Origin of the sequence: Flagellimonas meridianipacifica, assembly GCF_003001695.1 — a bacterium.
Classification (GTDB): Bacteria; Bacteroidota; Bacteroidia; order Flavobacteriales; family Flavobacteriaceae; genus Flagellimonas; species Flagellimonas meridianipacifica.
The window spans coordinates 346,028-403,698 of record NZ_PVYX01000001.1; the positions used below are offsets into that span (position 1 = coordinate 346,028).

The following is a 57,671-nucleotide window of genomic DNA, read 5'->3' on the forward strand; positions in this document are numbered from 1 at the left end:
CTTTTACTTTGATCTATGCACTTAGCCAACCACTCTTCCTCATAGGCAACTCCATGTTGTTTTAGAACATCCTCTGGGACTCCATTCCAAACATTGGGCATATTTCCTTTGTACCCCAGTTCTTCAATACCAATTTTGGAAGTGTAAAAGCCAGTCATGGTCAAATCTCGAACTGTGGCGAAAAAATTCACTTCAAAAGGTCTTTCCTCAGCTATTACATCAGGGTCGTAAAAAGCAATAGTATCCAAAATAGATTTCTGCTGATTTTCGTTGCAGGATTTAAACTCCAATCCAAATTCCGTGTTGCATTTATGGTCCAGCCACATTAATCCTCCTCGAAAATCTGTTTGGAAGGGGATATGATCCTTGACCATAAATTCTATAAAATCCACAACCTTGGCATCAGATGCGCCTTTGAACTGGTCACTGGGGGGTAAAATAAGGTCGCAAAGAACAGTTAATGTCTCCCTTTCGTGTGCATTGAAAAATTCTTCACCTTGAATTTCGTTAATGATTTCATTCTCCACAGGAGTTCGCCACGCAACATTCTCAGGTTTCTTTACACCAGTCTCCGGATTTTCCTGACCTGGTTTACATCCGTTGGCCACCAAACCTGTGGCCACAGAGCCCAATACGATTGATTTAATACTTTTTCTTCTGTCCATCGCTAAAGGTTTTGTTTTTTTAATTGGTCCACAATGTATTCTGATGCCCTCCAAGACAGTGCCATGATGGTCCACGTGCAGTTTTTGTCCGCCTGGGATACAAAAGGCCCTGCATCAACAATAAAAACATTATCCACTTCATGCAGCTGTTGGAACTTATTGGTCACCGAGGTTTTAGCATCATCTCCCATTCTGGTAGTCCCCACTTCATGAATAATGCGGCCTGGGGTTTGTAATCCATAATCCATGTCCTTTCCCGGTTTATCACCCAACATTTCCCCGCCCATATTGGTCAAGATTTCTTCAAAAGTATTGTGGGCATGCCTTGCTTGATTTAGTTCCAAATCAGACCATTTATAGTGGAAACGTAATACTGGAATACCCCACTCATCCACCGTCGATGGGTCTATTTCACAATAGTTGTCCTTACGTGCAATGGACTCACCTCGCGACGAAACTCCAACCACAGCGCCCCAATATTTCTTTACATCACTTCGTAACATGTCGCCATACCCTCCAACTTTAGTTCCAAAGAATTTGTTGAACTCATTTACATTGAAACCGAAACCATAGTTTGGCATCCCCATGCCTCCCCAAATTTCCAAGTGATACCCTCTGGGAAAATCGAGTTTGGAGTTATCTCCCCACCATGGTGAATACACATGCATTCCTCCAACACCATCCTCGTTGTATGAAGGCTTACGATTCATTAAATCTGGTATAAAAGCTGCCCTATCCGCGCCTGTTGAGTCATGCAAATATTTGCCAACATGATCACTACTATTTCCTAAACCGTTGGGATGTTGGGTACTCTTGGAGTTCAATAATATTCTTGCTGTACTGCATGCAGAAGCACCCAAAACAACCACTTTGGCCTTGACCTTATATTCCTTTCTATCTTCCTTATTTATATAAGAAACTCCTGTTGCCCTTCCCTCTTCATCCACAGTCACCTCTCGCACCATGCAATTGACAAACAAATCAACTTGTCCTCCGTTCTTTTGGGCTGGAAAAATTAAACAGCTCCCTGAAGAGAAATCAGCATAGACGCTGCATGCTCTGCTACATTGACCACAGTAGAAACAAACGCCACGTTCTTTGTTTATCTTTTTGGTCAACATTGACATTCTGGATGGATATACCGGAATATTGGATTTTCTTGCCCCTTTGATGTAAAAAAGTTCATGTAACCTAGGTTTGGGAGGTGGGAGAAAGAAACCATCGGGATCATTGGGCAACCTTTCATTTGTACCAAAAACACCAATCAATTTATCCAAGCGGTCGTAATATGGTTTAATGTCCTCATAACTTATGGGCCAATTTTCTCCATAGCCATCAATATCTTTGTGTTTGAAATCTTTTGGACCAAAACGAAGTGAAATTCGACCCCAATGATTGGTTCGTCCGCCTAGCATGTGAGATCGGAACCAATCGAATTTGGTACCATCTTTATGCGTATAGGGTTCTCCTTCAATTTCCCAACCGCCATAGGCCGCATCAAAGTCACCAAATGGTCTGAATTGTGTGCTTGCCCCTCTGCGTTCGGATTCCCAAGGCCAACGCAGTTGTGTTTTTTGCTCTGGGTTGGCGGGGTCAAAAAAAGGTCCCGCTTCGACAACAGCAACTTTTAAACCCGCATCGGCAAGTACTTTAGTTGCCATACCTCCACCTGCTCCGGAGCCTACGATAATTGCATCGTAGAGGGTTGCATTTTCAATAATTTGCATTCCAGTAGTTAGCTTTTTAGTAATTATTGACTTAAGCTACTAAAAAGTTACAGGATATTGAATTTTTGCTCCTTTAATTTTAAGGGTGAAGATTATTGGCCAAGAATATTGGGTTCAAAAAATACCAATTCATCATATTGAAACACACAGCTAACCTCAATCGGGTTGCAACATACTTCGCAATCCTCTACGTAAGTTTGACTTGAAACAGACCTATCCAGAAGAAACGAGATTTCTTCCCAACAATACGGGCACTGGAAGAAGTGTTCCAACATCTACTCAATCCATTAAATGGAAACATTCATTAGCTGTCCTGTGAGCTGCAACAACTGAAGCTCAGCAAGTTTCGCGTTGTATTTGGCTAAATTCCTACTGGTTTGTGCATTCAGTAGATTGATTTGGGCCTGACGTAGCTCTACCGAAGTAATTTGGCCCAATTTATAGCGTTCATTCGAACGCCTATAATTATCCGTCGCTGTGATAACATTTTGTTGTTGTAATTCAAAAACCTTTAAACGATTTTGAAAATCACCTCTGGCATTTGCTATATCGCGCTTTACTTCAAGTTCAATTTGATTTTGGAGTGCATCTTGAGACTCCAAGAGTATTTTGGCATTTTTTACCTGAGTAATGCCTCTCCCTCCATCAAAAAGATTCCAGGTCAAGGTTGCACCAAGACCGAAATTTCGGGTATTGTTCACATTTACTCCAGGAAAGAAGGGCCCTGGGGCGTTCTGGTTCAGGTTCCATCCATAGAAGCCCGTAAGACCAATGGTTGGAAGAAAAACAGATTTTGCGGATTGCAGCGTATAGTCATTGATGGTCATATTTGATTTGGCTTGAAGCATCCTTACGTTATTTTGCTCTCCTTGCGCGGCAAAATCTTCCAATTGTAGTTCATTTATGAAAGTAATTGTGGTATCCACTGCAAACTTTTTCTCCAAATCCGCATTTAGAACAATATTAAGATCGCGTAGGGTATTCTCCAATAATTGTCTTTCGTTCATGACATTGATGCTGTCATTCACCAAATCTACTTCTGCATTCAATACATCAAGTTTGTTGACCTGACCAAATTCAAAACTGTAGTTTGCCCGCTGCAGTCGGTTTTTGGTGTTCTGATAGGTCTGCTCAAGAACTGTAATGTTTTCTGAAATTCTAGCAGCTTCAAAATACACACTAAACAATTGAAGAATGGTCGTTTCTAGGGTTTCCCGGGCTTGTAGCGATGATAGATTGTACTCTTCCTTCAATCTTTTCATATCGTACCATCGGCCTAAACCATCAAATAACACGTAATCAGCCGTTATTCTGGCGTTATAGCGCTGCGCTTCAGCCTTATACAAATCGGCATCAGGCCTAGGGACAGGCTCCCCTGTTTGTTCATCAATTACGGGGTTTCCTTCCCCGTCACTCAAGAACTGTCCCGGAAATTCAAAAGTAGAATCATCTCTTTGATAGTTGGCGCCGGCAGTACCCGTAATTGAGGGTAGAAATCCAGAATTAAGTACGCTTTTGTTATTGTCAGCAATCTCAACATTGTTTTCCGCGATGAGAATTCCCAAATTGTTCTCCAATGTCAATTTTATGGCTTCCTGTTTGGTAAGAACCTCTTGAGAAAGTAAAGAACAAGTAAACAAAAACGATAATAAGAGGGTGGGCAGGTAGTTTTTCTGCATCATAATATCTCTTCTAATTCTTGTTGGGATTTGTTTTTAACTGGATTTCCATTTGCATGCCCATTTACCGACATAACACCACTTTCAGACAGATGTGCTTCTTCATGTTGTTCTTTAATGGCACGCTCTACTTCTTCTTTGCTGATTTTGTCTCCTGTCCTTAACCACTTCGTACTTACTTTAACGCTATTACTGAAGGACAAGAAAATAGGAAGCATAACCAAAGTGAGCACTGTTGCAAAACCGATACCGTAAGCAATAGAGATTGCCATGGGCTTTAAGAACTGAGCCTGCCTGCTCTTTTCAAGCAATAGCGGGGCTAAACCGGCAATGGTGGTAACCGAAGTCAAAAATATTGCCCTAAATCTCGAACGGCCTGCCTCGTACAAAGCTTCATCGAAATTCATCCCAAGCCTTAAATTTCCATTGAACTTCCCAATGAGTACCAAACCGTCATTCACCATAATACCTATTAAGGCAATTATGCCCAACATGGACAGAATATTTACTGGAAAACCATGTATCCAGTGACCCCATGAAACTGCAGTCAAACTAAATGGAATCAATAATAGCAGCAATAAAGGCTGACTAAAACTTCTGAATGTAAAAGCAATAGTAATATAGATTAAGAATAAAACCACCAAGCCCACAAAATTCAAGGAATCCGTCAATTTGTTTCGTTCACGATTTTGCCCTTCATAGGAAGCCGTAACGCTTGGGTATTTGGACTGGATTTCAGGCATAATATCGTTTCGTATCCACGCCAACATATCCGGTGCACTCGTATTATCAGGGTCCTTTAAATCGGCACTAATTCTGATTTCACGTTGGCCATCCAAATGGTTGATGGCCACATCACCTCGTTGTATATCGTAATTTGCAATTTCTTTCAAGGGAACGCGAGAACCTGAAGGGGTAAGAATACGCATCTCATCCAAATCTGAAATGGAGGACCGATTTTCGCGGTCATATCGCACCCAAACACGTATCTCATCTTGACCTCTTTGAAAGCGCTGGGCCTGAGCACCGAAGAAACCTGCTCTTACCTGATTCATTACATTTCGTAGGTCAAGTCCCAATAAGTAGGCATTATCCTTAAGTTCCAATTGAATTTCCTTGATGCCAGCAGGGTCGTTATCTGCGACATCTTTTAGCAAGGAATTGCCCACCATAGCCCCTTTCAATTCAGTTTTGGCGGCTTTAAGTTCTTCAATGTTATTCCCTAATAGGGAAACTGAAACAGGATCACCCCCAAAGTTTCCTCCCGAACCATAAATTAGGCTTTCCACTCCGAAAACCGGGCCAACCAATTCCCTCAATCTACTGGTGACTACATCAGCTCGTATGGCATCGGGGCGTTCTTCACCGGGAAGAAGGTTAATTACCAAGGTAGCAGCTGATGAACCTGGCCCAACGTTCTTAATCATGTTCTCAAAAAGCTCTTTATCAGTATATCCCAAATATTCTTCGGTAAGCTCTTGGTTTACTATAGCTGCTTTATCTTGAATCAAACTGATAATGGAGTCTGTAACTTTTTCATTAGTCCCGTTGGGCATTAGGAGTTCTACGGCCACTCGATCACTGGCAATTCTTGGGAAAAATGCGGTGCGGATAATTCCCCCACCAATGGAGCCAAACGTAAGAACCAGTGCTAATACAAAAAAGGAGAAGGTCAACATCTTATACTCCAAAGCGAAATGCAACACAGGACTATACAATTTATCGCGCATCCATGCCATGGCCGTATCACCCATTTTATTAATGACACGTAATTGAGAGAATACTTTGGCAATGCCGGTTTTTGGTGCGTCACTTTGCTTTCGTAATGCTTTGGAATGGGCTAAGTGAGCGGGAAGAATTATCAATGCCTCAACTAGTGATACCACCAGTGTCAGGATTACAATTACTGAAACCTCTCCAAAGAAATCCCCAATCCTTCCATCCAAGAAAAGAAAAATGGAAAAGGCTAAAATGGTAGTCACAATTGCCGAAACAATGGGTGGAATCACCTCCAAGGTACCATCGATTGCAGCTTGAATGGGTTTTTTACCTTTTTCATAATGTTGATAGATGTTTTCAGCAATAACAATACCATCATCCACCAATATACCTATAACGATTATCATTCCGAAAAGCGAGAGTACATTGATGGTCACATTGAGCATGGGTGCGAAAACAAACATACCCAAGAAGGCTACTGGCAGACCAAAGGCCACCCAAAAGGCCAAACGTGTATTGAGGAACAGACTCAAGAATAGAAGTACCAAAATCATTCCCATAATGGCATTCTCCGTAAGCAATTGGGTTCTTTGTGTCAATGTGATGGATAGATCACTTACCACATTCAACTGTACATTGTTGTATTTCTCGTTGAATTCGGCAATATATTCTTTCACCCTCTCCGCAGAACCAATTAAATCTTCAGTGTTGGTACTGGTGATGGTCACATTTACCGCAAGGTCATCATTATAATAGGAAGCGTTGGGTGTTTCAGAAAAGCGATCCCGAATTTCGGCTACATCCTTCAATCGGATAGTACGACCGGAAACATCACCTCTAACGACGACATTGGAGAGTTCTTTCCCGTAATATGACCGATTGTTGGCACGAATTAAATATTCTTCTGCATCGGTCTTGATGTTACCCCCAGTAACCAATAGATTGGCATTTGCCACCGCTTGGGCCACTTCGTTAAAGGAGACATTATAAGCCAACAGACTGTTCTCGTTCACTGCTATTTCAATTTCCTCTTCGGGATATCCGGAAATGGCAATTTGAGAAATTCCATCTATGGCCCTAAGGTCATTTTCAACCTGTCGGCCAATCTGTTTTAACGTAGCTAAAGAAATATTTTCACCACTTACAGCAAAACTGATGGTCTGACGTACGGCATCAAGTTTGGAGACTACCAGAGGTTCCATTCCTGTAGGAAAGGTAGGCACCCTATCAACAGCGTTTTTTACTTCCAAAAGCATGAAGTCGATGTCATACCCCTTTTCAATTTCAACATTAATGGAGCCAGAATTTTCGGTAGAGGTTGAAGTCACTCGGTCGACCCCTTCCAATCCCTTTAGATTATCCTCAATTTTAAGGACGATACCCTCTTCAATTTCTTGAGGAGATGCACCAGGATAGACAATGTTAATCAATACATTTTTGGATTCGGTAAGAGGAAAAAATGATGATTTTAAAGAAAGAGCACCTACTATACCGAAAACAAAAAACGAAATAATAATCACGTTTACGGCAACATGATACTTAATGAAATATGAGATTACCTTTTTCATTTTGTTGCAGTTTCGTTGTTTGGTACTCCAAAAACCCTGACCAGCATCCCCGCGTAACCCCCCGAAACGGGCCGCGAAACTATGGTTTCACCATCTGGAACATTCTTTAAGACAACCTTTTTGTCAGTGAAATAAACCGGATTTACGTCTATGACATCTAAAATAGTATCTCGCACAACAAATATCTGATCGTTGTCCAGCAAGAGTGATCTATCAATTTCAATGGCGGTCTCTTCAGTTCTGGCATTAAGGTAAGCCTCTAAATATTGTCCTTCTTTTAGATTTTCTCCCTTAACTTCGATAAACACTGTAATGGTCTGTGTGGTCTGGTCCACGCGTCCATTAACACGTACCACCTTGCCCATATGCTCTTGGGTCTTATCCAAATTAGTAAGGCTTACCTCCTTACCTACCCTTAAAAAGTCGGCATAGGTTTTTGGTACGGCGACCTCTAGTTCATAGGTTCCGGTTTCTATAAACTCTCCCAATTTTTGTCCTGCGCGAACCAGGGAACCCTCCGTAACCAAAGCCTCAGTGAGTACTCCTGAAAATGGGGCAGCAATACCATACTTTGCCAAACGCTGCTCTAAATTCTTGACATTGTAATAATTGGTGTATATCCCTCTACCGGTGATAAAATATTTCTCCTTTTCCGAAGTCACTTCTGGAAGCGGGGGTGTGGATTTTTCTAAATCAAAATTGACCAAATACTCTTGCCACTTCGAAAAATGCTCAGGGTAGTCCAACTGCAAATCGGGCATTATGGAAGTAACCAAGTTGAACAGATTACTTTTGGCCGATTGTACGCTTGCATAATATTCTGATGCATCAATGCGAATTAAAGTTTGGCCAGCTCGATAGGGTTGTCCCGCTTTGAACGCCTTGGCTCCGGGCCTAAAAACCCCTTGTACCTCAGCAAAAAGTTCCACACGGCGTTTTGCCACTAGATTACCATTGGCAGAAATAACAATAGGTACATCACCGTTAGAAACAGTATCCACAAAAACGGTCTTAACCACTTTTTGGGGTCTTGGACGTCTATCTTCCCTGCTATTGACAATAACTCTTGATAGTACAAAAGCAACGATAATAACAACAATCCCGAGTAAAACGGAAAGAATAGTTTTACGCATTATAGAGCTGATTAGTTCAGTGCAAATCTATTGTCTTGGAAGTGGGGTCTTGGTTAAATATTTCATAAATGTTTATGTATTATGCCAAATCATGAAACAAAAAATGGGGATACACGCCTGTATCCCCAAACCAAACAAACTAAAGTATAACTAACTACTCATTATCGTCAACATCTTCAAATTTTGTGTCCGCCATGCGGGTACGTTGCAATTGCAAATCATTAAACCTAGGTTTTAGACTTTCATCATCCGTGTCAAAAACCAAAAATTGTCTAGTGTCCATGGCCTGAATCCCAGTATAAGATTCGAATCTGTTATTTTGAAGCTGTAGTATTTTTAGATTACTCAATTGCGCAAATTCCATCGGTATTTCACCTCCTAATTGATTATTGGCCAAAACCAGTTCCTTTAATTTTTCCAGATTTCCAAGTTCTGCAGGAATTGATCCATCCAAACTGTTTTCAAAAAGACCCAAAGCAACAAGTTTCGTCAGATTTCCCAGTGATTTAGGTATAGCTCCCTTCAAATTATTGCTTGATAGGTTCAACTCTTTTAAATCTTTCAAGTCTCCAAATCCATCCGGTATTTGTCCATTCAAAAAATTGTTGAACATGGAAAACACCTCTAGTTTTTTCAACTGGCCCACTTCTGCTGGAATATTTCCCTTTATTCGGTTCATCTCAAGTCGCAGGACCTTCAGATTTTCCAATTTCACAATCTCTCTTGGCAAAACCCCGGTTATACTATTGAAAGCGAGATTTAGATGTTGAAGATGCCTCAACCTTCCCAAACTTGGAGGCAGAGTACCTTCCAAATTGTTTCTAAAAAGATTGATTTCTACAACATGTTCGTCTTTGATTGTGATTCCCTTCCAGGTATCCACAGGAGAATTCAGGTCCCATGGATTATTCCATTTAGCACCATTGGTACTCTCAAAAAGCTCAATCAATATTTTTTTCTCTTTAGCATTGACCCTGTTTTTAGCAAACGCAAAACCCAGGGAAAACAGGCCAATAAGACAGAGTGAGGTTAGCTTCATTCTTAGTTTCTTCTTGGATTTATAAGAATTCACTTACAAATCAAATAAGAAAGAAAAAACCTACAAAAATTAATGTGTGACCTAAGGCAAATCTGTTGTGAAGCTCAGTAAATCTGTGGTATAGGATGTGAATTATTGTGCCACAATGGTTTCCATCTCCTCAGAGAGTGTTTCCCAATCACCCATCAAATCCTCCAAAAGTTTCTTTTTCCCTTCATATGAATCAAAAAAACCATCTTTGGCTATGGTGGCATCATAATTCATCAGGAGTTGATGATCAATTTCCGCAATCTCCTTCTCCAAAGCTGCAATTCTCTTTTCGACCCCGCTAAGTTTATTTTTGAGAGACTTCAATCGCTTTTGTTGCTGATAGTCATTTTCTTTCGGTGCAGATTTACTCTCGTTTTGAGGTTTATCTTTTCTTTCGATTTTTCTGAAATCTTCAGCTTGCCTCTGTTCCAAATAGAAGTCGATATCCCCTAAATACTCTTTAATGTTCCCGTCTTTGAACTCATACACCTTGTTGGTCAATCCTTGAAGAAAATCCCTATCGTGGGAAACCAAAATCAAGGTCCCCTCAAAACTTTTCAAGGCCTGTTTCAACACGTTCTTGGATTTTATGTCCAAGTGATTCGTAGGCTCATCCATGATAAGTACGTTGAAGGGTTGAAGCAGCATCTTGGCCAAAGCCAATCTGTTTCGCTCACCTCCTGAAAGTACCTTCACATATTTCTCAACATCATCTCCCCGAAAAAGAAACGACCCTAAAATGTCCCTGACCTTGCTTCTGTTTCCTTCGTTAGCGGCATCAACCATGGTATCCAGAATGGTCTTTTCACCATCCAAATAATCGGCTTGGTTCTGGGCGAAGTATCCAATTTGAACGTTGTGACCTAGTTTTACCTCACCTTTATGCTCCAGTTCTCCAACAATTATTTTGGCCAGCGTGGTCTTTCCCTGTCCATTTTGCCCAACAAAAGCGGTTTTGCTTCCTCGCTCTACCAACAAATCAATATCCTGCAGTACTTGTTTTGGGCCATAGTTTTTAGATAGGTCTTCCAAGGTAACTACAACCTTCCCAGGATTAACGGACACTGGAAACCGTACGGTCATCACGCTATGGTCATCTTCATCCACCTCAATTCGGTCAATTCGGTCCAGCTTTTTAATCAGTGACTGCGCCATTGAAGCCTTGGAAGCCTTGGCACGAAACTTTTCAATAAGTCGCTCTGTTTGCTGAATCTGTTTTTCCTGGTTCTTTTGTGCACTTAGTTGTTGTTCGCGTATCTCAGCGCGCAAGGCCAAATACTTTGTATAGGGTTTATTGTAATCATAAATCCGCCCTAAAGAAATCTCGATGGTCCTGTTGGTGACATTATCCAAGAACATCTTATCGTGCGATACGATTACCACAGCTCCAGAATATCCTTTTAGAAACTGCTCCAACCAGATTATTGATTCGATATCCAAGTGATTAGTAGGCTCATCCAACAACAGCACGTGATTGTCTTCCAAGAGCAGTTTGGCCAATTCTATGCGCATGCGCCAGCCCCCGGAGAAGGTGTCCGTCACTTTCGTGAAGTCTTCGCGTTTGAATCCCAAACCTTGCAGGACCTTTTCTGTTTCACCTTGGTAGTTATACCCGCCTATGATTTCATAGCGATGGGTCACTTCGGTAAGGTCCACCATCAATTGGTTATAGGACTCGCTTTCGTAATCCGTTCGTTCTGCCAATTGTTGATTGATATTCTCCAACTCAACTTCCAGAGATTTGATTTCTTGGAATGCTCGATAGGCCTCATCCAATACCGTTCTACCCTGTTCAAAATCTATATCCTGCTTTAGGAATCCAATCTGCGTACCTTTTTCGATAGCTATGGAACCTGTATCCGATTCTTGTTCCTTGGAAAGTAACCGTAGTAGTGTGGATTTTCCTGCACCATTTTTACCAATAAGACCAACGCGGTCTCCCGCATTCAACCGAAATGCGATATCATTAAAAAGATATTCCCCACCAAAGGAAACCGAAAGATTATGGACATTGAGCATTTTATGTAACTCTTATTACCTATTGAACGGAAACCAATCCGTAATTTTGTATAAAATCGCTGCAAATGTTAAAAAAAGGAACTAAACTCTACAGTATTTTAACAGGAAGTTGTCCCAGATGTCACGAAGAACATATGTATGAAAACAAAAACCCTTATACTTTTGGAAAACTCTTCAAAATGCATGAACGTTGTTCCCATTGTGGTTTAAAATATAAGATTGAACCTTCCTTTTTTTATGGTTCCATGTACGTTAGCTACGGGGTCGGTGTAGCGTTCGCTGTTGCGGCTTTTGTTATTTCGTTTTTATTTCTTGGACTGAACTTGGTGAATACATTTATCGCGATTGTAGCGACCTTGGTTGTTTTTATGCCAATCATTATTCGTCTTTCCCGAAATATTTGGATTAACTTTTTTATCAAGTACGAACCTCAGGAACTTAGGGAAGCTCCTGATGGTATTTCTCAGTAAATCTGCCCAGATTGATTTCTGGGTCAATGGGACCCCTATTTTCTACAAAACCAAAAAGCTGTTCTGCAGCATACGGTGCAATAAGCACACCTCGAGAACCAAAACCATTCAAACAATAGAGATTCTTATGAATGGGATGCTCTCCCACCAAAGGTCTTCTGTCCACCACTGTGGGTCTAATACCGGCTACATGGGCCACGACCTGAAAATCGCATTTCAAGAAAGTCTTTAGTTTGGTTAAGAGTTCTTCCTTTGAAGCTTGGGTTGGTGCATTGGTCTTATCTTTCCATTTGTATGTAGCACCTACGCGATAAAGGTCATCTCCTAATGGGATAATAAACACGGAGGATTTTATGACGGATTGTTCCTTTAGGCCTGGCGCTTTTATGGTTAATAACTCGCCTTTTGTCCCATTTAAAGGCAAGTACTTAAAAAAAGGGTTGTTTTTAAGCCCGTAGCCGTCCGCAAAAACTATTTGCTTGGCAAATATCGATTTGTAGGTAATATGCTCGCTATTCGTCCTTAACTGAGAAAAATCGAATGTTTCATGGGCAAAAAGCTCTTTTTTGGTCAAATATTCTGAATAGGCTTCAAGAAGTGTGTGGGTATCCACTCTACCGGTATAAAGCACTTCCCCAAATCCCAATGGGGCATCAATATGCAAATTCAAGTTTTGATGGATGTCCGTTGAAAGGAAGTAGTCCAAGTCCGGTTTATCTGCAGCTTCAAACCACCCATTCTGTTCCTCAATGGAAGCGAACAAACGCAAGACCCTAAGCTTATAATCCAATTTCACTTTTAGCTTTTCCTCCAGATTTTGATAGAAAGGCATGGCCAAATCCATCTGCTGGCGTGCCTTCCATGCCAAGGTGAACCTTTTCAGGATTACTGGGTTGTAAAGACCTCCTGCAACTAATGATGATTGTTGGGAATCGTCTGAAACTACATGAAACGACTTTCCGTTTTTTTCCAGAATTTCACAAAAAGAAATTCCTGCCAAACCACAACCGACTACCAGATAATCTAACATGGGACAAAAGTAACCTTCCCAATTTTTATTTAAAAATCAAGCGTCTAGACTTCTCGCAGCTTCCTCGCAAGCTCGGGACAGGGCTGGGAGTGACACTTTATAAATAAAAAACGCCGCACTAAAGTGCGGCGTTGTATGAATTGAATTGGAAAATTATTTTTTGGCTTAGTACGCCCACATATCCTGCTCTCGGTCGCGAATCACTTCTTTGATTCTATTGGCTTCCAAGAGTTGGAACAGTGCATTGTCAAAAATATAATCGTCTATCTCACGATCACCGTGAACGTTTTCCTCTTTATAGATTACTCCATTGAAGCGTCTTGCGTTCAACAGCATATCAAATGAGATAGGGCGTGCAGAATTACGTTGGTTATACACTTTGGCATCGTGCAAAATCTGTCTTGCGGCTGGATACCAAACCCAGAACAATTCCACTTTGTTTTCTCCAGGGTCTACAGACTCATCGTCAATAAAGTTTACGTCTGGTGCTACTGGGGCAATTCCCAATAGTCTGTATTTCAACTCACCTTGACGCTTGTCAAAGTACCATATTCCCTTGATGCGATACTCTTCAATATCTGCGGCGGTCAAATCTCTTCTGTTGATAAACTCAGCAGAAATCTGCTCACCAGCGTTCAATTGTTCGTATCCCAAGTCAGTTGTATCCACTTTTTGCAAGGTGGCTGACAGGTCATCCAATACACGTTTCTCCGTAAAATAGGAATCAGCATATACCTCTGTCAAGTTTCCGTTTCTGATGTTTTTCATCAGCACGTGATACAATGACCTTCTATCGAGTCCAATACCTATTGTATCGGTAGGATAGTATAGGGGAAAGTTTACACGCTCGTCCAGGTCAATGATTTCCCAAGTGGTCTTGGACCAAAGGATATCCCGGTCGTCCACATAGCCATAGGCCAATGGGGCATCCGCATCCTGTGCGATTTGCGCTTCGGTCTTTTTACCTATCTCATCCGGCATTTTGGCATTCAAAATGTTTGCCTGAGCCATCATCGATACGGGCAAAAGACTTAAAGCTCCAATTACTAATGCATTTTTCCAATTCATGATCTTCAGTATACTTTATTTTAGTTTGTAAGCTCCACTACCACTGGAGAAACTTTCTTCAACTTGTAGCTTCTGTTATTGGTAATGAATGCGTTGATATCAAAAATCTGAACAGCATCACCTCTTCTAGCTCTCTTAAGGGCAGATTTAGCTTGAGCGTTCAATTTGTTACCTTTTACTACGATGGTAGGTTGACCTGGCACCTTGAACTTGAATCCTCCAACAGAAAGGTTCAAATCAAAGTCAAAGTCTTCCAACATAGCGCTGATGGTAGAAATCTCAAGGTTTCTTCTTGGCATTTTCACGCTACCAGCCTCACCACGTACGGTTCCGCTTGGTCTTGGAATATCCTTGATTCTAAACTCAGACTTGGTTGAAATTGGCTTACCATCTGGCAATGTACCAGAAGCTGTAATGGTAACTGTTCTTCCTTTTCCTGGGTTCATAACATACTTGCTACCACTTCTCTTGGATAGACCAGCAGCAGAAGCTCTGACTTTGTTATCTGGAATACCAGGAATGGAAATCGTCATTGGGTTGGCAACTCCACGGTAAACCACATTCATCTTGTCTGCAGAAATTACCGCAGCATTAGGCTTAGTAATTGTAGCGAAAACGTTGTTAACCTCAACAGGAACTTCCTTACCATCCTGCATAAAGTACATAGTACCTTTGATTTCGTGGTCACCAGCAGTACCAGCTCCAATCAACATTTTGATTCCACCTGCTTCAAGAACATAGTCTTTACCTTCAGCTAATTTTCTTCCGTCCAAAGTCAATTCAGCTTTTACAGGAGTAGAAGTTTTGTCAGTCTTGCTAACAATGATTTTACCATCATACTTCTCACCAGTGTAATATGCTGTCTTTGGAGCAGCCAAAGAACTCTGGAAGTTTGTCAAACTAACAGCAGCAGTCAAGTTACCTTCCAATAAGCTTTTCAATACTTCTTGTTCAGTAGTCTTGATATCCGCTTGCAGTTGCGTGATTTTGGTCAAAGATGCTACTAAAGGAAATCCTTCATAGTGATAGTTAATCCAATCTTGACGTGTACCATCTCTTTTCTCGACCTTACCATCATCTTTCTTACCGTCACCGGTTGCGAATCTAGTTTTTACAGCTTCTTTTATTTCCTTGAACTTATCCTTAGGTAAAGAATTCACTACACCATCACGGTATCCTTCAATCTCACTAACGAATTTTTTACCCTCAGACTTCAAGTTATCACCTTGGAAGAATAAGTTGTCCAAATAATCTGACTTATCCATTACAACATAGTCCTTTGGATCTTCCAATCCTTCAACCATGCCTTTTTTAATACCTTCCAAGTAGTTATAATACTTATCCGAAAGCTCTTTTACCTCTTGGGCGTTTTTGTAAAGCGTACCATATTCTTCCTCATTCTCGGAAGCTTTGGTGGCCAAACCTTCAAGGAAGCCTTCGTTACTTGCGGTCATTTTAGTATTGGAAGTCTCAAGCTTTTCGTTCATAAGACCAAAAGCGGCAAGTACTTCCTTACTCATATTCAAAGCCAACATCGCGATGAAGATCAAGTACATAAGGTTGATCATCTTCTGACGTGGTGTTTGTTTTCCTGATGCCATGTTTTTTATCTAATTAGAATTAATAATTAATTTGATTTGGGTTTGGTATATCAATCAATATCCCAATTAGTTTCTGCTACCCATGGCAGATAGCATATTTCCGTATACGCCGTTCAAAGAAGAAAGATTGGTAGCCAAAGACTCCATTTGCTCTTTCAATGCACCAGCATTCTGTACTACTTCCTCGTTGATGGAAGCTTGACGGCTAGCGCTTTCCAATTGAACTTTGTACAAGCTGTTCAATGATTCCATTTGAGCAGCAGCATGAGACAATTCTTCAGAGTATTTCTTCGTGTGTTGGATAGCATCTGTAGTAGGCGCTATGTTTTTAGCAGCACCTTCAAAACTTTTGATGCTTTCACCCAAACTTGAGAAAAGCTCAGAATCGATGTTGGCCTCTTTCAATAGGTCATCCAATTTTCTAGAAAGAATACCTTCAGCTTCTTTAGCTTGCTTGGCATCATTCTTATTTCCTTTGGATTGACCATTGTTCAATTCCGGATATACCAAAGACCAATCGTACTCGTCATCTACTGGTTCAAATGCAGAGATAGCAAAGATTAATGCTTCAGTAATAAGACCTACAGCAAGAAGCAAACCACCTGTAAGGGGTCCAAACTCCCAGTGAAGGATTTTAAATAGTGCACCAATAATTACCACTGATGCTCCAAGCCCGTAGGCCATGTTAAACAGTTTTTTTGTTGATTTTGACTGTGCCATAATTCTAGTTTTAATTAAGTTATATAAATAAGTATTTGGTTACTGGTTAAAATACTATCTTTTATTCTTTATGTTTAGTTGGGAAGACCTCTACGTCCGTTGGTGGAATCTTCTTCTCCCATAAAATCCTGTACGGTTCTAAAGCCGATATAGCTTCTTGCAGAATCTTGGTACTCATAATCCCTGGTACTCACCTGAAGGAAATAAGCAACATCTTTCCAAGAACCACCGCGAATTACCTTTCTTTGGTTCTGTCCAGAACCTACATTTGGGTTCATGGTTGAAAGATATTCGTATGCACCTGGGTCAAAGCTGGAGCTTGTCCACTCAGATACGTTACCGGCCATGTTGTACAAGTTATACTCATTAGGCTCGTAAGATTTTGCTTCGACCGTATACAAAGCTGCGTCTGCCGCGTAATCCCCACGTTGTGGTTTAAAGTTGGCCATGAAACATCCAGTATCACTAATCACGTAAGGACCACCCCATGGATACGTTCCTCCTTCGATGCCTCCTCGAGCAGCATATTCCCATTCCGCTTCGGTAGGTAATCTAAATTGATTTACAAATTGTCTACCTCTACTTTTTTGGTCGTCATTCTTAAACTTGGTTCTCCAGTTACAGAACGCTTTGGCCTGCATCCAGTTCACACCTACAACAGGGTAATCACTGTACGCATCATGCCAAAAGTAATCGTTGTGCATTGGTTCGTTATAGGAATATTCGAAATCTCTAATCCAAACAGTGGTATCAGGATAGATTTCCAATTCCTCATGACGGATAAAGTCTTTTCTTCGACCGTTTTTCGCACGTGCCGCTGCCTCAATATCCATCCAATTATATTTGAACTTCAATTTTGTAACGTCTACAGTTCGTTGTCCGTTATAACTTTCTTCTTCTGGAATATAAAGAGAGTCCATTACCTCAGCATAATACTCATCCGGATAATCAGAAGTATCCCAAACAAGATCTACATCCTTGTTCAAGGCACGTCCTTCGTATCCTGTTTCGCCAAGACCTGCATAGTTATCCAACATATATCGCTCGTAAACCGAAATCTTAGTGGTATCGGTATCCTTAAAAGCATACTCTCCAATTCCATCATCTTCGGCCCCCAATCCCAACTCATCTGCTAGGATGGCTAATTTTGTTCTGGTAATGGAATCTTTTACCCATTCTACGAACTGACGATACTCACTATTCGTGATTTCTGTATCATCCATATAAAATGAACGAACGGTTACAGTACGCGTTGGGGCATTCTGTACCTTCGCTTGGTCTTCCTCGGCTTTACCCATGACAAAAGAACCACGGGGAATCAATTCCATTCCATAGGGTTTTTCAGGGTACCATTTTTTACCCTTTACCCCAACTAGTTCACCTTTTGATCTTGATTTAGAACCGCAACTGGTCAGTAAAAAAACAAGTGCCAGAGATGAAAAGAATAGCTTTCTCATACTTTAGGTTAAATTATTCGATTTAGATTTCTAAGACTTTGCAACACAAATTCATATTTTCAAAACTGTTTTTCGTGCAAATTATTGTACAAAAACAATTTATCCTCTAAAATTAATTTGTTTAGTTAAGGCCCTTTCTGTAGGCCTTGAACCACCGTTCTGGAATATTTTGGTTACATGCTTCCAAATAGTCCTCTTCGGTGCATGGTAATAACGCTGGTGAATTTGTTTTAGTATGTTCCGGTAAAATTGAAGGAACTTCCACCCACCATCTTTCCGTTACATGGCTTTTGTAGAAAATGAGCTCCTCGGTATCGGTGGGTACGGTGAACTTGGTAAAGTCTTCACTTTGGGATGTGGGATGTTCCTTTACCCTAAAGGTAATGCCTTCCAAGAAATACCAAATTATCTGTGCAATCATCTGAAAACCTTGGTGTGAGTTATCGCCCTCATAAATACCGAATAAAGAAACCGAATCGCTAAGACCGGCATAACGGGCAATACTACATATCTCGCGTCCTGTAAATCCATTAGGGGAAAAACTTCTCCCCATGCCCATTTCACTGGCACGGATTGAGGTAAGGTCCAAACTTACTATATGGGCGTTGCGCAAAACAGGTTCAGCCAGAGAAAGATTCGCTGCGACATCCCCCAATCTATAGGCATCAAAAAAAAGTCTTTCCATTAAGTCCAATTCTTCTTGAGCATTGAAGTAACTCTGAAAACCTAAATTGGAAAAATTGAAAAGGTTGTTGGGTTTATCTGTGATGATTTTGCTCATATAAGAATTGGAGGAGATCAATTCATCCGCTTGACCAAAATCAAATCTGCTATCAATACTTACCAGATTGACCATGTCCTTTATCTTATCAAAAGCCCTATATGTGGGAAAGGTAATATCTTGAGTGGCTCCTATTATTATAGGTATGATTTTTTCTTCCAAGAGGCCTGCCACAATTTCCTTCACAACAAAATACGTATCCTCAACAGTTTCTCCTTCCTCAACGTCCCCAATATCCAATATGGTGGCTCCCCAATTCCCCTTCATCAATCGATACAACTGAATCCGTACTTCATCAACATCCAGTGGCGAAGGTTTTTTCTCTACTGCGTTGCGCGATTCCAACACACCAAAAATAGCTACTGTTGCATTAGCAAAAACTGGAAACCCTTTTTGCTCGGTATGTTTATGAATACTTTTTCCAAGGGATTGAGGTGGCAGCAATTCGGAATATGCCAAGACCTTATCCTTAATGGGAACCAAAAAATCGAATGCCATGTTACTTTTTCGTCTTAGCCTTGGACTTTTTCTTCGGGGTTTTCTTTTCGATAAGGGCTTTGGCCTCTTCCAACGTTATTTTGGATGCATCCACATCTTTAGAAAGCTCAACCTTTACCCTTCCTTTAATAATGTTATGTCTACCCCATCTTGCTTTTTCAATTCGGATTTTTTCTTCGGGCCATTCCTGTACCAACTTTTCAGCCTCCTTGATTTTCTTGTTTTCAATCAGTTCGGCAATATCCGCACTAGAAAGATTATCAAAATCATACTTCTTGTTCACATTAATGAACATACCGTCCCATTTTATAAATGGTCCGAATCTTCCTTTACCTTTGGTAACGTCCTTTCCTTCATATGCGGCTATAGGTGCATCTGCTCTTTCCTTCTCTTGAATCAATTCTATGGCTCTGTCCAAATCTACCTCAAAAGCATTTTCTCCTGCGCCTAGGGAAACGAATTTTTTGCCAAACCGAACATAAGGTCCATATCTTCCCACATTCGCTTCTATTTCTTCCCCTTTGTACACTCCTAACTTTCGCGGAAGTTCAAAGAGAGACATGGCTTCCTCAAAAGTGATGGTAGTGATGGATTGGTCTGGAAGCAAACTGGCAAAAAGAGGTTTTTCCTCTTCTTCAACGGTTCCAATTTGGACCATAGGACCAAATCTTCCCAATCGGGCGGCCACCTGTCTCCCAGATTTTGGGTCGGTCCCAAGAACACGCTCTCCGCTTGCACGCTCTGCATTTTCCTCCACATCTTGAACATTGGGATGGAAGTCTTTGTAGAACTCTTCCATCATTTCTTGCCAATCCTCATCCCCAGCAGCAATCTCATCAAAATTCTCTTCAACCTTGGCGGTAAAGTTGTAATCCAAAATAGTGGTGAAGTGACTGACCAAAAAGTCATTCACAATCATTCCTATATCTGTTGGGACCAATTTTCCTTTGTCAGAACCTACAAGTTCTGTCAATTTCTTTTCGGCAACCTGATTGGATTCCAAAGTAAGTTGCATGTAACTGCGTTCAGTTCCTTCTACAGTTCCTTTCTCTACGTAGCCCCTATTTTGAATAGTTGAAATTGTAGGCGCATAGGTAGACGGTCTTCCAATTCCAAGTTCTTCCAATTTTTTCACCAAAGAAGCTTCTGTGTAGCGATAGGGTGGCCTTGAAAATCGTTCAGTAGCTGTAATATAGTTGTTGGTCAGTGCTTCTCCTATGGACATAGCAGGAAGCATACCTTCTTGTTCCTCTGCTTTATCTTCTTCATCGGTACCTTCCAAGTACACTTTAAGGAAGCCATCAAACTTGACTACTTCACCATTGGCCACAAATTCTTCCTGATGGGAACTTGCTTTAATCTTTACGTTGGTACGCTCCAAAATGGCATCGCTCATTTGGGAGGCCAGAGTGCGTTTCCAAATCAGCTCATATAATTTCGCTTGGTCACGTTCCAATGAGGGTGACTGCAATTTCATATCTGTTGGGCGAATTGCCTCATGCGCTTCTTGAGCTCCTTTTGATTTGCCTGTGTAGTTTCTTGTCTTGCTATAGGACTCCCCATAATTCTGAACGATAGCGTCTTTAGCTGCACTTAGGGCCTCGTTGGAAAGATTTACGCTGTCAGTTCGCATGTAGGTAATAAGTCCCGCTTCGTATAAGCGCTGAGCTACCTGCATGGTACGACTTACCGAAAAATACAACTTTCGTGAAGCTTCCTGTTGTAAAGTTGATGTTGTGAACGGTGCAGCTGGCGATTTCTTGGCGGGTTTCTTATCTAGATTTCCTACCGAAAAACTAGCTCTAACGTTTTGTTGCAAAAATGCCCTGGCCGTTTCCAAACTTGGGAATGTTTTGTTCAGCTTTGCCGAAAAAACACTTCCATCTTTGGTTTTGAATTCGGCTCGAATTCTAAAAGATGCCTCTGGATTGAAAACTTCTATCTCGCGTTCGCGTTCAACAATCAATCGAACGGCAACGGACTGTACCCTTCCGGCCGAGAGTCCTGGCTTTATCTTTTTCCAGAGAACCGGTGAAAGTTGATATCCCACCAAACGGTCCAACACACGTCTGGCCTGCTGGGCGTTCACCAAATTATAATTTATCTCACGTGGGTTTTGAATAGCTTTTTGAATTGCAGATTTGGTTATCGAATTAAAAACAATCCTCTTTGTTTTGTCTCGGTCCAATTTTAGCTCCTCTGCCAAATGCCATGAAATGGCTTCTCCTTCTCGGTCTTCATCACTTGCCAACCATATCACATCCGCTTTTTGGGCTAAATCCTTTAGTTTTTTAACAAGGGCCTTTTTTTCCTTGTCAACTGTGTATTTAGGTTTGAAACCATTCTCTACATCAACTCCTAATTCTTTGGAAGGAAGGTCTGCAATGTGTCCAAAACTGGATTCAACTTGATAGTCTTTACCTAAAAACCGTTCGATGGTTTTTGCCTTTGCAGGGGACTCAACAATAACTAAATTCTTCGGCATGCAATGCTTTTTAAGCTAACAAAAGTATATCAAAATTTCGATTCTGGATTTTAGATAGGTTGATATCAAAAAAAATATCCCGCAAAAAACGGGATATTCAACTGGGAAATTGCGCGACCTTAATTAAGGCCGATTTGACTTATAAGCTGGATTTTATCATCCAGATATTCATATTGAAACAGTATTTCATCGCCCACCATTATCAAATGGCTTTCCAAGGGAATGACATCAAACGTAACAATATCTTTAAAATGGTTTAACAAAGAAAGACCCTCGACATTTGTTTTGTCATACACCTTTAAACCCGAAGACCCATCACATATAAACAGCTTCTCATCTCGGATACCCAAGCCATAAGGCTCATCCATAGGGTAGGAAATAGTCAATTCCGGTTTTTCAATATCTGAAATATCTACAATGAAAAGACCACTTTCAATAGCTCCACAACCGTTTCCTCCCCGTAAGGTAACGTATGCATAATCTCCATCTACAACAACTGGGTCACAGGCTGTTCCGTGCTGAAACTCTGAAACAAAAGTGGGCGTTGCCGGAGATGAAATATCATAAATGTACATCCCGCGCATACTTCCCAAAAATAAATGCTCTCCTCTATTGAATATAGTCTCTATGTCAAATCCTGCATAAACATCTTCCAAATCTTGAGGGTTTTCTAAATCCGAAATATCAAATACATTAATGGTATGGCTGTCCACAGCGTAGAGATACTCCCCCACAATCTTGAAGCGTGCCAAAGAACCTCCTTGTCCAGTAGTACCTCCATCAGAAGCTTCAGCTACAGCTATATCTCCAAAAAAGTCAAAATCTCGATTTTGTACTTCTTCAATCAATCTTCTTTCCGTGACGGTTTCCCAACCAATCAATATTTCAGTTTCGTAGTCATAGGCCTCATATTCTACAATATCTGCTTCAAAAGGAAAAAAGACCCATTCCCTCAATACATTTTCCAAACGATTCACTTGTTGGATATTGTTAATGTCAGTTATATCCAGAACAATCAAGTCCATTAAACTATCAGCATACAAAAAATTGTCCTTAACCGAAATATCAACATTTCCGGGAATTTCAATAAAAGCGATTTTCACAGGTTGCTGAGGATTGCTGTTGTCGATTACATGAACCCCTCGGCTTTTATCGTTGATAAAGACATAATCTTGATAAGCGTATACCTTTCCAGATTCGTCAATAGGTTCTGGCGGAAGAACATCCACATTATTGGCAAAATCCGCTCTGCTCATGACCAAAGGTCGAGCTACCAGGTATTCCGCATATTCGTCATCATCATTTGAGTCATCACAGGAAATAAAAAAAAGGGTGGCTAGGGATAAAAGAAATAAAAATTGCTTTTTCATTGTTGTTTAAGTTTTTTGGATGAATGTCACCCTTTAGATAAAAAAGCTTAAACAAAGTTGCGCTTAGAAATGCTAAAATTCCGTTTCGGAAGAAAACCCTATGCTATCTTTATAAATGAAGTAAATAGGTATACGTGTGAACATTGCCGTGAACAAAAACCCTATAAAACAAAGCAGTATACCCAACTGAGCCACCAAGCTGGAAACGAAAATCAACCCAAAAATGATAAGCCAGTTTTTGTTCCCCAATGCAAAGGACGCCTTGGTAATTTCTCCGGAGGTAAGTTCTTCATCAAACGCAAAAAAAGCGGAGAGAAGTGACATCGGGACCACTAAATAAATAAGGCCAATACCACAGGCTAGCATGCCCAGAATGGAAAGTCCGGTTATAATCAAAGCTAATGTAAAAGCCTTACTCAAATAAGGTTTTTTGAAATAAAAAAAATAATCGTCCTTTCCAATCTCATCGGAATCCACCCTTCTACAAATGCGCAAAAAAGCAGCAGTCAGGCAAGTGGTGAACATGGTTACTCCTATCAGCATAATTGGGTAATAGACAATGAAGAACAAAATCATTGACGCAGGCAATTCTTCACTTTCAAAATAATAGGGGTCCGTCATCCCAACTGCAACCATAGGAATGTATGCCACCAGATAGAATGGAATGATTACCACAAAAGTCAACAACAAGGTAATGAAACCCTGAACCCATACTTTTTTGAAGAGTTCAAACGAAGCATTAAAAATCCTTCCGAAATCCAGAGCCCCGCTTGAATCGATTTTTTCAGAGACTTGTGAAAAGTTCATTTTTGGTTGGTTTTTATTACCGAGCAAGTTAAGAATATCCCAATAACCTAAAAGGCCTATTAAATAATACTGCCAAATTGTCACTAGAACAGAATATGCACTATCTTTGCCCTCCATTTGAAGCATGATGAACGAGAAAGAGCATTCAGAGAAAATAATCCAAGAAGAACTGCAAGGAAACACACTTACATTGGAGCAGATTCAAAGCAACACCAGAAAGCTTTATATTGAGAGTTACGGGTGTCAGATGAATTTTTCCGATAGCGAAATAGTAGCATCAATATTAGCAAAAGAAGGTTTCAATACCACAACCCAACTTGAAGAGGCCGATTTGGTTCTTGTAAATACCTGCTCCATTCGAGAGAAGGCAGAGTTAACCGTACGCAAACGTTTGGAAAAGTTCAATGCGGTAAAGAAGATAAATCCGGGAATGAAAGTGGGCGTATTGGGTTGTATGGCCGAACGCCTAAAAAGCAAATTCCTTGAAGAAGAAAAAATAGTGGATATGGTTGTAGGACCAGATGCCTACAAAGACCTGCCGAACCTTATTCAGGAAATTGATGAGGGAAGAAATGCCGTGAATGTTATCTTATCCAAAGATGAAACGTATGGGGATGTAGCCCCAGTCCGCCTGAACTCCAATGGCGTCACAGCATTTGTCTCCATTACCCGTGGCTGTGATAATATGTGTACTTTCTGCGTAGTACCATTTACTAGAGGAAGAGAACGTAGTAGAGACCCACAATCTATTTTGGAAGAGGTCAATGACCTTTGGGGCAGAGGTTTTAAGGAAATTACCCTTTTAGGGCAGAATGTAGACAGTTATTTGTGGTATGGCGGCGGTTTAAAAAAGGATTTTGATAAGGCTACGGATATGCAAAAGGCCACCTCGGTTAACTTTGCCAAGCTTCTGGATATGGTTGCCCTCGCCCAACCCAAAATGAGAATCCGTTTTTCCACCTCCAATCCTCAGGATATGACCTTGGACGTGATTGAGACCATGGCTAAACATGAAAACATTTGTAACTACATTCACTTGCCGGTTCAAAGTGGTAGCAATCGAATCCTGAAAGCCATGAATCGCTTGCATACCCGTGAGGAATATTTTGAACTTATAGATAATATCCGAAAAATCAATCCGGAATGCGCTATAAGTCAGGATATGATTTCTGGATTCCCCACTGAAACCGAAGAAGACCATCAAGACACCTTAAGCCTGATGGAGTATGTAAAGTATGATTTTGGCTTCATGTTCGCTTATTCTGAGCGACCAGGAACTTTGGCAGCCCGAAAACTGGAAGATGATGTCCCTGCGGAAACCAAGAAAAGGAGGTTGCAAGAAATTATTAATCTTCAACAAAAGCATGGGCTCTTCCGCACCCAACAGCATGTAGGAAAAGTAGAAGAAGTGCTCATTGAGGGACCTTCCAAAAAATCAGACGCGCATTGGATGGGAAGAAACTCCCAAAACACCGTTGTGGTATTTCCAAAAGAAAACTATCAGGTAGGGGATTTTGTCAATGTGAAAATCAACGATTGCACTTCCGCCACACTCATCGGCGAGGCTGTTGAATATTCAAAGAACAACTAAAGCATGGAAAGCATTCAGTCCATAAAACAACGATTCGAGCTTATCGGAAACGATATGCAACTGAATCGGGCCATTGAAAAAGCTATGCAAGTAGCGCCAACGGATATCTCCGTGTTAGTCACTGGAGAAAGTGGTGTTGGGAAAGAGGCTATTCCAAAAATCATACATTCCTTATCCCACCGAAAGCATGCAAAGTACATTGCCGTTAACTGTGGGGCCATTCCTGAAGGCACCATAGATAGTGAATTGTTCGGTCACGAAAAAGGGGCTTTTACGGGCGCTACCCAAACCAGAAGTGGATACTTTGAAGTGGCGGATGGAGGTACCATTTTTTTGGATGAAGTGGGTGAACTTCCTCTTACAACTCAAGTTAGACTACTTCGTGTTCTGGAAAATGGAGAATTTCTAAAAGTGGGGTCTTCACAAGTTCAGAAAACCAATGTTCGGATTGTGGCCGCTACAAATGTGAACATGTTTGAGGCCATTAAAAAGGAAAAATTCCGTGAAGACTTGTATTATCGATTAAGTACGGTTGAAATCAATATACCACCACTTCGCGAAAGACAGGAAGACATTCACTTGCTGTTCCGAAAATTCGCTTCTGATTTTGGGCAGAAATACAAAATGCCCACCATTCGTTTGGAAGAAAATGCGATTGATCTTCTTTTAAAATACAGATGGCCTGGTAATATTAGACAATTGAGAAATATTGCAGAACAGATTTCAGTATTGGAGGAGAACCGAAGCATTACTGCAGCTACTTTGGGCAGTTACTTACCGAATGCCAACAGTACTAACCTACCTGCGGTAATCGGGCAAGAAAAAAAGGAAAGTGACTTCAGTAATGAGCGTGAGATTTTGTACAAGGTACTTTTTGATATGAAAGGTGATTTGAACGATTTAAAAAAACTCACCTTGGAACTTCTTAAGAATAGCGACACGCAAAAGGTCCAGGAAGAAAACGAAACCTTAATTCGAAAGATTTACGGAAATCAGGATGAAAATCAGATGGAAAGGGAAGAAACTCTGCCCACTGAAGTATTGCATCTTCCAGAGCCCGTTGTGGAGAACAGTACCCCACAGGTTTCACGACCCTCCGAGGACCGATATCATTTTGCAGAGGAAATAGAAGAAGAGGAAACCCTTTCTTTACAGGAAAAAGAAATTGAACTCATAAAAAAATCGTTGGAACGAAACCGGGGCAAGCGGAAAGCAGCAGCAGCAGAGTTGGGAATCTCGGAACGAACCCTTTATCGAAAAATAAAACAATACGATTTATAACTGGTAAATCCTTAATTTGGGCGGATGGGAAAAAAGATAATGATAGTTGGATTGTTATTAGGAGTGTTGAATCTGGTGGGATGTGGAGCCTATAATTTTTCAGGAGCGGATATTGGTACAGCTCAAAGTTTCCAAGTGAACTTTTTTCAGAATTATGCCGATCAAAGTCCGAGCTCTATCATTGTACCTAGTTTGGACAGGGATTTTACATTGGCTCTTCAAGACCAAATCAACAATTTGACCAGTCTTTCGTTGACAGGAAGCAATGGAGATCTTCTCTATGAAGGAGAAATTGTAGAGTATCGGGTTACTCCCATGACCGCTACATCTGATCAGCTGACGGCACAAAACCGTTTGACTATGAGCGTTAATGTGCGCTTTTTCAATAAAACCAAGGAAGATTCGGATTTTGAAAAACGATTTTCCTTCTTCTTTGATTTTGATGCCTCAGCATCTTTGACCTCCATACAGGCTCAGGCGCATGAGGAACTTTTTGAACGCTTGACCCAGGATATCTTTAATGCCTCACTAGGTAATTGGTAACTCTTTATGAACGTTTCGGATTTTTTACATATTCTTCGAAAGTCAAACACTATTCTATCTCCCCAACAAACACGGGAATTGGAAGATATAATTGCTGAATACCCCTATTTTCAGGCAGCTCGGGCACTGCACTTAAAGGGTTTGAAAAATCTTGATAGCTACAAATATAATAGTGCCCTCAAAGCAACTGCCGCCCATACCACGGATAGGGACGTGCTTTTCGATTACATTACTTCCAACGAATTTGTTCAAAACAACATTGCCGATTCCATAGCGGGCAGGGCTCCAAAACTGGAAGAAAAAGAAATAGTGTCTGAAGAAATTGAACCAAATCCAGACACAGAGATTTTTATTCCAGAGTCTGAGGAGAAGCCCTTACCACAGAACATTCAGGATGCAGAGCAGATTTTGGACCCAAAGCTCTTTGCTTCTAAAGAACCTAAACCTCGAACCGAAGTACAAGTTGGAGACGAAGAGGATGCCGAAACCCAACTAGGCATAGGCAAACCCTTAAGCTTTACGAAAAGTGAAAAACACTCTTTCGTTGAATGGTTGCAATTAACTTCTGATGAAACAACCAAAGCGATTGATGTGGTAGAACCCATCGAAATAGACAAAAAAAGGAAGTTTGAACTTTTGGATAAGTTTATAGAAAACAATCCTAAAATTGTTCCAAAAGAAGAATCCCAGGCCAGGGTAGACATCAAAGATTCGGTACGTATGGACAAAAACGAATTAATGACTGAAACCCTTGCCAAAGTTTATCTCGAACAAAAGAAATACAAAAAAGCAATTCAAGCCTTTAAGATATTGAGTTTGAAATATCCAGAAAAAAGTGGTTTCTTTGCCGACCAAATTCGAGCGGTCAAAAAACTGCAAAAAGAAAAGAAATAACAATGAGTACGTTTACCATCTTTTTGATTCTGATAATAATCGTTTGCCTTCTGTTGATGTTGGTGGTTATGGTGCAAAATCCAAAGGGCGGAGGATTATCCTCTTCATTTGGTGGTAGTGGAAACCAAGTTGTGGGCGGTGTCAAAAAAACTGGTGATTTTTTGGATAAGAGCACATGGACCTTGGCGACCTTGTTGATCGTGTTGATTTTGTTGTCCAATGTTTCTCTAAAAGGAAGTTTTGGTCAAGCGCAATCCAAAGTATTGGACGGAAACGATGTTGAGACCACTGTTCCCGAAACGGTACCTGAGCAAGTTCCAGAACAGGTTCCAGCTGCGGACCAGACCAATCCAGCAGATACTATCAACTAAAGATAAATGACATAACCTTATATGAATGCCAGCTTAAATGACAAGCTGGCATTTTTATTTTATCAGAATGTCAGTTTTTTGGTAATGGCATAATTTCTGCCCTTCCAAACGAGAATTTTTAAAACAAATACCTAAAAAAATAAGAATATGGCTAAAGTTAACATCAAACCATTGGCGGATAGAGTTCTTATCGAGCCCGTTGCGGCCGAGACCAAAACTGCTTCTGGAATCATAATCCCTGACACTGCAAAAGAAAAGCCTCAAAAAGGAAAAGTGGTGGCTGTAGGTCCAGGAACCAAAGACGAAGCTGTCACCGTGAAAGTAGGTGACACTGTGCTTTATGGCAAGTATGCAGGTACCGAGCTAAAATTGGACGGTGTTGATTATTTGATGATGCGCGAAAGTGACATTTTAGCAATTGTATAACTAAGAAAATCAACTAAAAGAAAATGGCAAAAGATATTAAGTTCGACATTGAAGCACGCGATGGTCTTAAAAGAGGTGTGGATGCCTTGGCCAATGCCGTTAAAGTGACTTTAGGACCAAAAGGTAGAAACGTAATCATTAGTAAATCCTTTGGTGCCCCACAGGTTACCAAAGATGGGGTTACCGTTGCCAAAGAAATTGAATTGGAAGATGCGTTAGAGAATATGGGCGCCCAAATGGTTAAGGAAGTAGCTTCCAAAACCAACGATTTGGCAGGTGATGGTACTACAACCGCAACTGTTTTAGCCCAGGCAATTGTAAAAGAAGGCCTTAAAAATGTGGCGGCTGGTGCAAATCCCATGGATTTGAAAAGAGGTATTGACAAAGCGGTAGACGCAATTGTAGCCAACCTTGCGAAACAATCCAAGAAAGTTGGAGACTCTTCTGAAAAAATCAAACAGGTTGCAGCTATTTCTGCAAATAATGACGAAACCATCGGTGACTTGATTGCACAAGCTTTTGAGAAAGTTGGTAAAGAAGGAGTAATTACCGTAGAAGAAGCCAAAGGAACCGACACGTATGTGGATGTAGTAGAAGGGATGCAGTTTGACCGCGGATACCTTTCACCGTACTTTGTGACCGATTCTGAGAAAATGATTGCCGATTTAGACAATCCTTACATCCTTCTTTTCGATAAGAAAATCTCTTCCATGAAAGACTTGCTTCCAGTTTTGGAGCCTGTAGCCCAGTCTGGAAAACCTCTATTGATCATAGCTGAGGATGTTGATGGTGAAGCTTTAGCTACTTTGGTAGTAAACAAACTGAGAGGTTCCCTTAAAATTGCCGCTGTAAAAGCTCCTGGTTTTGGTGACCGCAGAAAGGCTATGTTGGAAGACATTGCCATTTTGACTAATGGTACCGTAATTTCTGAAGAAAGAGGTTTCTCTTTGGAAACTGCGACCGTGGATATGTTGGGAACTACAGAAAGAGTAACCATTGATAAAGACAATACTACTATCGTAAATGGTGCCGGCTCTGCCAAAAACATCAAGACCCGTGTGAATCAGATAAAATCTCAGATTGAGACGACCACTTCTGATTATGATAAGGAGAAATTACAAGAGCGTTTGGCCAAATTAGCCGGTGGTGTTGCCGTTCTTTATGTTGGCGCCGCTTCAGAAGTGGAGATGAAAGAGAAAAAAGACCGTGTAGACGACGCATTACATGCAACCAGAGCCGCTGTTGAAGAAGGTATAGTTGCTGGTGGAGGTGTTGCTTTGGTAAGGGCTAAATCCGTTCTTAGCAAAACAGAAACTGTAAATGCTGATGAAGATACAGGACTACAAATTGTAGCTCGTGCCATTGAATCTCCATTAAGAACCATCGTTGAAAATGCGGGTGGTGAAGGTTCCGTGGTTGTAGCCAAAGTTATGGATGAAAAAGGTGATTTTGGATATGATGCCAAAGCAGACAAATATGTAGAAATGATGAAGGCAGGGATCATAGACCCAACTAAAGTGACTCGAGTCGCGTTGGAAAATGCCGCCTCTGTTTCCGGAATGATTTTAACCACAGAATGTGCATTGACTGACGTTAAGGAAGATGCACCTGCCATGCCTCCAATGGGTGGTGGTGGAATGCCGGGAATGATGTAAGATTAAGTCTTTCATAATAAAGGAAACCGCACTATTCTAGTGCGGTTTTTTTTGTTGTATATACTTGTTAAATCCTTGATAAAGTGGACACTGAACAGAGTGCTTTTTCGTATTTTAAAAAGAAAATAATATGAAAACTGTTCGTTACTGCCCGCTGCTTTCTTTCCTATTTTTTTTCACCTTCAATATAGATGCCCAAAAACAAGAATCTTCCAGATTAAAGGAAATGTATGGGTCTCGTTTCCAGCATTACAGAGAATCGATTCATTTACATTTAAACAAAACCACTTTCATTCAAGGAGATGAGATTTGGTGGACGGCCTACGCTTACCATAAAAAAAGCAATCAACCTTCTAATCCCACAAAGAATCTCTATTGTACTTTGTACAATTCTAGAGGCGAGCAGGTTGCCAAAGACCTTTTTTTGTTTGAAAAAGGAATAACCCATGGTAGTTTCAAAATAGACTCCACATGGAGTTCTGGCATCTACTACATCAAAGCCGGAACCAAATGGATGAATAATTTCAAAGAGGATGTCCCTTTTGTCCAAAAAATTGCCATTGTAGACCCTTTAACCAAAATAGAATCCCCAACAAATCACAAGGCCTATGATTTACAGCTACTCCCCGAAGGTGGACATCTAATATCCGATACAGATAATATGGTAGGACTGCGCATCGTAGACAGTAATGGCAGAGGTGTGCAGATTCAAAAAGGAGGGGTATACGATGAAGAAAACAATCAATTGACCGAGGTTTTTACCAATAAGGTAGGCTTGGGCCGTTTTGAATTACTGCCCAAAAAACAATTGAACTACACTTTAAAGGTGGTTCTTGGAGATGGAAGTATTATTGAAAAGAAACTTCCAAAGGCAAAGAACAGTGGAATTTCCATGGCGGTCAACAACATTTTGGAGGAGAAGTTGGTAGTCTCATTGAACACGAACAACAAAACCTTTGAAGCCATCAAAAAAGACTCGTTTCATTTGGCCACCCATCGCGATGGAATCATGACTTTGAATTCCTTTGTCTTTGATAGTATCTCCAGAAACATAAAAATTGACAAAAAAAATCTCTTGCCCGGTACGAACATCATTACCTTGTTCAATCAAAATTTGGAACCGATATGTGAACGTCTCATTTTCAATTTCAAGGGACTAGACTTGGCCAACGCTTCTGTGGTTAGGGGCAAGGAAAAAAGGGATTCCGTCTATTTGAAAATAAAGACCCTTACAAAAAAAAGCACTCCCGTCTCTCTGAGTGTATCTACCTTACCTGTATCCAATGCACACAATCTAAAGGAATCAAATATTTTTTCCTCCTTCCTTTTACATCCCTATTTAAAATCTTCAATAGAAAACTCCTCTCGGTATTTTTCGGATTCTGACAGGATAAAGGAATATGAACTAGACCTGGCTATGCTCACACAGGGTTGGAGCAGTTACGACTGGGGGCTCATCTTTAATGGGGAACCTGAAATCACCTATCCTTTTGAACATGGTGTAAATGCTCAATTGAAATTAAACTCAGAGCTGAAAAAAGAGGAGCGCTTGGCTTTGATTGGAAATGGAGTAGGTTCCATGGTTTTACTTGATTTGGACGACTCCCAAACCCTGGAGTTGACAGATTTGTTATCAAAAAACGGCGACACTCTTAGATTTTCCATTCGAAAGAAAAGAAGAGGATTGAGAAAACCAGACCTGGATATTCAATTCCCTATGGTCACCCTGAAAAACAATTCAACGGAATTCAGCGAGTACGTCGTACCACAAAAACTATTCACGGTCCCGTTGATTAACCAATCTTTCGAAAACATCCCCTTCAAGCTATCTAGTGACGTAATCAAGTTGGAAGAAGTAGTGCTGACAGAAGAGAAAAATAAGTCGAAGCTTGTGAGGAAATCACCATTGATGAATGACCAATTTAAAGGTGTTAAAATTGGAGAGAAAGAAATCAGGAGCAATGTGTTTCTGTTGGATTTCATTGCAAAAAACGGATTCAATGTGGATTTTATCATGCAAACAGGACAGGTGGTAATACGTAACAATAGACCTGGATCTGCTCAAGGAGGTGCATTTGGAACAGCTGGGGCCAGAACTGGTGGTGCAAGTTTTTTAGCCAATTCTAATTCCAGGGCAGCCTTTGTAAGAGTTTATGAAGATGACTTCTTGGTTAATGATCTGAGACAACTCTTAAATGTCCCCATGAGCGAAATAGATGAAGTTTACTTTGAACGTAATGGACTTGCAGGGGATTCTTTTGATTCATCGGCAGGTGTAATTCGAATTTACAGAAAAGTAGGTCCCCGTTTACGGTCAAATTCAATATATTTTGCTGAAAAATTGGTGGAAAACAGTTTTTCCAGACCTAAAGCCTTTTACAGACCAAAGTATTTTTCGACAGGAGGAGAGGCCTTTGAAAATTACGGGATTGTTCATTGGGAGCCCAGGTTAATCACTAACAATAAAGGTGAGGTGGGATTCAAAATCCCAAAAGACAACATTTCTTCAGTTAAAGTTTTAATAGAAGGAATGGGAGAAGATGGGTCACTCCTTTCACACACCGAAGAGATTTCATTGGATTAAATCATCCCAAGAAGCATCAGAAAAGCCATTACCAACATGATGGTATTTTCAATAAATGTAGCTTCCGTCATTGGGAGGTTCAAAGCAGTGCCTAAACATGCACAACGAATAGTTTTTTTTCCCAATAAAGCCCTAGTCACTCCAATGGTGGTTATTCCCAAGATGATTACGGTAACCCAAAGCGCAATTGAAACTCGTATTCGCATTAAAAACATTAGTCCCAAAATCAGTTCTACAAAGGGATAAACCCAACCATAAACTGGAATGGCTTTGGCTAGAGGGTCATACATTCGGAAGCTTTCAGGGAAGCCTTTTAAGTCTAAAAATTTGAAGAAGCTAAAAACGATATAGAATAACCCCATGAAATCCAACATGGCTTCGGAAGTGCTCCAGTCTTTGTAGTTGAGCAAAAATGCCGTAGCAAAAAGGTAGGTGAAAATCAAGAAAAGGGGGCGTAACTGCCCCCATTTTGATTTTTCTTCAGAACTTGCCAGTATTGAAGCAACACTTCCCTTTTCTGCAATGCCGTATTTTGCAGGCAAAGCAGATTGAAGCTGTGCCGAGGAGAAAAATTCAGACACCTCCATTGTGGCTTCACCTTTTTCCAAATCGACCACTACATCCAAAACACCATCTATTTTAGATAGTTTTTCCTGAACCGAGGCCACACAGCCCTGACAGGTCATTCCAGTTACAGAATAAATCTGTTGCATTTAGTGCTTTTTGTTATGATTTGAATCCAGTTCGCGATATCTACAGCAAGGGTGAACACTTTCATACGCCTCTTGTGTAGCCTTCAACTCTTTAGTATCGTGACCTACTTCGGCCATGGCCGATTTTATTTGCATGGCATTCGTTTTACGTTCGTCCACTATCAAAGACAACTCATGACTTGCAATATCCCAAACCGCATATTTCACTCCAGAAACATTTAGTGCAGCTTTTTCAATACGTGCTTTGCACATTTCACATACGCCATCCACTTCAAAGGACATTTTCTTGTTCTTTTCTTGGCCAAAAGTGACTGTAGAAATAGACAGGAGCATTAAAATCAATATACTCTTTTTCATTTTTTAGGTATTTATTTTTGTTTTTATACTTTAAATCGAAACCCCAGATATACCATTCTTCCAAGTATTGGGGCGAACACTATGGAAGTATCAAAATTCGGTCCAAATGGATCCTGGGCACCCAAAACGGGATTGTCTTGCCTAAAACCAGTAAGGTTCTCACCTCCCAGATAAACCTCAAATTTAGGGGAAAAGACCCTGGTTACCTGCGTATTCATAAGACTATACCCTTCTGAAAAATCTCCCAGCTGAAATTCCACTGGGTTAGATGCCGTGCTGGGCAAACGTTGCCTCCCCAAAGCATGAATGGTGTAATCGAATCGCCATTGGCTCCCATTCTCCTTTGGCTCGGTATTATACCCAACGTTTGCAAAATAGCGATGTTGCGCCTGCAAGGGTCTTTGTAACAAGCCTGTTTGATAAGTCGTTTGCACATCGTAATACTTATAGGCCATACGCAATTCAACCTTAGGCAAAACCTCATGATTGACCTCAACCTGCAGACTATTGGCAAAACTTTGGCCATCGAGATTAGAAAATCGAACCGCATTGGGATTTTCCCAATCTACAACTACTTGGTTTTGAAAATCAGTCCTGTAAAAATCTACCGAAAACGAACCTGGACGGTTTAGCCAGTTAAATTTCTGTAGAAACCCGAAACCAAAATTGACCGCTTTTTCTGCGTCAAATCCATATATATTTCCACCATTGCCATCCAATTGAATAATCCTACTAGAAGCAAAAAGCTTTTGATTTTCCGCAAATATGTTAGCCGCTCTCCGGCCCAGTCCAAAAGAAGCTCGAAGACTTCCTCTTTCCCAAGGTGTGTAGCGCACATGGATTCGTGGTGTAAAAAAGGTGCCAAGCCGGTTATGCGTATCTAAACGCAATCCAGCGGTAAGACTCAGTTTTTCCAAATTGGTATAACCGTACTCAAAGAAAGCTCCCAAAGATTGGTCCGTCCTACTGAATCTTTGATTGTTCACCAATTCATCGTAGCCATCGTAGGCGAAAGATAGCCCTGTGGTAAACTTATGTTTTGTGTTTCCTATGATGGAATTGAACAGAAAGTTGGAATATATGCTTTCATGGTCTATATCATACACATTGAATCCGTAAAATGAATCTTGGGCATGATTGCTATACGAGGTTTGAAATCCAAAACTTTGAAAAGGCAACTCTGGGAAAACGTATCCTAATTTGAGCGAACTATCAAACCTACGGGTATCAATTTCACTACCCCAAGCATTAGTGGTGAAACGGTCCGTTTCTGGATTAAAATCTGATTGACCTACCTGCTTTTCATCGTTCAAAAAACGAACGTTGATAAAGCTTACCCAACCTGTTTCAGGATTTTGGTATTGCCAGCGGTTCATCACATTGATTTGATTGGCCAAAGGAATGTCCAAAAAACCATCGTCATTATTGTCTACATCTACATCCCTTCGATTTCCATGGATGTAAAGTCCCGTACTCCATTTGTCAGAGAGTTTCGTGTTCAAATGGGTATTGAGCTCTAGTCTACCATTTAAGTTGGCATACCCATTTACAAAGACCGGAACATCCGATAATGGCTTTTGAAGCTCTGTGTTTATTTGGCCCGAGATACTCTCATACCCATTGGTCACACTTCCCGCTCCTTTGGTAATTTGGATACTTTCTACCCAGGTACCAGGAGTAAAGGTCAGACCATAAGCTTGTGAAGCCCCCCTTACCATCGGGATGTTTTCTTGGGTAATCAAAAGATACGGACTGGTGAGCCCTAGCATCTGTATTTGTCTGGTTCCAGTCAAGGCATCATTAAAATTGACATCGATGGCCGGATTGGTCTCAAAACTTTCTGAAAGGTTGCAACAAGCAGCCTTTAAAAGCTCTTCACTGTTTACGGTAACCACATTCTGAGCTGAAAAAAAAGCTTTTTCCACAGCCTCTTTTTTCTGTTCTACAACCACCTCATCCAATTGATTTGAAGGTTGCAGCCAATGATGTACCTTTCGCGGAGCATCTATAGTCAAGGTATCCGTCTTAAAGCCAATATAGCTTATGACCAGTTTGTTGTATTTAGGATCGTATGGAATGGTAAAAGTTCCGTCATCCTGGGTTATCGTCCCCAAGGGCGAGTCTAACCAGTACACATTCGCCCCAGAAAGACCAATACGTTTATTTTCTGCATTGGCTTCCATGACCATCCCCTCGATAGCATCTTGGGCGGTCAACAAAATAGGAAACCAAAAAAGTATAATGCTAATTTTCTTCATGTATGTATTGAATCGTTAAGAATAAAATAGTTTCATCCTTGACCTACTTGAAGTCAAGGCTATTCATTTCGATTCAATGCATCATATTAAAAAGACTTGGTCCAGAACATGAATGTCCCTAACCAGAATGGGAGGTGGATATTCCAAGTGAGGAACCGGTAGTTCTTCAAGAGGAACAAATAAATCGAGATACGAGGTGGAAAAGGCAAAAAGGAAATGCTGTTGCTCCAAGTCAAAATCCGACCATGTGAGTTTAAGGTCGTCCTGGCCTGTTAAAACAAAAGATTCATCATCGCAACAACCTGGTTTTTCGATATCTTCATCCAACAAAGAAAGTGCTACCTCCATACCACAATCATCGGCATGGGAGAAAAAAGATATATCCATTACACGCCCCATGCACAAGTGTTTATCCACGCTCCACGAAATTGTGGAAAGTAGCACCAGCACGGCCATAACTACTGAACAACCCTGTTGCAAAACCTTTTTCACATCGCAAAAATACAAAATATCACAATTTTGCTTCAACCTAGGATTAAAGCTTAACCAAACTTTATGGAACCGTCTTTGAAATTTTTTCGATTTTTGCACGACTATTCTGGACTCTAAACACAAGCAAAACACCATGTTTGAAGCCTTAAAACCGCAAGTGACAAAAATTCTCTCTCAGGAAGAATCCGTAGAGAACCGTCTTCTATCTGTTTGTGACCTTTTAAAAAAGGAAATCGAGCACTATGATTGGGTTGGATTTTATTTTAAAAATGGAGATAAAGAAGAACTAAAACTAGGGCCCTACGTGGGTGAACCTACGGACCATACCATTATCCCCTTTGGAAAAGGAATTTGCGGACAAGTGGCAGTGAGCAATGAGAATTTTGTGGTGCCAGATGTTGCGGCTCAGGATAACTACATCGCATGTAGCATTACGGTAAAGTCAGAAATTGTTATTCCGTTGTTCAAGGATGGGGAAAATATTGGTCAAATCGACATAGATTCCAACACACCATACCCCTTTTCAGAAGAAGATGAGCGTTTTTTGGAATATGTAAATGAGCAAGTAGCTCAAATTCTTTAAAACTACCCTCTTTTTGTTGATAAACGCGCTCTGATTTTCATAACAAAAAATTTACTTTTGTGAGCTTAAGAAATTGATTTTTAAGACACCACATGAGCACTTCCAAAAAAGCATCAAGCGCCTTAGTTTCAGTATTTCACAAGGACGGCTTGGAACCTATTGTTAAAAAACTGCATGAACTTGGCGTGACACTCTACTCTACCGGAGGCACCGAGAAATTCATCAAAGAATTGGGAATTCCCGTAGTCCCTGTTGAAGATGTAACAAGCTATCCCTCTATTTTAGGTGGCAGGGTAAAAACATTACATCCAAAGGTCTTTGGTGGTATTCTTAACAGACAGGACCATGAAGGGGATGTGGCCCAAATGGAAGAATTCGACATTCCGCAATTGGATATTGTCATTGTAGACCTCTATCCTTTTGAAAAAACCGTAGCTAGTGGTGCATCTGAACAAGATATCATTGAAAAGATAGACATCGGAGGGATTTCTTTGATTCGAGCCGCGGCCAAAAATTACAAAGATGTACTCTGTGTATCTTCAATGGAAGATTATGAAGACTTTTTGAATGTGATTACGGAAGGAAATGGCACCACATCTTTGGAAGACAGAAAACGATACGCCACCAAGGCATTTAATGTTTCCTCCCATTATGATTCGGCAATTTTCAACTACTTCAACAAAAATCATGAAGTGGCCACCTTAAAAATAAGCGAAACCAAGGGCAAAGTGCTTCGTTATGGTGAGAATCCGCACCAAAAAGGTTTCTTCTTTGGAGATTTTGAGGCGATGTTTGACAAATTGCATGGCAAAGAACTCTCTTACAACAATCTTCTGGATGTAGATGCGGCTGTCAATCTTATGGAAGAATTCAAGAATGACGACGCCACATTTGCCATCCTCAAGCATAATAATGCCTGTGGTTTAGCTACCAGAAGTACAATCAAACAGGCTTATGTGGATGCACTTGCAGGGGACCCTGTTTCGGCTTTTGGAGGAATTTTGATTGCCAATACCGAAATCGATTTGGAAACGGCTGAAGAAATCCATCAGCTTTTCTGCGAAGTGGTCATCGCTCCTAGTTATTCTGGCGATGCCTTGGAAATCCTTAAGGGCAAGAAAAATCGAATCATTTTGATTCAAAAAGAAACTAATCTTCCTGAAACCTTGGTTCGAACTTGCCTTAATGGAGCTTTGGTTCAGGAAAAAGATTTTAAAACAGATGTTGAAAATGACCTGGAAGCAGTTACCAACAAAAAAGCAAGTGCACAAGAAATTGAAGACCTATTGTTCGCTTCCAAGCTTTGTAAACATACAAAAAGCAACACTATAGTATTGGCTAAAAACAAGCAACTTTGTGCTAGCGGAACCGGGCAAACCTCAAGGGTAGATGCGCTGAATCAAGCCATAAATAAGGCAAATTCCTTCAATTTCGATTTAAATGGGGCCGTTATGGCCAGTGACGCCTTCTTTCCATTTCCAGATTGTGTAGAGATTGCACACGAAGCTGGAATACGAAGCGTTATACAACCTGGAGGTTCAATCAAAGACCAGTTGAGCATCGATTTTTGCAACGAAAATGACATGGCCATGGTTATGACCGGCACACGACATTTTAAGCATTAATTTTAGTACATTAGCCGATAAAATTTACCGTTAATCCAAAAAACCAAAGCCTTTTATGGGATTTTTTGATTTCATGACCGAGGAGATTGCTATTGACCTTGGTACTGCAAATACCCTTATCATTCATTTAGATAAAGTTGTAGTAGACAGCCCCTCCATTGTTGCTCGAGACCGAGTTTCGGGCAAAATAATTGCTGTGGGGCGAGAGGCCAATATGATGCAGGGTAAAACCCATGAAAATATCAAGACCATCCGACCCTTGAAAGACGGGGTAATAGCCGACTTCGATGCCTCTGAAAAGATGATCAATATGTTCATCAAAAACATTCCGGCGTTAAAGAAAAAATGGTTCCCACCTGCCTTGCGTATGGTTATTTGTATTCCGTCTGGTATCACAGAAGTGGAAATGCGTGCAGTTCGCGAATCCGCTGAACGGGTGAATGGCAAAGAAGTATACCTTATTCACGAGCCAATGGCGGCAGCTATTGGTATTGGTTTGGACATTATGCAGCCCAAGGGAAACATGATAGTTGACATAGGGGGCGGTACTACAGAAATTGCGGTTATCGCACTGGGTGGTATTGTATGTGATAAATCAGTGAAAATTGCGGGTGATGTTTTTACCAATGATATCATCTATTACATGCGTACCCAGCACAACCTTTATGTTGGTGAAAGTACTGCCGAAGCTATTAAAATCGAAATTGGCTCCGCTACAGAGGATTTAAAATCCCCACCAGATGATAAATCCATTCAAGGAAGGGATTTGTTGACTGGAAAACCCAAACAAGTACAAGTTTCATACCGTGAGATAGCCAAAGCATTGGACAAAAGTATTCTCCGTGTAGAAGATGCTGTAATGGAGACTCTATCACAAACCCCACCTGAGTTGGCAGCAGATATTTACAACACCGGGATTTACTTAGCTGGAGGTGGCTCGATGCTGAGAGGTTTAGACAGAAGACTCTCTCAAAAAACCGATTTGCCCGTTTATATTGCAGAGGATCCTTTACGGGCTGTTGTTAGAGGTACAGGTATAGCATTGAAAAATTTGGAGCGGTACAAAAGCATTCTTATAAAATAGACCCGTATTGAACTTTACGTGGGAGAAATACACTTCCACAACTATTCTAACCCAACGATTGCATGCAGCGCATCATCAATTTTATACTCAACTATAGAAATTCGTTCCTCTATGGTTTCTTGGCTTTGATTGCGTTGATACTTACTATTCGTTCACATTCCTACCATCAATCGAGGTTTTTTAACTCTTCAAAATGGATTACCGGAAAAGTGTATGGAAGTGCGGAGAGTGTATCCGGTTATTTTTCCCTTAGGGAAGAAAATTCAAAATTGGTCCAAGAGAATGAACGTTTAAGGAGGTTGCTTTTCAACTCACCTGATGAAATCCAGCAGACTTTGGATACTACCCAACTGGAGTATACGGTTACCAATGCCAAGGTCATCAAAAACAGTTTTTCGTCGCCTAGAAATTATTTGACCATCAGCAAAGGCAGAAATTCCGGGATAGAACAAGATATGGGGGTGATAACCACTCGTGGTATTCTGGGCATCGTAGAAAATATCTCATCCAACTTTTCGACTGTACAAAGTGTACTGAACACTAAATCAAACATCAATGCCAAAATAAAAAACACGGACTATTTCGGGTCTTTGGTCTGGGATGCCCGTGATTACGATGTAGTGCAGTTGGTGGATATCCCAAGACTTGTTCCTTTAGTAGTAGGAGACACCATTGTTACCGGTGCCATGTCCAGTATTTTTCCTGAAAACATCCCTATTGGAGTAATCAAAAAGTATGATTTAAATGCTTCAAAGAGTTTCTATAATATTGATGTTGAACTATTTAATGACATGGCCAATGTCAAGAATGTTTATCTAATCAAAAATAAAAACAGAAGAGAAATCAAGGAATTAGAGCAACTGACTACAGATGAATAACGCTGTTTTCTTAAATATTCTACGGTTTGTACTACTTGTTCTTACACAGGTACTGATTTTCAATACCCTTAATTTTCTGGATTCCATCAATCCGATGGTCTATGTGATCTTTCTATACTGGTTCCCCATAAAGGGCAATAGAGCCGTTTTTCTTGTTACAGCTTTTTTGTTGGGTCTAATTATTGACATTTTTTCGGACACCCTAGCACTGCACACATTCGCCACTTTGACTGCCGCTTTTATTAGACCACTAATTATGCGATTCTGTTTTGGGGTCAACTATGAATTTCAAAACTTTAGTTTTAAGAATACCACGAAGGTTCAACGACTTACCTTTTTGGGTTTCTTGGTACTGGCACATCATTTAATATTCTTTTCGCTAGAAATTTTAAGTTTATCGCATATCCTCTTAATTTTGAAGAAATTTGTTACCACTAGCTTGGTCACATTTTTCCTATGTGCCATGTTTAGTTCACTTTTTAGCCCCAAAAGCGAATAAACCCAGCATAATTTCGTTAGAAAAATATAGGGTTATTTATTAGGTCTGACATATGAAAAAACTATTACTTTCTTCTGTAGTCATCATCGTTGGTTTTGTTTTCATAAGCCGCTTGTCCTATCTGCAGCTTTTTAGTTTTTCTCCAGATCAAACCCTTGAAGACCCGGCAATAAAAGCGATTTATGATTATCCGGAAAGAGGATATGTATATGACCGCAATGGAGAGCTCCTTGTAGGGAATCAGCCTGCTTATGATGTGATGGTCATTCCAAGAGAAGTTCAACCCTTGGACACTTTGGAGTTTTGCCGTTTATTGGGCATTGACAAAGAGGCGTTCATCTCCAAGATGAAAAAGGCAAGAACATATTCTCCAAGGCTTCCTTCTGTTCTTGTACCTCAGCTTTCCAAGGAAGACTATGCAGGCCTGCAAGAAAAAATGCGGCATTTTGAAGGGTTCTATATCCAAAAGAGATCTCTGCGATACTACGCTACCAATAGTGCTGCCAATGTTTTAGGATACATTAGTGAAGTAAACGAAAGGGACCTTCAGAACAATCCATACTATGTAGCAGGGGAACTGAAGGGACGAACTGGAATTGAGAAACAATATGAAGAAACGCTAAGAGGGCGTAAAGGAGTAAAATATATTCAAAAAGACCGTTTTAATAGAGATATAGGTCCATATAAAGCAGGTAAACTGGATACACTTCCCCAGCAAGGAAAGGAAATTAGGATTACCCTCGATAAAACATTGCAGGAATATGGTGAACGTTTGATGCATGGTAAAAGAGGGGGCATAGTGGCATTGGAACCTAAAAGTGGTGAAATTTTGGCCATGATTTCCGGACCTACCTATGACCCAGCACTCCTGGTTGGAAGAGAACGTTCCAGAAATTACACTAAACTTCACTACGACACCATTTCCAAGCCTACGTGGGACCGTTCCATTTTGGCGGAACCATCACCTGGATCACCATTCAAAACCTTGAACGCCTTAGTCGCCTTACAGGAAGGTGTAATTGACCCTTCTACCAAATTTAGGTGCTACAATGGGTTTTATGTGGGCGGTACGAAAAGAGGCTGTCACTGTGGTGGTGGCATGCGAGATATGAATTCTGGAATTTATCAATCCTGTAATGCCTATTTTGCTGGTACATTCAGGAAAATTTATGACAAGTATCCAACCACAGATGAAGGGATGGATGTTTGGGTAAAGCATATGAAAAGCTTCGGTTTGGGAGGTTATCTGGGCACCGATTTGCCTACAGGCCGTCCTGGGCGTATTCCAGACAGAGCTTATTATGATAGAGCATATGGAGATAATAGATGGGCATCATCCTTCATCATTTCCAATTCAATTGGCCAAGGTGAGGTCGCTGCCACGCCATTGCAATTGGCCAATATGACGGCCGCCATAGCCAACCGCGGCTATTTCTTCACCCCGCATATCATTAAGAGTGTAGGTAATAGTGGATCTATTAATCCCAGATTTACCGAACCCAGATATACCACCATTGACAGGAAGCATTTTGAACCCGTAGTTGAAGGTATGGCCAATGTATACAAATATGGAACAGCACGTTGGGTTCAAATTCCAGGAATAGAAATTGCGGGAAAAACGGGAACCGTCGAAAACTTTGTCCGCATCAATGGTGAACGAATGCAATTGACAGACCACTCCGTTTTTGTAGCTTTTGCTCCCGTGGAGAACCCTAAAATCGCGCTAGCAGTTTATATCGAAAATGGATATTATGGAGCGCGATATGCAGGACATATTGCTTCCCTATTAATTGAAAAATATGTGAAGGGAGAAATTACCCGAAAGGATTTGGAAAAAAGAATGTTGGAGAAAACCTTGGAACACGAATACGCCAAACCGTATAGTGGGGAACCTTTCAAGATAAACGAGTATGTCTGGTAGAGGACTGGTTAAGAGGATAGATTGGATTACCGTTTTTTTGTACGCCTTTTTGGTCTTTATAGGTTGGATCAATATCTATTCCACCACGTTGACCAATCCAGAAGCTTCCATTTTTGACTTTTCCACGCTCTATGGAAAGCAATTGTTCTTCATCTTACTCTCTTTAGGGGTAATTGTTTTCGTTCTGTTCGTGGAAACCAGCTTTTTTGAACGCTTTGCTTCTATCTTTTACATTTCATCTTTGGTTCTTTTAATCGGACTTTTTCTTTTTGGAAAAACCATAGCTGGTGCTACCTCATGGTACGATTTGGGCTTTTTCAACCTGCAACCCTCTGAACTTGCCAAAGTAACCACAGCATTGGCATTGGCGAAATACTTGAGCGATATTCAAACCGATATCAGAAACAGAAAACACCAACTCTATGCGGTTCTTATCATCCTTTTGCCAGCACTGCTAATCTTACCGCAGCCCGATCCTGGGAGTGCTTTGATTTATTTCTCACTTTTCTTTGTACTGTTCAGGGAAGGATTTCCACTTTACTACTTAGGCATTTTAATAATTGTTGTAGTGCTTTTTGCTACTACGCTTATGTTTGGTACCGTTTGGATTGGTATTGGTTTAGGAACTTTAACCGTTCTTACGTTTCTCTTTAAAAAGAAATCGACCAAAATTCCAATACTGCCTCTTAGCATTGCGCTGGTTGTTGCCATACTCTTTTCACTTTCGGTGAATTTTGTGTATGAAAACATATTCGAACAGCGGCACAGAGATCGATTCGCCCTATGGTTGAGCTTGGAAAAAGATGAAAACAAGCTGGAGGAAATCCGAAAAACCATAGGTTACAATACCTATCAATCTGAAAAAGCAATTGAATCAGGTGGTTTTTTTGGAAAAGGGTTTTTGGAAGGCACGCGCACTAAAGGAGATTTTGTACCGGAACAACATACGGACTATATTTTTAGCTCTGTGGGTGAAGAATGGGGTTTCATGGGAACAACGACCGTGATTATACTATTTTCGCTCTTCTTTCTTAGGTTGATTTATGTGGCAGAAAGACAGAAAAATGATTTTTATCGCATGTATGGTTATGGGGTAATATCAATTCTGCTGATGCACTATTTCATCAATATTGGAATGGTAATCGGCCTTCTACCCACCATTGGAGTACCGCTACCTTTTTTCAGCTATGGTGGGTCAGGGCTAATGTTCTTTACCTTGTTATTGTTTATCTTTCTGAAACTGGATTCTAATAGACTTCGTGACGGCATTTAGAACTTCCAATTGGAAAGTTCTACTCTAGATTCCAATTGATTCTGCCAGTCCTTAGGTTGCTCATAAAAGAAATCAATATTAGTTTGCCGTTCTATTTCATCCAAGGTAACCACAAAATCCTGTAAGGGTAAATCGCTCTCTTGATTGGGCATAACAAATGAGATTATTTCAACTCCATCTGCAGTTTCCCGATATATGATTTTATAAAAATATCGAGGCACATCGACATCTTCCTCCCCTATTTCCTCAAGTCCCCTTTCCAGAATCCCTCCGGTGATTACCACCAAATCACCATACTTCTTGCACCAATATCGCACTTGCTGTTCCAATCTATTCCAAATTCCTGCATTGAAGTCTCTGTCCTGGGGACTTATATTACTTGTATAAAATGTTTCATTATACGCTTGTTCCGAAAACCTACGATCCCCTGCAGGAACCAAATGTCCTCTGTCGTACCCCGAGCCTCTGTAATTACGCCAATCAGCAGATTTGGATTTTACTTCCGGGTCTTCAATAAAATAAGGCCTCCTTCTGTCATCATTGGTAAGATGTTCTCTTTTGAGCGAATAGGCAACCCATTCTGCTTGTTCATGGGGCTCACTGTAAGAAAATGTGTAATATTCATGACTCACAATATTGCCATAGGTGGAGCTAGGGTAGAGGATATTGTCAATTTTTTCTTCCTTCTTTGATTTGTCCTTTACTGAATATGTATCAGGAGTATAAAAGTTCTCAAAAAGCCAGAAACCTACAATACAGATAATTAGTAGAAGTGTATATACCGTTCTTCTGCTCATAAACCGCAAAGTAGCAAAATGAAATGATTGGCAAACAAAAAACCGACCTCCTTAGGTCGGTTTTTAAACTCATAGAAGATAGAATTTTATCCTTTAACGCTGGCAAGTCTTCGCTCAGCGCCCTTGATATTATTCAACTTTAAGTCTTTCAGAACATTGATGGCCTCCTCTACATAAATGTCTTTTGCCAAATTCTTGTGCCAACGGTTACGTTTTTCACGAAGCACTGAATCTTGGGTAAACAACTCAGTCTCGTATTTTAATGATTCAAAGGTCAGCTCAGAATCGTAATCTCTCAAGCTTTTGAATTGCTCGGATTTTTTCTTCGCTTTTTCCTCACGCTGCTTATAAGCGTCATAATTCAACGAAACTGTGGTTTCATCTTGCTGTTCTTTCAGCCATTTGGCATTTTCTTCAATCAATTCTATATACGGATTTTCAGACATTCTTTTTTTGCTATTGGCAATGGTGGTCTCAAAATCAATGTAACCATCCCAAGCCTCATAATCCGCTGCTGAAATCCTATCCCATTCCAATGGGTTTTCCTGGTCTCTCTCGCCCAAATCAATATAGCTGTATCGGTCTGGAACGACAATATCACTCTTAACCCCTTCCAATTGAGTTGAACCTCCGTTGATTCTATAAAATTTTTGAGTAGTCAATTTTATGGCTCCCAAATTTCCGTGCTCATTACTTCGCACAATGTTATCAAGTGGAATCACATTTTGAACGGTTCCCTTACCAAAAGTCTGCTTACTACCAATTACAACTGCTCTTTTATAATCCTGCATAGCGGCTGCCAAGATTTCCGAAGCTGATGCGGACAGTTCATTAACCAATATTACCAATGGACCATCCCACTGGATTCTTTCATCCTTATCCTCATGAACTTCTTTGCGTTGACCGGATGATCTTACTTGCACAATAGGTCCATCTTTAATGAACAGACCCGCCATATCCACAACGGTTTTCAAAGAACCTCCACCATTGTCCCTTAAATCAAGGATAATTCCTTCAACACCTTCCTCTTTAAGTCGTTCCACTTCTTTGGCTACGTCGGTGGCCGCGTTTCTTTCTGTGTAATCCTCAAAATCCACATAAAACTTAGGAAGATTAATCAATCCATACTTATTGCCTTCTTCTTTGACTGTGGCGGATTTAGCATAGGATTCTTCAAGCATAACCACATCTCTGGTTATGGAAACCTCTTCAATTGTTCCATCAACTCGACGCACGGTCAAATCCACAATGGAACCTTTAGGGCCTTTTATAAGTTTAATGGCATCATCCAAACGCATACCCACAATATCCGTTGGTTCTTCACCATCTTGTCCTACTTTTAGTATTTCATCACCTACCTCGAGGCTTTGTTCTCTCCAAACAGGACCTCCAGAAATGATTTCAACAACTTTAGCTCCTTCTGGTTTTTTCTGTAATCTGGCACCAATACCTTCAAACTTACCGGACATACCTATATCAAACCTTTCTTTATCATCGGGTGCGAAATAATAGGTATGAGGGTCAAACTCATCCACTATGGTGTTGATGTATTGAACAAACCAATCCTTACGCTCTAAATCATTGACAAAGTCAAAGAATTCACTTAAGGTATTTTCCGTAGTTTTTCTTGCCTCAGCTTCCAACTCAGATTCAGACAAGTTATCCTCATTCTCATTAAGCTTGTTATCATACACCCCTAAGGTATTGTACTTAAGTTGTTGCCTCCACCTTTCACGTAGTTGCTTCTTACTGGCGGCGAACTCCTGATCTTTGTAGTCTATGTTGATGGTTTCCTGCTTGCTATAGTCAAAAGGAGTTTCCAAAACATCTTTGTAAATCTCTTCAGCTTCTCCCATCCGCTTCATGAGTCGTTGGTACACAATGTTGAAGAAAGTGATATCGGTATTCTTGATTTCGTCATCAATCATGAACCGGTACTTTTCAAATTCCCTAAGGTCACTTGCCAAGAAATAACGCTTAGTCGGGTCAAGAATATCAATGAAATCATCAAAGACATTGGAAGAAAAACTATCATTAAGGTTTTTGGGCTCATAATGCCCCTTTTCCAGCACATAAGTAATCAAATCCAACAACAACTTATCCTTGTCATCGTTTTCGAAAGATTTATTTGTAAAGCTGCACGATGCTACAGCTACCAGAATCACTAAAAATGCCAGCGTGAAATTCTTTTTCATAAAAGTGGTATTTGTTGGGTGCAAATACGATGGGCTTACCTCACCAAATCCGCGTTACATTAATCTTTTTTCTTTTTCTATGAATTCCCTAAGATACTGAAAAAACCATGCCAGAAGGGAAGACCCCGTATAATTTTTTGTTAAACGAGCTCGTCTTCATATCCCTATGAAAACGTATTTTTGGACCGTTAATTATATAAAATGGATAAACCGCTCATTTTAGTGACAAATGATGATGGAATAACGGCTCCCGGTCTACGTGCCTTGATAAAAACCATGAAGGATATTGGGGATGTCATTGTGGTCGCCCCCGACAGCCCACAAAGTGGTATGGGGCATGCAATTACCATTGACAATACCTTGTATTCTAAAAAGGTTGTGATTGATACCGAACAGGGCGCTCCAGCCGAATATAGTTGTAGCGGAACACCAGCTGATTGCGTAAAACTGGCCCTTCAGGAAATCTTGGACCGTAAACCGGATATTTGTGTGAGTGGAATCAACCATGGTTCCAATTCGTCTATCAACGTAATCTATTCTGGGACCATGAGCGCAGCCATTGAAGCGGGTATTGAAGGAGTTCCCGCCATAGGTTTTTCACTATGCGATTATTCTTGGGACGCCAATTTTGAACCGGCTTTGAGGGCTGTCAAAAAAATTGTATCCCAAGCCCTGAGCTATGGCATTCCGAAAGGAACCGTTCTCAATGTAAACATTCCCAAATCAGATATCGAACCCAAAGGAATAAAGGTCTGTAGGCAGGCGAGGGCCAACTGGAAAGAAAAATTTGATAAAAGAACAAGCCCAACCGGAAAGGATTACTATTGGCTTACAGGGGAGTTTGAACTATTGGACAAGGGTGAGGATACTGATGAGTGGGCCTTGGCAAATGGATACGTTTCCGTGGTTCCTACCCAGTTTGATCTCACCGCGCATCACATAATTCCACAAATTAATAATTGGAGTTTAAATGAATCGTAAAAAAGAAATTATCATAGGTTTTGTGTTAGGAATTATTGCAAACACCATAGGAACCCTTTTGTATATTTTGTTGTTTTCGGACTTGGGAATTATAGAAACCTACAGCGCTGCCGTGGAGCAAGGACATATTGGCAGTTTATTGGCGTTGGGAGCCATTTTAAATCTTGTTGCGTTTTTCGGTTTCCTACGGCTAAAACGGGATTACCGTGCAAGGGGTGTTATGATTGCCACATTGCTAACCGCTTTGATAATCCTATATTATAAATTAACAGGCTGATACTGAATCCTCTTTGTAATGAAGTACTATATAATTGCTGGCGAAGCCTCCGGAGACCTGCATGGTTCCAACCTCATCAAAGCCCTTAAAGAGCAGGATACCTCTGCACAAATTCGTTGTTGGGGCGGGGATTTGATGCGTAGCGCAGGTGGCGAGTTGGCCAAACATTACAAGGATATGGCCTTTATGGGATTTTTGGAGGTCATCAAAAATATCCCGACCATCTTTAAAAACATTCGATTTTGCAAAGAAGACATACAGCGGTTTAATCCAGATTTGGTTGTCTTTATTGATTTTTCCGGATTTAATCTCAGGATTGCCAAATGGGCCAAAAGCCAGGGATTTTCCACTAATTATTACATTTCCCCGCAAATATGGGCATCACGCGAAGACAGAATCAAAAAAATCAAAAGAGACATTGACCATATGTATGTCATTCTTCCTTTTGAAAAGGATTTTTATGAAAAAAAGCATGGATATCCCGTCGATTTTGTCGGACACCCTTTGATTGATGCCATCGCAAATACTTCAATCCAAGACGAAGCCGTCTTTAGAAGAAATAATAATCTAGATAGCAATAAACCCATCATTGCTTTGTTACCAGGAAGTCGGAAACAGGAAGTTCAAAAGATGCTATCTATCATGCTTTCGGTTCAAAAAAAGTATTCCGAGTATCAATTTGTAATCGCTGGGGCTCCCAGTTTATCTGATGAGTTCTACGCCACCTTTAAGGAAGGAAACACCGTAGGATTTGTATCCAACCAAACCTATGCCCTCCTTACATATGCTCACGCTGCACTGGTAACCAGCGGCACGGCAACTTTAGAAACTGCTCTTTTTAATGTTCCCCAAGTAGTGTGCTACAAAGGGAATTGGATTTCATACCAAATCGCCAAACGCATTATTACTTTGGACTATATATCATTGGTCAATCTAATCATGGACAAGGAAGTGGTCAAAGAATTGATTCAAGATGACTTAACCACCACTAACCTCAGAAACGAGCTCACCAAAATTCTAGATGGGCCGGAACGAGAGAGGATTTTAAAGGACTATACGCTATTAAAACAGAAGTTAGGTGGACAAGGAGCCAGTCAAAAAGCGGCACAATTACTCATCAAAAATGCTTAGATTTACGTTCCAAGAAGTAAATTGTATTCTTGGATGTTGCGAAAAATAATTGGTTTGCTTTGCATTTTTGCAGTAATAAGCTGCGGAACGAGCAAAAAACGAACGTACAGCAAGACCCGAACCGTCACGGTAGAGGGGTCATCCGAGGAGACTAACCTCACTCCGAAGATTTCCAAAAGGGAAAAAAAGAAGAACCAAAAGGCCAAGGACATCATTGCCACGGCCATGACCTTTAATGGTACCCGATATAAATTTGGAGGGACAACAAGAAAAGGTATGGATTGTTCAGGACTTGTATATGCGAGTCTAAAGGAACATGAGATTATTTTTCCACGCACGTCATATCAAATGGCCGAAGTGGGAAAGCGAATTAAAGTTGGACAGGTTCAGAAAGGAGACCTGCTTTTTTTTAAGACCAGTAAAAGCGGAAAACGCATCAACCATGTTGGATTGGTAGTCGACGTAAAAGGAGACGATATCAAGTTCATACACTCCACAACCTCACGTGGCGTGATAGTCTCTTCCCTAAGGGAAGGGTTCTGGAACTACTCCTTTGTGAAGGCGACTCGAATCCTATAATGCGAATTTTTGATTTTGTATCGGTCAAACTGACCTTACTATTGATTTTTGGGATAATCTTGGGGTTCTACTTGGAACCTCAATTGCTATCCATATTCCTTATTTTGATTTTGTCCCTTGCCCTATTGGGTTGGACGTGGCGGATTCAAAAATTCTTTTTATGGCCATTGGCATCTTCAATGGTTTGCATCGGTATTTTCATTACCGCCATTGCTCTTGGACAAGCACTACCAAATCACTACTCCCATTTTGATATGGAAGAGACTGGTGTTTGGCAACTAAAAATCATTGAAGTCCTTAAACCAAATCCCTATCAAGAACGATATATTGCCAAAGTCAATGCTTTTGAAAGAAAGCAATGTATTGGAAAGCTGATTCTGAATATTTCAAAGGATTCCTCATTAATACCTTTTCAAGTGGATAATGAAGTAGTCCTCTTGGCTAAACTTGATGAGCTTCAATCTCCTTTGAACCCACATCAGTTTGATTACAAAGACTATTTGAAGAAACAGGGAATTCATCACAAAATCACAATTTCTCCTGAGTCTATTTTAAAAAAGAAAAAAACCAGAGGCTCACTCTTCGGAACAGCAATGAAAATTAGGGAAAGTATCATAAAAAATCTATCCCAAGAAAAATTTGGCAAAGATGAATTTGGGGTTATCCAGGCTCTTTTGTTGGGAAAAAGAGATGATATTTCCGAAGAAACCTACACCAATTATAAAAATGCAGGGGCGGTACATATTTTGGCTGTCTCCGGGTTGCATGTGGGTGTACTTCTCTTGTTATTTCAATTTTTACTTAAGCCATTGACCTTTCTTCCCAAGGGAGAGACCATACACTTGGGCACCGTAGTTCTTTTGCTTTGGGCCTATGCTTTTCTTGCAGGATTATCTCCATCTGTAGTAAGAGCGGTGACCATGTTTTCTTTCTTAGCCTACGCTCAATACCTTAATAGACCAACAAATTCATTTAACATCATTGCACTTTCCATGTTCTTCATTTTGTTGATGCATCCTTTGGTCCTATTTCAGGTAGGTTTTCAAATGAGTTACGCTGCGGTGTTTGCCATTGTATGGATTTATCCCAAGCTACAACGATTTTGGTTTCCAGACCATTTTCTGGTTCGGAAAACTTGGCAGCTATTCTCGGTTAGTCTAGCAGCACAACTTGGCGTACTACCCATTAGCCTATTCTACTTTCATCAGTTCCCTATATTATTTTTTGTTTCCAATTTATTGATTATTCCCTTTTTGGGAGTCATTTTAGGAACCGGTATTTTAACCATGATTCTTTCATTGGCAAACCTTCTTCCCGAACCATTGGTCATTGGTTATAATTATAGTATTCGAATAATGAACGCTATCGTTTCTTGGGTAGCGGACCAGGAAAGCTTTGTGTTCAAGGAAATTCCATTGGATGGCTTTCAAATGACCCTATTGTATGTTTTATTTATCAGCTTTGTGCTGGTTTTATCAAAACCTAAATTTAAATCTGTTTTGATGTTAAGTCTTGCCGTCATTGGGTTACAGGTTTTAGGTGTAAGAAGAGCGTTCCATCTTCAAAACAGCGCCAAATACCTTATTGTACATTCATCAAAAGCATCTGTATTGCTTCATCAGCATGAAAAGCACCTGACTTCGTATACTTCGGATAGTACTTTAGTAGAAAAGATGACCATAAACTTTAAAATTGGAGAGCATTTGGAATTGATGGAAAACAAGTCCATCGGAAACGCTCTTCGTATCAATTCAAAACAGATATATCGGGTGGATAGTTTCGCAGTCTTTCCCATTAAAAAAGATATAGACGTGCTATGGCTTTCCCAATCCCCAAAAATCAATTTGGAGCGTTGGCTGGATTCCTTGAAACCAAAAAAAGTGATTATGGATGGAACAAATTACAGGACCCACATAAAGCAGTGGAAGAAAACATGCATAAACAAAAAAATCCCTTTCCACGATACCCGTGAAAAGGGAGCTTATGTATTTAAATAGTCCCAATCCCTAAGAACTCATATCTACTTCTTGGTCTTCTGCTCCATGTGTCAGTCTTTTCAAAGGCTTCATGAGAAGGAGTACTAAAATCCCAAACAAAACCGCAAAAAGAAAAAGGCCTCCAAAGACTTTTAACTCACCGGCCTTTACTGAACTTTCACCTATTATACCAGCAACCTTGTTTCCTAATCCAGTTGCTGCCCAATACACACCCATCATTAATGCCATATATCTGGCGGGGGCCAATTTGGTAAAAAATGACAGTGAAACTGGAGAAAGGCATAATTCCCCTAAAGTGTGGAACAAGTATGCCAAAACCAACCAATACATGGCCGAACTTCCCTGGCTTTCGTATTGAAGTGATGCAAAAACCATATAGGCAAAACCAATACCCATAATTATTACCCCAACTGCCATTTTGAAGAGTGAAGTAGCTTCCTTTCCCTTAAGCTTTCTTCTTGCCCAAAATCCAGCAACGGCAACGGCAAAAAGGATAATAAACCCAGGGTTCGCCGATTGAAACCATGCAGCTGGAACTTCCCAACCTAACAGCATCCTATTGGTTTTTTCTTGGGCGTAAAGATTCATCAGCCCTCCCATTTGTTCAAAACAACCCCAGAATACAATTACCATTAACAAGGAAATGAGCAGCACCACATAACGGTCCTTTTCAACTTTCCCGTTCAGGTTCTTATAAATCATCATCATCATACCCGTAATGAGTGAAAGGAAAATAAAAAGAATTCCAAATCCCCAACTATCTGCCCCTTCGTAGGTAAATCCAGCATAAACTGAATAGGCCAAAAGCAATACCACGATGCCCAATTGTAGTGGCGATTTAAACAGTTGGGAAAAAAGCTCTCCCAAACTGATATCCGAGGATTTTTCCTCTGCCGTGGGCGGATTACCCACATGCACCAAGAATCCTTGTCCATATAAATAAACTATAAGTCCCAAGAGCATTCCTATTCCTGCCATACCAAATCCGTAGTGCCAACCATAAACTTGGGCTACCAATCCAACCGATAGAGAGGCCAAGAAGGAACCTAAATTGATGCCGACGTAGAAAATACTGAATCCTTTATCCCTACGAATATCGTTTTGCTTATATAGGCCTCCAACCATTGTGGAGATATTGGGTTTGAGCATTCCCACGCCCAAAATCACAAAACCAAGACCTGTGTAATAGGCCCATAAATCATCAATGGCCAGAACTCCATGACCTATAGTCAATAATATTGCACCAATGGTCACCGCTTTTTTCTGTCCTAAATATCTATCTGCCAAAAATCCACCGGGAATACTCATTACATAAACCAGCATGGTATACCATCCATACAAGGCCAATGCTTCCGTAACTGTCCATCCTAAACCACTTTGTGGGTCATTTTCCAAGGTTTTTGCGGTCATGTACAATGTGAGCAGCGCACGCATTCCATAATAGGAAAAGCGCTCCCACATTTCTGTAAAAAAGAGCACGTAAAGGCCTACGGGATGTCCAAACAGTTCCCTTTGGTGTTTTGGTTTGATATCTGACATATTGAGTTAGGTTGATTAGAGATTTTCTTTGATGAAGTTGGTCATCTTGGTAAAAAGGTGCAAACGAGTGTTGCCACCATAGATGCCATGATTCTTGTCTGGGTAAATGGCCCATTCAAAATCCTTATTGGCCTGAACCAAAGCTTCTACCATTCGCATGGTGTTTTGAACATGCACGTTGTCATCCCCAGAACCATGTACCAAGAGATACTTTCCCTTCAACAATTCTGGATAATTAAATGGGGAGTTGTCGTCATAACCACTAGCATTCTCCTGAGGTGTTTGCATGTATCGTTCAGTATAAATGGTATCGTAAAAACGCCATGAAGTAACTGGCGCTACAGCTATAGCCATTTCAAATACATCATTTCCTTTTAACAAACAGTTGGTGGACATAAAACCACCATAACTCCAGCCCCAAATTCCCGTTCTAGTTTCATCAATATACGGCAATTCACTTAACTTTTTTGCTGCGGCAATCTGGTCTTCAACTTCATACTTCCCTAACTCTTTTTGTGTCACTTTTTTAAAGTCCCGTCCCTTTAATCCAGTTCCTCTTCCATCTACACAGACGACTATGTATCCTTCGGAAACCAACATTTGATGCCAATAATCGTTAGCGCCAAACCACCTGTTGGCTACCTGTTGCGAACCAGGCCCGCTATATTGGAACATGAAAAGGGGATACTTTTTAGTTTCATCAAAATCCACCGGCTTAATCATATACATATTGAGGTCGTTTCCATTTATGGATATCGTAGAGAATTCCTTTGGACTCAACTCATAGGTCTCCAACTTGCCGTCCAAAACCGAATTATCCTTAATGACCTTTAATTGTTTTCCACTTGATGCTTGATGTAAAGTAAACTGATAAGGTGTAGTGGCACTGGAAAATGTATTTATAAAAAATGTATAATCTGCGCTAAAATCAGCAGCATTTGTTCCTTCTTGTTGGGTAAGTCTCTTTTTGGACTTACCGTTCGTTTTGATGCTATACACATCTCGATTTATGGAACCATTTTCGGTGGATTGATAATAAATCACTTTTCGTTTTCCATCGTATCCATAGTAGTTGGTCACTTCCCAATCTCCTTGGGTCACCTGATTTTTCAATTTTCCGTCACTACCATAAAGGTAGATATGGTTGTGACCATCTGCCTCACTGGTCCAAATGAAGCTATCATCCGCTAAAAATGTAAGATTGTCAGTCACATCTAAATAAGCCTCATCCCTTTCTTCCATTAGTATGCTTACAGAATTATCGTCTGCATTTACAGACAGAAGCTTTAAGTGGTCTTGATGTCGATTTAACGCTTGGACGCTCAAAAATTTTGGACTGTTCATCCACTTAATTCGAGGAATGTAGTAGGCATCACCTAGATCTACATCTGTTGTACTGCCCGAAGCAACATCGTACATATGCAAAGAAACTTTGGCGTTCTCTTCTCCCGCCTTGGGATACTTAAATTCATATTGGAAGGGATATAGCATTTCGCCATAGACATCCATTGAAAAATGAGGGACATTGGTCTCATCAAAACGAAGAAAGGCAATTTTGGAACCATCACTGTTCCATGCAAAAGCCTTTACAAAAGCAAATTCTTCTTCGTATACCCAATCCGTAACCCCATTTATAATAGCGCCATAACTCCCATCATGGGTGATTTGTTTCGTTGTTTTTCCAGCTACATCAAAAATGTAAAGGTTATTGTCCATAACGTACGCCACTTCTGAGCCATCTGGAGAGAGTTCCGGTTCCTGAATTTTATTATCAGAAATTTTGGTAACCCCTTTCGACGCAACGTCATACACATAGTAAATTCCCAAGCGGGATCGTCTAAAAATGGGCTCAACTTCAGTCGCTAGTATTATCTTCGATTCATCAGCACTGAATTCATAGGATGTAAAATTGGGAACGCTTGAACCTGATGCCACTATGGTCTCCACTTTTTGTTGAGTGGTATAGTCGTATTTGTCCAAACTACTGGAACCATCACCTCTATTGAAATTTAGGATGGTATACTGTTTTCCATTTTTCATGGACCGAAGCACATCGAGCTGTTCGGTTCTAAAAGCGCCTCCCCAAATTTCTTCAAGGGATATTTTTGCTTTTTGGGCTATTGTTTGGGATAAAAAACCTATGAAACATAGGCAAAAGAGAATTTTTTTGTACATGGAAGTAATTACATTTAAAATCTACCAAGTTTACTAATATTTATCGGAAATATAAATTTTATTGTTGCCAATGCAACAGTTATTTGCGACTGGCATAATAAAAGTGAACACAATGTTTATATTTTAGCAGCAGAACCAAACGCTATGAAAACGCCCGTTGAAGGATTTTCCAAATTTTCCAAGGATGAAAAAATCCAATGGATTGCCCAAAATTTTACCAAAGACCCCGAAAAGACCGAAGAGTTATTAAAACGATACTGGAATACGAATGGTGAAATACAAAAGGTGCATGACGAATTCATAGAAAACACCATTTCCAATTACTATCTGCCTTTTGCCATAGCTCCCAATTTTCTAATCAATGGGGAATATTATGCCATTCCCATGACCATAGAGGAAAGTTCGGTAGTTGCCGCAGCCAGTAAGGCAGCAAAATTTTGGCTCTCACGCGGAGGGTTCAAAACCGAAGTCTTGGGAACCGAAAAGGTAGGTCAAGTGCATTTTATATTTAAAGGTAATTTTTCAAAACTTTCCCGTTTTTTTTCTGAAATAAAGTCAGAACTTTTTGATAGTACCTCTGATATTACCCAAAGTATGGAAAGAAGAGGGGGAGGTATTACAAACATTGAACTTCGAAATAAAACCGAAGCGATCGACAACTACTTTCAGTTGCACTGCACCTTTGAAACCTTGGATGCCATGGGCGCCAACTTCATCAATTCTTGTTTGGAACAATTTGCAAAAACCTTAAAGGATAAGGCCAATACGTATCCTGGTTTTACTGATGAAGAAAAAGCCATTGAAATCGTGATGAGCATCCTTTCCAACTACGTGCCAAATTGTGTTGTAAAGGCTGAAGTAAGTTGCCTTGTTGAAGCTCTAAACGAAGAGGGGATGCCTCCAAAAGAATTTGCCAACAAAATGGTGCAAGCGGTACAAATTGCGAAAGCCGAACCGTTTAGGGCCGTTACCCATAACAAAGGTATTATGAACGGTATTGATGCCGTAGTGCTTGCGACGGGAAACGATTTTCGTGCTATCGAAGCTGGGATTCATGCCTATGCTGCTAGGGAAGGTTCATATTCAAGTTTGACCCATGCTTCCAT

46 protein-coding genes (2 of these 46 running past the window's edge) are annotated in these 57,671 nt (G+C 40.5%); 21 read left to right on the forward strand and 25 right to left on the reverse strand.

Features of this window, described 5'->3' with window-relative positions; all coding sequences use genetic code 11:
• From CLV81_RS01495 to CLV81_RS01530, 8 genes are all read right to left on the reverse strand, one after another.
• Nucleotides 1–665, reverse strand: the 5' portion of a protein-coding gene (locus CLV81_RS01495) for a gluconate 2-dehydrogenase subunit 3 family protein (protein WP_106143299.1). The gene continues 46 nt to the left of window position 1, outside the view; the window shows 665 of its 711 coding nt (coding positions 1–665); its start codon is at nucleotides 663–665; its stop codon lies beyond the left edge, outside the window.
• Nucleotides 666–667: 2 nt separating this feature from the next.
• Complete coding sequence (locus CLV81_RS01500; protein ID WP_106143300.1) at nucleotides 668–2,392, reverse strand: GMC family oxidoreductase; 1,725 nt, start codon at nucleotides 2,390–2,392, stop codon at nucleotides 668–670.
• Nucleotides 2,393–2,484: 92 nt separating this feature from the next.
• Entirely contained in the window at nucleotides 2,485–2,667 is a 183-nt protein-coding gene (locus CLV81_RS01505; RefSeq protein WP_106143301.1) for a CPXCG motif-containing cysteine-rich protein, read from the reverse strand.
• Nucleotides 2,668–2,679: 12 nt separating this feature from the next.
• Nucleotides 2,680–4,074: a TolC family protein gene (locus CLV81_RS01510; protein WP_313790275.1), complete on the reverse strand. Its 1,395-nt coding sequence runs from the start codon at nucleotides 4,072–4,074 to the stop codon at nucleotides 2,680–2,682.
• A complete protein-coding gene (locus CLV81_RS01515; RefSeq protein ID WP_106143303.1) occupies nucleotides 4,071–7,358 on the reverse strand; it encodes an efflux RND transporter permease subunit in 3,288 nt (1,095 codons plus the stop codon). Before CLV81_RS01515 ends, CLV81_RS01510 begins: the two co-directional genes overlap by 4 nt.
• Complete coding sequence (locus tag CLV81_RS01520) at nucleotides 7,355–8,491, reverse strand: efflux RND transporter periplasmic adaptor subunit (protein ID WP_106143304.1); 1,137 nt, start codon at nucleotides 8,489–8,491, stop codon at nucleotides 7,355–7,357. The genes CLV81_RS01515 and CLV81_RS01520 overlap by 4 nt, the downstream gene beginning before the upstream one ends.
• Before the next feature lie 154 nt (nucleotides 8,492–8,645).
• Complete coding sequence (locus CLV81_RS01525; protein WP_106144861.1) at nucleotides 8,646–9,530, reverse strand: leucine-rich repeat domain-containing protein; 885 nt, start codon at nucleotides 9,528–9,530, stop codon at nucleotides 8,646–8,648.
• A gap of 132 nt (nucleotides 9,531–9,662) precedes the next feature.
• Nucleotides 9,663–11,579 (reverse strand): ABC-F family ATP-binding cassette domain-containing protein, encoded by a 1,917-nt coding sequence (locus CLV81_RS01530; RefSeq protein WP_106143305.1) that lies wholly within the window; start codon nucleotides 11,577–11,579, stop codon nucleotides 9,663–9,665.
• 65 nt (nucleotides 11,580–11,644) lie between these two features.
• On the opposite strand from CLV81_RS01530, the gene CLV81_RS01535 reads away from it, so the two are divergent.
• Nucleotides 11,645–12,049 carry a DUF983 domain-containing protein gene (locus tag CLV81_RS01535; protein WP_106143306.1) on the forward strand — a complete coding sequence of 135 codons (405 nt, stop codon included), beginning with the start codon at nucleotides 11,645–11,647 and terminating at the stop codon, nucleotides 12,047–12,049.
• On the opposite strand, the gene CLV81_RS01540 is transcribed toward CLV81_RS01535, so the two are convergent.
• The 9 genes from CLV81_RS01540 to CLV81_RS01580 form a co-directional block, all read right to left on the reverse strand.
• On the reverse strand, nucleotides 12,018–13,079 hold the full coding sequence (locus tag CLV81_RS01540; protein ID WP_106143307.1) for an NAD(P)/FAD-dependent oxidoreductase: 1,062 nt from the start codon (nucleotides 13,077–13,079) through the stop codon (nucleotides 12,018–12,020). The genes CLV81_RS01535 and CLV81_RS01540 overlap by 32 nt on opposite strands.
• A gap of 165 nt (nucleotides 13,080–13,244) precedes the next feature.
• Nucleotides 13,245–14,147, reverse strand: a complete 903-nt coding sequence (porN, locus tag CLV81_RS01545) for a type IX secretion system ring subunit PorN/GldN (RefSeq protein WP_106143308.1) — start codon at nucleotides 14,145–14,147, stop codon at nucleotides 13,245–13,247.
• A 20-nt stretch (nucleotides 14,148–14,167) separates the two neighbouring features.
• Nucleotides 14,168–15,748: a type IX secretion system motor protein PorM/GldM gene (porM, locus tag CLV81_RS01550; protein WP_106143309.1), complete on the reverse strand. Its 1,581-nt coding sequence runs from the start codon at nucleotides 15,746–15,748 to the stop codon at nucleotides 14,168–14,170.
• A 66-nt stretch (nucleotides 15,749–15,814) separates the two neighbouring features.
• On the reverse strand, nucleotides 15,815–16,468 hold the full coding sequence (porL, locus tag CLV81_RS01555; RefSeq protein ID WP_106143310.1) for a type IX secretion system motor protein PorL/GldL: 654 nt from the start codon (nucleotides 16,466–16,468) through the stop codon (nucleotides 15,815–15,817).
• A gap of 74 nt (nucleotides 16,469–16,542) precedes the next feature.
• Nucleotides 16,543–17,925: a T9SS ring complex lipoprotein PorK/GldK gene (porK, locus tag CLV81_RS01560; RefSeq protein ID WP_106143311.1), complete on the reverse strand. Its 1,383-nt coding sequence runs from the start codon at nucleotides 17,923–17,925 to the stop codon at nucleotides 16,543–16,545.
• A 121-nt stretch (nucleotides 17,926–18,046) separates the two neighbouring features.
• Nucleotides 18,047–19,204 carry a formimidoylglutamase gene (locus CLV81_RS01565; protein ID WP_106143312.1) on the reverse strand — a complete coding sequence of 386 codons (1,158 nt, stop codon included), beginning with the start codon at nucleotides 19,202–19,204 and terminating at the stop codon, nucleotides 18,047–18,049.
• A gap of 1 nt (nucleotide 19,205) precedes the next feature.
• Nucleotides 19,206–21,689: a type I DNA topoisomerase gene (gene topA / locus CLV81_RS01570; protein WP_106143313.1), complete on the reverse strand. Its 2,484-nt coding sequence runs from the start codon at nucleotides 21,687–21,689 to the stop codon at nucleotides 19,206–19,208.
• 119 nt (nucleotides 21,690–21,808) lie between these two features.
• Nucleotides 21,809–23,059 carry an LVIVD repeat-containing protein gene (locus tag CLV81_RS01575; protein WP_106143314.1) on the reverse strand — a complete coding sequence of 417 codons (1,251 nt, stop codon included), beginning with the start codon at nucleotides 23,057–23,059 and terminating at the stop codon, nucleotides 21,809–21,811.
• Nucleotides 23,060–23,131: 72 nt separating this feature from the next.
• Nucleotides 23,132–23,866, reverse strand: a complete 735-nt coding sequence (locus CLV81_RS01580) for a hypothetical protein (RefSeq protein WP_106144862.1) — start codon at nucleotides 23,864–23,866, stop codon at nucleotides 23,132–23,134.
• A 124-nt stretch (nucleotides 23,867–23,990) separates the two neighbouring features.
• On the opposite strand from CLV81_RS01580, the gene miaB reads away from it, so the two are divergent.
• From miaB to CLV81_RS01620, 8 genes are all read left to right on the forward strand, one after another.
• Nucleotides 23,991–25,457: a tRNA (N6-isopentenyl adenosine(37)-C2)-methylthiotransferase MiaB gene (gene miaB / locus CLV81_RS01585; protein ID WP_417935388.1), complete on the forward strand. Its 1,467-nt coding sequence runs from the start codon at nucleotides 23,991–23,993 to the stop codon at nucleotides 25,455–25,457.
• Between the two features lie 3 nt (nucleotides 25,458–25,460).
• Complete coding sequence (locus CLV81_RS01590) at nucleotides 25,461–26,738, forward strand: sigma-54 interaction domain-containing protein (protein ID WP_106143316.1); 1,278 nt, start codon at nucleotides 25,461–25,463, stop codon at nucleotides 26,736–26,738.
• Nucleotides 26,739–26,762: 24 nt separating this feature from the next.
• Complete coding sequence (locus tag CLV81_RS01595) at nucleotides 26,763–27,281, forward strand: LptE family protein (protein WP_106143317.1); 519 nt, start codon at nucleotides 26,763–26,765, stop codon at nucleotides 27,279–27,281.
• Nucleotides 27,282–27,287: 6 nt separating this feature from the next.
• Entirely contained in the window at nucleotides 27,288–28,175 is an 888-nt protein-coding gene (locus CLV81_RS01600; protein ID WP_106143318.1) for a hypothetical protein, read from the forward strand.
• A gap of 2 nt (nucleotides 28,176–28,177) precedes the next feature.
• Nucleotides 28,178–28,546, forward strand: a complete 369-nt coding sequence (gene secG, locus CLV81_RS01605; RefSeq protein WP_106143319.1) for a preprotein translocase subunit SecG — start codon at nucleotides 28,178–28,180, stop codon at nucleotides 28,544–28,546.
• A 147-nt stretch (nucleotides 28,547–28,693) separates the two neighbouring features.
• Nucleotides 28,694–28,972 carry a co-chaperone GroES gene (locus CLV81_RS01610; RefSeq protein WP_106143320.1) on the forward strand — a complete coding sequence of 93 codons (279 nt, stop codon included), beginning with the start codon at nucleotides 28,694–28,696 and terminating at the stop codon, nucleotides 28,970–28,972.
• Between the two features lie 23 nt (nucleotides 28,973–28,995).
• Nucleotides 28,996–30,627, forward strand: a complete 1,632-nt coding sequence (groL, locus tag CLV81_RS01615; RefSeq protein WP_106143321.1) for a chaperonin GroEL — start codon at nucleotides 28,996–28,998, stop codon at nucleotides 30,625–30,627.
• Between the two features lie 130 nt (nucleotides 30,628–30,757).
• Complete coding sequence (locus tag CLV81_RS01620; RefSeq protein ID WP_106143322.1) at nucleotides 30,758–33,211, forward strand: hypothetical protein; 2,454 nt, start codon at nucleotides 30,758–30,760, stop codon at nucleotides 33,209–33,211.
• Here the strand turns inward: CLV81_RS01620 and CLV81_RS01625 are convergent.
• The 4 genes from CLV81_RS01625 to CLV81_RS01640 form a co-directional block, all read right to left on the reverse strand.
• On the reverse strand, nucleotides 33,208–33,924 hold the full coding sequence (locus CLV81_RS01625; protein ID WP_106143323.1) for a heavy-metal-associated domain-containing protein: 717 nt from the start codon (nucleotides 33,922–33,924) through the stop codon (nucleotides 33,208–33,210). The two genes, CLV81_RS01620 and CLV81_RS01625, sit on opposite strands and share 4 nt — an antisense overlap.
• Nucleotides 33,925–34,281 (reverse strand): heavy-metal-associated domain-containing protein, encoded by a 357-nt coding sequence (locus tag CLV81_RS01630; RefSeq protein WP_106143324.1) that lies wholly within the window; start codon nucleotides 34,279–34,281, stop codon nucleotides 33,925–33,927. It abuts the gene before it with no gap.
• Between the two features lie 23 nt (nucleotides 34,282–34,304).
• Nucleotides 34,305–36,539 (reverse strand): TonB-dependent receptor plug domain-containing protein, encoded by a 2,235-nt coding sequence (locus CLV81_RS01635; protein WP_106143325.1) that lies wholly within the window; start codon nucleotides 36,537–36,539, stop codon nucleotides 34,305–34,307.
• An 81-nt stretch (nucleotides 36,540–36,620) separates the two neighbouring features.
• On the reverse strand, nucleotides 36,621–37,031 hold the full coding sequence (locus CLV81_RS01640; protein ID WP_245911894.1) for an HYC_CC_PP family protein: 411 nt from the start codon (nucleotides 37,029–37,031) through the stop codon (nucleotides 36,621–36,623).
• Between the two features lie 133 nt (nucleotides 37,032–37,164).
• Between CLV81_RS01640 and CLV81_RS01645 the strand changes: the two genes are divergently transcribed.
• The 6 genes from CLV81_RS01645 (at nucleotide 37,165) to rodA (ending at nucleotide 44,894) form a co-directional block, all read left to right on the forward strand.
• Nucleotides 37,165–37,614: a GAF domain-containing protein gene (locus CLV81_RS01645; RefSeq protein ID WP_106143326.1), complete on the forward strand. Its 450-nt coding sequence runs from the start codon at nucleotides 37,165–37,167 to the stop codon at nucleotides 37,612–37,614.
• 92 nt (nucleotides 37,615–37,706) lie between these two features.
• The gene (purH, locus tag CLV81_RS01650) at nucleotides 37,707–39,239 is read left to right on the forward strand and encodes a bifunctional phosphoribosylaminoimidazolecarboxamide formyltransferase/IMP cyclohydrolase (RefSeq protein WP_106143327.1); all 1,533 of its coding nucleotides are present in this window, start codon (nucleotides 37,707–37,709) and stop codon (nucleotides 39,237–39,239) included.
• A 55-nt stretch (nucleotides 39,240–39,294) separates the two neighbouring features.
• Nucleotides 39,295–40,323, forward strand: coding sequence for a rod shape-determining protein (locus CLV81_RS01655; protein WP_036380166.1), 1,029 nt, complete (start codon nucleotides 39,295–39,297; stop codon nucleotides 40,321–40,323).
• Nucleotides 40,324–40,385: 62 nt separating this feature from the next.
• Nucleotides 40,386–41,201: a rod shape-determining protein MreC gene (gene mreC, locus CLV81_RS01660; protein WP_106143328.1), complete on the forward strand. Its 816-nt coding sequence runs from the start codon at nucleotides 40,386–40,388 to the stop codon at nucleotides 41,199–41,201.
• A 551-nt stretch (nucleotides 41,202–41,752) separates the two neighbouring features.
• Nucleotides 41,753–43,621, forward strand: coding sequence for a peptidoglycan D,D-transpeptidase FtsI family protein (locus CLV81_RS01670; protein WP_106143330.1), 1,869 nt, complete (start codon nucleotides 41,753–41,755; stop codon nucleotides 43,619–43,621).
• The gene (gene rodA, locus CLV81_RS01675) at nucleotides 43,611–44,894 is read left to right on the forward strand and encodes a rod shape-determining protein RodA (protein WP_106143331.1); all 1,284 of its coding nucleotides are present in this window, start codon (nucleotides 43,611–43,613) and stop codon (nucleotides 44,892–44,894) included. Before CLV81_RS01670 ends, rodA begins: the two co-directional genes overlap by 11 nt.
• Here rodA and CLV81_RS01680 read toward each other — a convergent pair.
• Nucleotides 44,891–45,691, reverse strand: a complete 801-nt coding sequence (locus CLV81_RS01680) for a DNA/RNA non-specific endonuclease (RefSeq protein ID WP_106143332.1) — start codon at nucleotides 45,689–45,691, stop codon at nucleotides 44,891–44,893. The genes rodA and CLV81_RS01680 overlap by 4 nt on opposite strands.
• 86 nt (nucleotides 45,692–45,777) lie before the next feature.
• Nucleotides 45,778–47,886 (reverse strand): carboxy terminal-processing peptidase, encoded by a 2,109-nt coding sequence (locus CLV81_RS01685; RefSeq protein WP_106143333.1) that lies wholly within the window; start codon nucleotides 47,884–47,886, stop codon nucleotides 45,778–45,780.
• Nucleotides 47,887–48,087: 201 nt separating this feature from the next.
• Between CLV81_RS01685 and surE the strand changes: the two genes are divergently transcribed.
• Genes surE through CLV81_RS01710 form a run of 5 tightly spaced genes read left to right on the forward strand, consistent with a single transcriptional unit; the run spans nucleotide 48,088 to nucleotide 52,851 of the window.
• Entirely contained in the window at nucleotides 48,088–48,867 is a 780-nt protein-coding gene (surE, locus tag CLV81_RS01690; protein WP_106143334.1) for a 5'/3'-nucleotidase SurE, read from the forward strand.
• A complete protein-coding gene (locus CLV81_RS01695) occupies nucleotides 48,857–49,144 on the forward strand; it encodes a hypothetical protein (RefSeq protein ID WP_106143335.1) in 288 nt (95 codons plus the stop codon). The genes surE and CLV81_RS01695 overlap by 11 nt, the downstream gene beginning before the upstream one ends.
• 18 nt (nucleotides 49,145–49,162) lie before the next feature.
• Nucleotides 49,163–50,275 (forward strand): lipid-A-disaccharide synthase, encoded by a 1,113-nt coding sequence (lpxB, locus tag CLV81_RS01700; protein ID WP_106143336.1) that lies wholly within the window; start codon nucleotides 49,163–49,165, stop codon nucleotides 50,273–50,275.
• Between the two features lie 33 nt (nucleotides 50,276–50,308).
• Complete coding sequence (locus tag CLV81_RS01705) at nucleotides 50,309–50,854, forward strand: C40 family peptidase (protein WP_106143337.1); 546 nt, start codon at nucleotides 50,309–50,311, stop codon at nucleotides 50,852–50,854.
• Complete coding sequence (locus CLV81_RS01710) at nucleotides 50,854–52,851, forward strand: ComEC/Rec2 family competence protein (protein ID WP_106143338.1); 1,998 nt, start codon at nucleotides 50,854–50,856, stop codon at nucleotides 52,849–52,851. The genes CLV81_RS01705 and CLV81_RS01710 overlap by 1 nt, the downstream gene beginning before the upstream one ends.
• A gap of 9 nt (nucleotides 52,852–52,860) precedes the next feature.
• Here the strand turns inward: CLV81_RS01710 and CLV81_RS01715 are convergent, their stop codons facing one another.
• Together CLV81_RS01715 and CLV81_RS01720 are read right to left on the reverse strand one after the other, a co-directional pair.
• Nucleotides 52,861–54,390, reverse strand: a complete 1,530-nt coding sequence (locus CLV81_RS01715) for a peptide MFS transporter (protein ID WP_106143339.1) — start codon at nucleotides 54,388–54,390, stop codon at nucleotides 52,861–52,863.
• Between the two features lie 15 nt (nucleotides 54,391–54,405).
• A complete protein-coding gene (locus CLV81_RS01720) occupies nucleotides 54,406–56,565 on the reverse strand; it encodes a S9 family peptidase (protein ID WP_106143340.1) in 2,160 nt (719 codons plus the stop codon).
• 144 nt (nucleotides 56,566–56,709) lie between these two features.
• On the opposite strand from CLV81_RS01720, the gene CLV81_RS01725 reads away from it, so the two are divergent.
• A protein-coding gene (locus tag CLV81_RS01725; protein WP_106143341.1) for a hydroxymethylglutaryl-CoA reductase, degradative crosses the window boundary here: on the forward strand, nucleotides 56,710–57,671 show its 5' portion. The gene runs 352 nt beyond the window's last position; only the first 962 of its 1,314 coding nucleotides appear in the window; its start codon is at nucleotides 56,710–56,712; the stop codon falls past the right edge of the window.

What these genes read in the sequence shown, in the direction of transcription:
- CLV81_RS01525 (WP_106144861.1), bottom strand. Translation starts at nt 9,530, where the DNA reads ATGAAGCTAACCTCACTCTGTCTTATTGGCCTGTTTTCCCTGGGTTTT.
- miaB (WP_417935388.1), top strand. Translation starts at nt 23,991, where the DNA reads ATGATGAACGAGAAAGAGCATTCAGAGAAAATAATCCAAGAAGAACTG.
- CLV81_RS01540 (WP_106143307.1), bottom strand. Translation starts at nt 13,079, where the DNA reads ATGTTAGATTATCTGGTAGTCGGTTGTGGTTTGGCAGGAATTTCTTTT.
- porK (WP_106143311.1), bottom strand. Translation starts at nt 17,925, where the DNA reads ATGAGAAAGCTATTCTTTTCATCTCTGGCACTTGTTTTTTTACTGACC.
- purH (WP_106143327.1), top strand. Translation starts at nt 37,707, where the DNA reads ATGAGCACTTCCAAAAAAGCATCAAGCGCCTTAGTTTCAGTATTTCAC.
- CLV81_RS01505 (WP_106143301.1), bottom strand. Translation starts at nt 2,667, where the DNA reads ATGTTGGAACACTTCTTCCAGTGCCCGTATTGTTGGGAAGAAATCTCG.
- CLV81_RS01705 (WP_106143337.1), top strand. Translation starts at nt 50,309, where the DNA reads ATGTTGCGAAAAATAATTGGTTTGCTTTGCATTTTTGCAGTAATAAGC.
- porN (WP_106143308.1), bottom strand. Translation starts at nt 14,147, where the DNA reads ATGAATTGGAAAAATGCATTAGTAATTGGAGCTTTAAGTCTTTTGCCC.
- CLV81_RS01655 (WP_036380166.1), top strand. Translation starts at nt 39,295, where the DNA reads ATGGGATTTTTTGATTTCATGACCGAGGAGATTGCTATTGACCTTGGT.
- CLV81_RS01680 (WP_106143332.1), bottom strand. Translation starts at nt 45,691, where the DNA reads ATGAGCAGAAGAACGGTATATACACTTCTACTAATTATCTGTATTGTA.
- secG (WP_106143319.1), top strand. Translation starts at nt 28,178, where the DNA reads ATGAGTACGTTTACCATCTTTTTGATTCTGATAATAATCGTTTGCCTT.
- CLV81_RS01510 (WP_313790275.1), bottom strand. Translation starts at nt 4,074, where the DNA reads ATGATGCAGAAAAACTACCTGCCCACCCTCTTATTATCGTTTTTGTTT.
- surE (WP_106143334.1), top strand. Translation starts at nt 48,088, where the DNA reads ATGGATAAACCGCTCATTTTAGTGACAAATGATGATGGAATAACGGCT.
- CLV81_RS01590 (WP_106143316.1), top strand. Translation starts at nt 25,461, where the DNA reads ATGGAAAGCATTCAGTCCATAAAACAACGATTCGAGCTTATCGGAAAC.
- CLV81_RS01600 (WP_106143318.1), top strand. Translation starts at nt 27,288, where the DNA reads ATGAACGTTTCGGATTTTTTACATATTCTTCGAAAGTCAAACACTATT.
- groL (WP_106143321.1), top strand. Translation starts at nt 28,996, where the DNA reads ATGGCAAAAGATATTAAGTTCGACATTGAAGCACGCGATGGTCTTAAA.
- CLV81_RS01645 (WP_106143326.1), top strand. Translation starts at nt 37,165, where the DNA reads ATGTTTGAAGCCTTAAAACCGCAAGTGACAAAAATTCTCTCTCAGGAA.
- CLV81_RS01595 (WP_106143317.1), top strand. Translation starts at nt 26,763, where the DNA reads ATGGGAAAAAAGATAATGATAGTTGGATTGTTATTAGGAGTGTTGAAT.
- CLV81_RS01630 (WP_106143324.1), bottom strand. Translation starts at nt 34,281, where the DNA reads ATGAAAAAGAGTATATTGATTTTAATGCTCCTGTCTATTTCTACAGTC.
- CLV81_RS01580 (WP_106144862.1), bottom strand. Translation starts at nt 23,866, where the DNA reads ATGAACTTTTCACAAGTCTCTGAAAAAATCGATTCAAGCGGGGCTCTG.
- porL (WP_106143310.1), bottom strand. Translation starts at nt 16,468, where the DNA reads ATGGCACAGTCAAAATCAACAAAAAAACTGTTTAACATGGCCTACGGG.
- CLV81_RS01670 (WP_106143330.1), top strand. Translation starts at nt 41,753, where the DNA reads ATGAAAAAACTATTACTTTCTTCTGTAGTCATCATCGTTGGTTTTGTT.
- rodA (WP_106143331.1), top strand. Translation starts at nt 43,611, where the DNA reads ATGTCTGGTAGAGGACTGGTTAAGAGGATAGATTGGATTACCGTTTTT.
- CLV81_RS01565 (WP_106143312.1), bottom strand. Translation starts at nt 19,204, where the DNA reads ATGGCATTCGATTTTTTGGTTCCCATTAAGGATAAGGTCTTGGCATAT.
- topA (WP_106143313.1), bottom strand. Translation starts at nt 21,689, where the DNA reads ATGCCGAAGAATTTAGTTATTGTTGAGTCCCCTGCAAAGGCAAAAACC.
- CLV81_RS01685 (WP_106143333.1), bottom strand. Translation starts at nt 47,886, where the DNA reads ATGAAAAAGAATTTCACGCTGGCATTTTTAGTGATTCTGGTAGCTGTA.
- CLV81_RS01625 (WP_106143323.1), bottom strand. Translation starts at nt 33,924, where the DNA reads ATGCAACAGATTTATTCTGTAACTGGAATGACCTGTCAGGGCTGTGTG.
- CLV81_RS01535 (WP_106143306.1), top strand. Translation starts at nt 11,645, where the DNA reads ATGTTAAAAAAAGGAACTAAACTCTACAGTATTTTAACAGGAAGTTGT.
- CLV81_RS01635 (WP_106143325.1), bottom strand. Translation starts at nt 36,539, where the DNA reads ATGAAGAAAATTAGCATTATACTTTTTTGGTTTCCTATTTTGTTGACC.
- CLV81_RS01530 (WP_106143305.1), bottom strand. Translation starts at nt 11,579, where the DNA reads ATGCTCAATGTCCATAATCTTTCGGTTTCCTTTGGTGGGGAATATCTT.
- CLV81_RS01695 (WP_106143335.1), top strand. Translation starts at nt 48,857, where the DNA reads ATGAATCGTAAAAAAGAAATTATCATAGGTTTTGTGTTAGGAATTATT.
- CLV81_RS01710 (WP_106143338.1), top strand. Translation starts at nt 50,854, where the DNA reads ATGCGAATTTTTGATTTTGTATCGGTCAAACTGACCTTACTATTGATT.
- CLV81_RS01720 (WP_106143340.1), bottom strand. Translation starts at nt 56,565, where the DNA reads ATGTACAAAAAAATTCTCTTTTGCCTATGTTTCATAGGTTTTTTATCC.
- CLV81_RS01500 (WP_106143300.1), bottom strand. Translation starts at nt 2,392, where the DNA reads ATGCAAATTATTGAAAATGCAACCCTCTACGATGCAATTATCGTAGGC.
- CLV81_RS01610 (WP_106143320.1), top strand. Translation starts at nt 28,694, where the DNA reads ATGGCTAAAGTTAACATCAAACCATTGGCGGATAGAGTTCTTATCGAG.
- CLV81_RS01515 (WP_106143303.1), bottom strand. Translation starts at nt 7,358, where the DNA reads ATGAAAAAGGTAATCTCATATTTCATTAAGTATCATGTTGCCGTAAAC.
- CLV81_RS01520 (WP_106143304.1), bottom strand. Translation starts at nt 8,491, where the DNA reads ATGCGTAAAACTATTCTTTCCGTTTTACTCGGGATTGTTGTTATTATC.
- mreC (WP_106143328.1), top strand. Translation starts at nt 40,386, where the DNA reads ATGCAGCGCATCATCAATTTTATACTCAACTATAGAAATTCGTTCCTC.
- CLV81_RS01620 (WP_106143322.1), top strand. Translation starts at nt 30,758, where the DNA reads ATGAAAACTGTTCGTTACTGCCCGCTGCTTTCTTTCCTATTTTTTTTC.
- porM (WP_106143309.1), bottom strand. Translation starts at nt 15,748, where the DNA reads ATGGCATCAGGAAAACAAACACCACGTCAGAAGATGATCAACCTTATG.
- lpxB (WP_106143336.1), top strand. Translation starts at nt 49,163, where the DNA reads ATGAAGTACTATATAATTGCTGGCGAAGCCTCCGGAGACCTGCATGGT.
- CLV81_RS01715 (WP_106143339.1), bottom strand. Translation starts at nt 54,390, where the DNA reads ATGTCAGATATCAAACCAAAACACCAAAGGGAACTGTTTGGACATCCC.
- CLV81_RS01575 (WP_106143314.1), bottom strand. Translation starts at nt 23,059, where the DNA reads ATGAAAAAGCAATTTTTATTTCTTTTATCCCTAGCCACCCTTTTTTTT.